The sequence below is a fragment of the Streptomyces sp. MUM 203J genome (assembly GCF_022414595.1).
In the GTDB taxonomy this organism is placed as follows: Bacteria; Actinomycetota; Actinomycetes; order Streptomycetales; family Streptomycetaceae; genus Streptomyces.
Genome location: NZ_JADWYO010000008.1, coordinates 1 through 57,099, shown reverse-complemented (window position 1 = coordinate 57,099; position 57,099 = coordinate 1). Strand labels below are relative to the sequence as shown.

The following is a 57,099-nucleotide window of genomic DNA, read 5'->3' as shown; positions in this document are numbered from 1 at the left end:
GGGACAGGGCCTTGGCCGCGGCGCCCGCCTTGCCGGTGCCCGCGACCGCGCCGCCGGCGCCGCCGGTGAAGACCGTGGTCAGGACGTTGAAGGTGACCTCACCGGCGGCGCGGGAGGGGTTGGAGCCCCACTTGTCCCAGGCCACGAGCGCCTTGCCGGTCTCCTTCACCGCGGTGCGCGAGTCACGCAGCCAGGACGGGAGCTTGTCGTCGGGGAGGGACCAGTACGCCGCGCCGACCCCGGGGATCGCGGTGATCGCCACGCCCGTCAGGAGTTTGCCCAGGCCGGTCCACGCCTGGCCCGCCGCGTCCCAGCCGTCGACACCGACCAGCGTGCCCAGGCCCCTGATCGTGCCCCACACGCCGTCGACGAAGACGCCCTTGGTGAACTCCCAGGCGTGTTCGTGCACGTGGTACCAGGGGATCGACTCCTCGACCGCGTCGCCCCAGGGCAGGCTCTCGGCCTGCTTGAGGAAATCGGCGTCGTAGCCGTACATGCCCTCGGCGTTGGAGCCGTCGTTGACCTTCAGCGCCTTGCCGTCGACCAGGCCGACGATCTTGGCGTGGCAGGAACGTTCCGCCTCCTGGAACTGGGTCCAGACCTCGGCGATCGCGTTGCGCCGGTCGTTGTTCTCGTCGACCAGGTCGCCGTCCTCGCGCCACTTGTCGTCGTCGGCGATCTTCGTCCGGAAGTCCACGGCCTCGGACCGCAGTTCGTCCAGGCGCTTGACCAGGGGGCGGATGGTGTTCGCGTAGGTGCCGAGCGCTCCGGCGATCACACACATGTCGGAGCTGAGCTGGTTGGCCTTGTCCGTGACCGGCTTGGTCGTGGCGAACAGCTGCTCGGCCTCGGGCGCCTGGTAGAAGGCCCGCAGCCCGCCGAACGTGGTGTGGATGTCCGATGCCGCTGTGGCCACCTTCACGCCATGGCCGCTGAGGGCCTTGACCTTCTCGTCGAGCACCTCCTCGTTGCCGGTGAAGACCGGCACCTCGCCGGGGATGACCGGCGTGTTGTCGCTCACTTCTTCCCCCCGGCGTCCTTCAGCAGGTCCAGCCGCACCGAACGGGCCGCGTCCTGGGCCTCCTTGGCCGCCTTCAGATCACCCTCGAGATACGCGTTCGTCGCCTTGGCCGCGCCCAGGACGGCGGCCTGGGTCCGCTCGGCCATCGAGCTGAACTCCTTGCCGCGCTTCTGCACGTACTCCCCGAGCGCCGCGGCCACCGGGCCCTGGGCCTTGCGTACCAGGTCGTCCGACGACGACGGGGGGCCCTGGAGCCGGGTGGTGGCCGCCGACCCCGGCACCGCCGTCCCCGCGGCCTCCGCCGCCGCCTGTATGTCCTTGAGCATCGCCTTCAGCGCCTTCTCCAGCTCACCGGCCTTCGTGCCGGTGAGCTGCAACTGGCCCTGTACTCCCTGCGGCTTGATGTCCCACCACGTCATGGACGCACCCCCGTACGCGAAACGAAAACCTCCTGCCGACGGCCGTCAGCCGATGTTCTCGACCGCCGCCCTGGCCCGCGCCAGCGTCTGCTGCGCCGTCGCGTCGTTCTTCTCCAGCGTCGTCTTCAGCAGCTGGACGATGTTCTTGACCTCCTGCGACGCGTTGTTCCAGCGCAGTTCCTTGCCGTGGTACTCGTCCGCCACACCGTCGGCCTGGAAGTCCTTCATCGCGGCCTTCACCTGCGCGTCACGCGCGGCGATCACCCGCTCCAGATTGGCGATCACCGCCTGGATGTTGGTCTGTGCCTCACCCGATGCCGAGATGTCGTACGAGCGGCGGTCATTGCCGGATGCCATCGAGGTCCACTCCCCCTGGGGTACGAATCGGTACGTCTGCGATACGGCCGTCAGCGGCGGCCCGAGAAGCGGGCCGCGTCGAAGTTCGCCGCCGACATCTGCGTCCGGGCGTTCTCGCCCTGCTCCTGCTCACCCGAGCCGAACGCCGACTCCATCCCGGACTGACCGCCCAGGATCGCCCGGAGCGAGGCGTTCAGCTCCGCCGTGATCTCGTCCGAACGCGACTTGAACAGGTCGAACGACGCCTTGCCCGCGCCGTTGAACTTGCCCTCCAGCGGTGCCGCCGCCTGGATGAGCTGGCGGATCAGCAGTCCCAGATCGTTGGTGGACAGGTTCGACTGCTGCATCAGGGTCGTCAGGACCCCGGATCCCATGTCGAACTTCATCGGCTTCCCCCTGCCGCTCTGCTGTTCGGATACTCGCCCATCTGTATCAACTCGGGCACCTCATTTGCAATCCGTAACCAGGTCACTGTGACGAAGGTATGACACGGACTCACCGGCTCACGCGCCCTTCAGATGCCTCATCAGCAGCTCGAAGTCCTGCCAACCCGACAGGTCGGAAGGATCGCCGGGCAGCGGGTAGTACAGCGCCGGGCGGGTCTTGGGACCCAGCTCGGCCGGAGCCCGCGGCAGCGGCGTGCGGCGCGCACGGTCGTCCGGCATGGCCCGCACCTCCTCGGCGCCGAGCACGAACGCCACGGGCACACCCGGCCCTTCGAAGCGGGGCGGTACAGCCAGGTCGCGGCGGGCTCTGCGGATCTGCACGAGCATGGACTGGAGGCGGTGGCGGGTCGCGAGGACCTCGGCGGCGCGCGGCAGTGCGTCCACCGGCGGCGCCTCCTCGGCGCCGTAGCCGAAGGCCAGGGTGACCTCCTCCTCGACCCCCGCCTCCGTACGGCGTATCCGCACCGTGGCCAGTCCCGGCCGGTCCGGGCCGCCGACCACCACGAACCAGGTGGGGCTGGGCGCCCGTTCATGGGCGACGTCGGTCAGACGGCGCGGCGACCACGGCAGGTTGGCGGGCTCCGCGGTCCCCCAGCCGGACGGGGGCTCCCCCGTCAGTTCCCGCCAGACCGCCTCCAGGCCGCCGCCCAGCACCAGGCGCTCGTCGGCGGGGTGCACCGCGCGGAACGTGAGGGCGAGCTGCCGCTCCCCCGTCGCCACGGCCTCCCGGTAGGCGGCGGCCACCGGAGGTTCCGCCTGCCCGGCCGCAGCGTCCGCGGCCGGCCCGACCGGCGCGAACATGCCCTCCTGCCAGCGCAGTACGGCTCCGGTCCTGCCGTCGTAGTAGCCGTCCCGTTCGTCCCGCACGACCCACCGCGACGGCCAGCCGCCCAGGGTGTCGCGTACGGCGGGGGTGAGCGTGGCACCCGGCGGGCTGACGATCTGGAGGCCCAGCCCGGCCTCGGCGGCGGCACGGAACGCGTCCGCCAGCCAGGCCGTCATGGCGACCACCGGACGGTCCTGGATGACGACCGCCACCTTGTCGGTGAGGACGTCGACGGCGGGCTGCGCGGCGGCCGGTTCGGGTGCCACGCCCACCCCCTCGGTCCGGACGACGCCCAGCGACCGGGCGGCCTCCGGGGGCCACGCGGAGCCTCCGGCGAGGCCGACGAGCCGGGCCGCGAAGGTCCCGGCGAGCCGCTCGGCGTCCGGGACGCCCGTGGTGGCGCGGGCCTCGGTCCACCAGAACGGCACCGGCGGCGGCACGGCTCCCAGCAGCCGCTCGGCCTCCCCCTCGACCTGGACGAGCAGGGGCGCCTCGACCGAGACGAGCGGTCGGCCCGTCTCGTCGCACAACTGCACCACGGCGCCCTCGCCCGTCAGGCCCGCCAGCTTGTCGGGGCCACCGGCGAGCAGCCCCGCGAGCACGGCCGCCGGGTCGGGCATCCGGCGGGTCAGCGCGACAACGTCCTTGGTCATGTGGTCCTCAGGTCCCTTGCTCCTCGTCGTTCCGGACGCGCGGCCGTCAGGCGGAGCCGTAGGCCGTCTGGATCAGGCGGTTGGGCCGGCCCCGGCGGACCAGGACGCCTCGGCCCGGGGGCTGCTGGGCGGCGTACACGCCCGGACTGAGCTGGCCCTCGCCGCGGTCTCCCGACATGATCAGTGCCGAGGCGCCGGACTCGCGCAGGCCGAGGACCAGCGGCTCGTACATGCCGCGCGACGCGCCCGCGACACGGCGGGTCAGGACGAAGTGCAGGCCGATGTCGACGGCGGACGGGATGTACGGGAGGAACGGGGAGAGCGGTGCCTGCCCGGCGGTGGTGAGCACGTCGTAGTCGTCCACGAGGACCACGATGCGCGGGCCGCTGCCCCAGCTGCCGGGCTCCAGGTCCTCCAGGGACGCGTCCTCATCGGGCAGCCGCTTCTCCAGTTCGGTGGCGATCCCAGCCGAAAGACCCGCGCACAGTTTGGCGTTGTAGGCGTAGCCGCCCAGGAACTCCTCCGGGATCACGCCGCGCAGGCCCCGGCGCGGATCCATGACGGCGAAGACCAGGTCGTCCTCGCCGTACCGGTCGATCAGGCCCGTCGCGACCGTCTTCAGCAGGTTCGTCTTGCCGCACTCGCTGTCGCCCATCACCAGCAGGTGCTGGTCGTGGGCGAAGAGGTCGAGCAGCACCGGCGCGAGGTCCGTCTGGTCCAGGCCGATCGGCACGCGCCGGGGTTCCGCGGCGGGACCGGGCAGCAGCCCCGGCTCCAGGACGTGCGGCAGGACCCGCACGGGCTGGGCGACGTCGCCGCTCCAGGTGGCCCGGATCGTACCGGCGGCGCCTTCCAGGACCGCGCCCAGCTCGGCGGCGTCGGAGAGCCCGTCCGTACGGGGAAGGGCGGCCTGCGCGAAGAGCTTGCCGTCCGTGAGGACCCGCCCGGGCTCGTCGGGCGACAGGGTCTCCGCGAGCTTGCGGTCGATGCTCGACTCGCCCGGGTCGTTGAGCCGCAGCTCGACGCGGGTGCCGAAGTTCGACTGGACGGCGATGCGGACGTCGTTCCAGCGCAGCATGCCCGCCACCACGTGGATGCCGTAGCCGCCGCCCCGCTTGAGGAGGTCGGAGACGGCGTCGTCCAGCTCCTCGAAGTCGTCGCGCAGCGCCCCGAAGCCGTCGACGACGAGCACGATCTCGGCGGACGCCAGCTCGGGGAGGCGCCCGGTCGCGTGCAGGGTGCGCAGCTGCTCGACGGAGTCGATGCCGTGCGTACGGAACAGCTCCTCGCGCAGGGCCAGCATGGCCCGCACCTCCTCGACCGTCCGGGCCGCGCGCTCCCGGTCGGCGCGGGTGGCGACCCCGCCGACGTGCGGCAGCCCGGACAGCGCCTGGAGGCCGCCGCCCACCAGGTCCAGGGCGTACACGCCGACCTCCTGGGGCGTGTGGGTCAGGGCGAGGGACAGGACCAGGGTGCGCAGCAGGGTCGTCTTGCCGGACTGCGGCCCGCCGATGACCGCCGCGTGGCCGCCCGCGACGGTCAGGTCGAGGAACCACTCGCCCTGCCACTGCTTCGTCGGGTCGTCGAGCAGCCCGAGCGGCACCCGGAGCGGGCCGCGGCGCCTTCGCAGCTGCATGCCACGCGGACCGATGTCCAGCGGCCCGGCGACCCGGTCGAGCGGAAGCGCGGGCGGCAGCGGCGGCAGCCAGATGCGGCGTACGGGGGCGACGGGCGCCCGCTCCAGCTGCTCGACCATGACGCCCATCTCGGTGGGGCCGGACTCGCGGCGCCGTGCGGCGGGTTCCTCCCCGCCTCCGACGTTCCCGTGCTCCGCCGGGCCGTTGAAGGCCGGGTAGGGGAGGACCAGCGGGCCGGTGTCCTCCTCCTCGGGGCGCCGCACGGGTCCGCGGTAGGCGCCCGAGACGTATCCGGCCTTGAAGCGTTCGTAGTGGCTGGTGTCGACCTTGAGGTAGCCGAAGCCGGGCAGCGGCGGCAGGTGGAAGGCGTCCTGGGTGTCCAGGACCGTGCGGGACTCGTCGGCGGAGAAGGTGCGCAGCCCCAGCCGGTACGAGAGGTAGGTGTCCAGCCCGCGCAGCTTGCCGCCCTCGATGCGCTGGCTGGACAGCAGCAGGTGCACGCCGATGGACCGGCCGATGCGGCCGACGGACAGGAACAGGTCGATGAAGTCCGGTTTGGCGGTGAGGAGTTCGCCGAACTCGTCGATGACCACGAACAGGTGCGGAAGGGGCTCCAGGTCGGGCCGCCCGTCGGCCCGCAGGGCCGCGTAGTCTCCGATGTCGGCGACGTTCCCGGCGTCCTTGAGGACCTGCTGGCGGCGCTTGACCTCGCCGGCGAGGGAGGCGTGCACCCGTTCGACGAGGCCCGCCTGGTTCTCCAGGTTGGTGATGACCCCGGCGACGTGCGGCAGGTCCGCGAACGGGGCGAAGGTCGCGCCGCCCTTGTAGTCGACCAGGACGAGCGCCAGGTCCTCCGGCGGGTGGGTGGCGACCAGGGCCAGGACGAGGGTGCGCAGCAGCTCCGACTTGCCGGATCCGGTGGCGCCGACGCACAGCCCGTGCGGGCCCATGCCCAGCTCGGAGGACTCCTTCAGGTCGAGCAGCACCGGCTCGCGGGAGTCGTTGACCCCGATGGGCACGCGCAGGAAGGAGCGCTCGCCGCGGGGCGCCCACAGCCGGTCCAGGTCGAGACTGCCCATGTCGTCGATGCCGAGCAGGTCGGCGAAGCCGACGGGCCCGGACAGCGGCGCGTCCACCAGTGACTCGGCGGACAGGCGCAGCGGGGCGAGCATCCGGGCCAGGCCCTCCGCGAAGGGCACGTCCACCTCGTCCACGGTGCCGTGCGCGCTGATCGGCTCCTCCTCGCGCAGGTCCTCGATGACGACCCGCTCACCGTCCACGGTGATGCGCACCCCGACATGACCCGGCTCCTGGATGCGCTGTTCGACGAGGTGGAGGACGGTGACGCCCATGTCGCGCAGGCCGACGGCCTCGTCCGGCAGCGGCAGTTCGACGGCGTCCTCACCGTGGCCGTCCGCGACGACGAGCAGCCGGGACGTCGTCGTCAGGGCGTCCTTGCCGGACAGGCCGCGCCGCACCTCCGCCGCGTACGAGGCGCGGCGCCGCAGCTCGGGGCCGAGCTGCCGGGCCAGCCGGGGCAGGGACGGAGCGATGCGGCGGGCGGCGACGGGCCCGTCGAACTGCTCGGTGTCCAGCAGGTGCGGCAGCCACTTGGCCCACTCCCAGACGGCGAGGCGCTCCCCGGGGGCGGCGACGGCGACGGCCACGTCGTCGGGCGCGTGGAATGCCGCCGTCTGTACGAGCAGGGCGCGGGCGACGCGCAGGCAGTCCTCGCGCGGCCCGACGACGCTGATGTCCCCGACCCGGTCGAGGGGGACGGTAAGCGGCAGTTCGTGGCCGGTGCGGAAGCGGGCCGTCAGCGCGGACGCCTCGTTGAGCATGAACCGGTCGGGCGGAGTGAGGACCGAGGAGCCCGGCTCGGCGATCCTCAGATCGCGTACGGGCATCTCCCCCGTCCCCACCCGGACCCGCAGGAAGTCGCTGTCGGAGCGGCGCCGCTCCCACAGGCGGGCGGGGTCGCGGACGACGTCGTACAGCGCGTGCGGCGGCGGGTTGAGCACGTCCGCGCGTTCCCGCCGTTCCCGCTCGTCCGCGGCCAGTTCCTCGCGCAGGTCCTCCAGGTAGGCGAGGTACGCCTCGCGCTGGGTGCGGCGGGTGCGCTGGGCCTTGCCGCGCTGGGAGAAGACCAGCACGAGCGATCCGAGGACGGTGACGACCAGGATGATCGCGCCGAGCGCGGCGAACCGGCTGTTCCGTACGACCGTCATCATCACGACGGACGACATGACGCCGGCGACCGGCAGCAGCGACATCGCGACGTTCCCGGCCTTGCCTTCGGGCAGGTTCGGCGGAGCCTCGATGACACGGGACTCCGAGGCGGCGGGCGGACGGGTGGTCCGGGCCGGGCGGTGGATCAATCGGGTGCTCATCGGCTGCTCTGGCTCAGGTGGGCTTCCATGGCGGCTCAGTGGCGCCGCAGGGACATCTGGAGGACGTCGGCTGCGAGACGGGTGACGGCCTGCCGGGTCGGCTCGGCCAGCAGGTCGGTGCGGATCGGGCCTCCGGCGGCGAGATGCCGGTCGTACGGGAGGACGTGCACGGTCGCCCCGGTCGACGCCAGCCGCCGGCCGGCCTCGTCGAGGCCGATGCGCGGGTGCGGCGTCAGGCCGGTGAGCACGACGACGGTACCGGCGATCACATGTTCGGGCAGCCCCCGCATCCACTGGAGGACGGCGTACGTGCTGGTGACGCCCTCCAGGGAGGCCGGGGCGGTCAGGACACGGGCCTGGGAGGCGGAGACGGCGACGCGGGCCACCTCGGCTGGGAGCGTCTCGCAGTCGACGACCGTCACACCGAAGTAGCGGCGCAGCGCGACCATCACCCGGCCGTACGTCGCGCTGTCCAGCATCGCGCCGATCTGGCCCTGGCTGCCGGGCAGCAGCCAGGCGTTGCCGGGGAGCTGGGTCAGATAGCCGGTCACGTCCAGCAGGGACATCTGCGGCTGGACGATGTCCGCGATGTCGGCGGTCGTCCAGCGCAGTTGCTCGGCCCCCAGCCGCAGCGGCAGCGAACCGAGCGCCGGATCGGCCTCCACGAACAGGACGGGGTCCTGGCGGTAGTGGGCGTACGTCGTGCCGAGCAGCGCGGCGACCGTCGACTTCCCGGCGCCGCCCCGGATCGAGGTGACCGCGATCTGCCGCCCGGTGGTGACCGGCTGCTGAAGCGTTTCTGCGGTACGGGTCGCTTCCTCGACCTCCCGCGCGGCCGAGGAGGAGACGACGCGCCGCACGGCGCGTACCGCCCGGGCCGCCGCGGACTCTCCGCGCTGCGGCTTGCGGACGGTGCCGGCGAGCTGCCCGTCGAGCACGGGCCGGGAGTCGGGGGTACGGCGCGGCTGTGGGCCTCCGGCACCGTGACCCGCCATGGGCGGGACGGAGGCCGAGGCGGTCGCCGCCTGCGGGGCTCCCGTCCCGGCGGGTCCGGCGGCCTCGGCCGTGGCGGGCGCGTGAGCCTGAGGCGGCACGGTGTCCGGGCCCTGAGCCTGCGGCTCCGCGAGAGCCGGGCCCTGGGCCTGCGGCGACTGCGCACCCGGCGCGGAGGCCGTGCCCGACCCGCCTGGACCGGTACGGGCCGTCCCGCCGGAGGCCGCTCCGGGCTCACCCGAGCCGGTGCCGGGCCTGCCCGGAGCCCCTCCGGGCTCGCCGGCTGCCGCACCCGACCGGCCGGAAGCCGAGCCCGTCCCGCCGGAGGCCGCGTCCGGCCCGTCGGGGGGCGTGCGGCCGCCGCCCTTCAGGTCCCGCAGCACATCGCTCTGCCAGTTGTCTCCGCTCGACATGTCCGCTCCCGCCCCGTTGCCCTTCTACTCCGCCACATGCGCCGGTTCAGAACCGGGCCAGCAGTTGCCCGTACACGCCGAACACGCCCACCGCGAGGGGGAACAGACTCACCATGCCGGTCGACTCGGCCAGGTCGCCCGCCCTCCTCAGCCGGACGCGTACGTGTTCCGGTGGCTGAACAGCCAGGACGAGCAGGGGAAGCACCGCCGCGGCGCACAGTGCGGCGAGTGGCGCGGCGCCCCCTGCGTGGTCCAGCCACACCGCCACCAGCCGTACGAAGATGAGGCCCCCGGCCGCGACCAGCGCCACGACCTCCGCCGCCAGCGGGAACGCCCGGGCCCTCGACAGCAGGACCAGCGCGACGACCGACGCCAGCAGCACGCTCCAGACGGAGGGCCGGCCGCCCAGGGTGAGCAGCCAGCCGGCTGCCGCGGCGGAGGCCGCCGTGACCACCGTCGCGAGCGCGAGCCCCCGGTGCGTGGCCGCGAGGGCGTTGCGCACCTGGTGACGGCTCACGGAGGCCCCGCCCGAGCGGCGGTCGTCGAGCGCGGTCAGCCCGGATGCCGTCAGCGCGAGCCGGGGCAGCAGACCGAGCAGGATCACCGAGCACACGGCCGTCACGGCGCCCAGTCGGGTCAGGTCGTCCTGGACCGCCGCGGCCGCCTCCCAGCCGGCCGCGACCACAGCCGTGGCGGCGGCTCCGACCAGCCCGCCGCGGCCGAGCGGCGAGAAGAAGCCGAGTGCCGCCAGCGTCACCGTCAACGCCCCCGCCAGCGCGGCGAGCCGCAGCATGGCGGACCACGCGTACGCGTCGGCGGCCGTCCACGCCGCGAGCGTGCCGAGCGTGCCCGACATGAGCAGCAGGGCCGTCGCCAGGCCCCGGTTGCCCTTTCCGACCCGGGCGACGAGTGCGCCCGCCGCCAGCAGGCAGAGCATGGCCGCGGCCAGCCAGCCTGCCAGCGTGCCGAGGTCGGACTCCCGGCGGGCGAGCAGCGCGGCGGCCGTCGCGAGCACGACGGACGCCGCGCCCGCGGCGGCCCGCCGTGCGGCCGGGCGCCACCGCCACGCCTGGACGTCGAGGTCGTCCGCGACCTGGTCGGTGACGTCGTGCACCACGGGCGCGGGCGGCGCGGAGTGCGTCCGTACCAGCCGGAGTACGGCGCCGTCGGCGATCTCCGCCGACTCGAGCGTCGTCTCGTGCGGCAGTGCGGAACCGTCGACGGTCACCAGTTGACGGGTCATGGGACGCGATGCGGCCCGGTCGTCCAGCAACCGCAGGATGTCCGGCAGCAGTTGCCCGATCGGAGTGTCCGAGGGCAGCACCAGGTCGGCTCGGCGCCGCTCTCCGACCAGGGTCACCCGGCTGAGTCGGGCCCGTGACGTCGTTGCTGTGCTCACCACTCGCGGGAACCTATCAGCTTCGTGGGAGAGCCCGACGGGCCCGACGACCCGTACGGCTGCTCCAGGCGCTGCCGTTGCTTCTCCTCCTCCGCCTTCTGCTGGGCCAGTGTGTGCTGGAGGAACGACCAGCCCACACAGCCCGCGCACAGCACCGCCGCGATCGCGATCCCGGCGAACACCTTGCCCAGCCGCTCGTCGGCCGTGCGCCGGGCCCGCTGCGCCCCGAACAGCAGCGCGTCCCGCATCCGGCGCCGACGCACCGCCACCGACTCCAGCAGCTGGCTGTCGTAGTCCCGTGCCATACCGGTCCACCGCCTCCCCCGTGCTTCGCTCGTGCAACATAGGCCATGGCCGGGCGGAGGATCCAACCGCCCCCGCCCGGCACCGCGGCGGGGGCGCGGTGGGTCAGTACGTGCTCAGGAAGCGGTCCAGTACCCGCGTGCCGAAGACGAGGGACTCGACGGCGACACGTTCGTCGGTGCCGTGGAACATCGCGGCGAAGTCGTTGTCCGCGGGCAGGCGGAGGGGGACGAAGCCGTAACAGGCGAGGCCCAGGCGGGAGAAGTGGCGGGCGTCGGTGGCGGCGGACATGCAGAAGGGGAGAACCTTCGCGGTGGGGTCCTCCGCGAGCAGCGCGGCTTCGACAGCCCGGGTCAGCGTGGTGTCGGGGACGTTTTCGTGGCCGGAGCCGCGAGGGATGGTCGTCCAGGAGACCTCGGGCGGGATGAGGCGGCCCAGCTCGGCCAGGAAGTCCTCCTCGTGGCCGGGCACGGCCCGGCAGTCGACCTGGGCGCGGGCGACGGGCGGGACGACGTTGGGGGCGTCGCCGCCGTGGATGTTCACGGGCGTGGCGGTGTGCCGGAGGGTCGCTCCGACGATGCGGCCCACCTCGCCCAGGACCGCCAGCGCCCGGTCCGGGTCGCGGGTCGCGTCCTCGATGCCGAAGGCGTCCCCGACCTGCTCCAGGAACGTGCGGGTGGTGGCGGTGAGCTGGAGCGGGAACGGGTGGTCGGCGATGGCGGCGACCGTGCGGCTCAACGCCTGTAGCGCGTTGCGGTCGTTGAGCATGGAGCCGTGGCCGGCCAGCCCACGGGCGGTCAGCTCCAGGGTGAACGCGCCCTTCTGGGCCGTCTCCAGCAGGTACAGGGATCCCTGCGGCGACTGGACGCTGAACCCGCCGACCTCCCCGATCGCCACCTCGCAGTCCGCGAAGAGGTCCGGGTGGCGCTCGACCAGCCACTGGGCGCCCAGGTTGCCGCCCTGTTCCTCGTCGGCCACGAAGGCCAGGACCACATCGCGGCGCGGCCCGCGCCCGGACTCCGCGAACGTGGCCACCACGTCCAGCGTCATGGCCACCATGTCCTTCATGTCGACCGCGCCCCGGCCCCACACGTATCCCCCGGCGACCTCCCCGGAGAACGGGTGGACGCTCCATCCGGCGGGGTCTGCCGGAACCACGTCCAGGTGGCAGTGCAGGAGGAGCGGTGGCAGGTCCTGCTCCCGGCCCGCCATCCTGGCGACCACGTTGGTCCGGCCGCGGGCTCCCTCCAGCAGCCGGGGCGTCAGCCCCGCCTCGGACAGGCGGGCGGCGACGTACTCGGCCGCGGCTCTCTCCGGCCGTAAGCCGACCGTGGTGTCGAGGCGTATGAGTTCGGAGCAGTACTCGACGACCCGTGAGTCCGTCGCCTCAGTCGTGCGCGTCGTCTCCGGCTGAGCTGTCTGCGGCATGAGCCACTCCGTCTCTGTCGCTGTTGAAGGGGAGGGAGGCCGGGCGGCGGATGGCTGTCCGACCGCCTCGTTTGAAGGTCTCCAGCACGATCGTCGTGTCCAGTTCCGACACCGCCAGCGGCCCCACCACGTCGACCAGGAACCGCTGGAGCGAACGGTGGTCGGCCACCGCCACGTGCGCGCAGACCTGGTAGTCCCCGCTGATCGAGACCAGGGTCATGACCTCCGGCCGCCGCGCGAGCGCCTCGCCCACCTCGTCGAGGTGGCGGAACGAGACCTGGAGCCAGAGCAGGGCCTCGGTGTGCAGGCCGAAGAGGGACGGGGTGACGTCCGCCCTGACCCGCACGGCTCCGGACTCCAGGAGCGCGGACAGCTTGCGCGACGCCGTGGACTGGCTGATTCCGAGCGCCGCGGCGAGCCGGGTCGTCGGAATCCGGCCGTCTTCGACGAGCAGGGCGATCATGTCCAGCTCGTCCTGCTGAAGTGTCACACCGCCGTTCCGGCTGCCGAAGGGCGGCAGGGCGGGCCTGCGGAGCCGGGCGGCCTCGCCCTCGGTGAGGGCGCCCCCGTTCCACGTGTGCGTCGCGGAGTAGAACATGAGCACCGGGTACGAGGACGAGCTGCGCACCTGAGTCGGCAGCCCTCGGTAGACGAGGTCGCGCAGCGACTCCCGGCTGTGCGGGACCAGTTCGACGAAGTAGTCGGAGGAGCCCAGCAGCGTGAGGACCGTTCTGGTCTCCTGGATCGCGGACAGTGCCCGCGCGGTGTCCGGACCGCCGCCGGTCCGCCCCTCCAGCCGCAGCAGGACCGGCTCGGGACGGCCGAGGAGCTGGGTGTCCACGACGCCGGTGACGCGTATGACCGCCTCGTCCAGCAGTCGCTGCCCGCGCCGGGCCACGGTGCGCTCCGGGAGCCCGAGCACCCGGGCGATCTGGTCCCAGGAGGCCCTGCCATGCAGCTGGAGGGCGGAGGCGATACGCACATCCGTCACGTTCACGGCGTCTTTTCTAGTCATCTCACGGGTGATTATGGCGCCTCCATGCGGACCCAAGTAATTTGTTGACGGATCGATTCAGCACTGCCACAGTAGCTTCGGCGTCGCACAGAGTGAAGGGGGACGTGGTGCCGGAACGTGACACGAACGGCACGAGCGGCACGGCCGCCGCCTCGCGGTTACCGGTCCCACCGGCCCGGCGCAACCTCGCCGCCGCCACCTCGGGGCACGCCCTGGAGTGGTACGACTGGAACGTCTACGCGATGATGGCGCCGTTCTTCTCGACCGCCTTCTTCGTCGCGGGTGACGGCACCTCGGCCCTGCTGTCGTCGCTGGCGGTCTTCGCCGTCGGATTCGTCGCACGGCCCGTCGGCGGCCTCGTCTTCGGCGTGCTGAGCGACCGGCTGGGGCGCAGGACCGCGATGCTCTGGTCGGTCGCGCTGATGGCCGGCGGCAGCCTCCTCATCGCGGTCACCCCCGCGTACGGCACGATCGGCGTCCTCGCCCCGGTCCTGCTCGTCCTCGCGCGGCTGGCCCAAGGTCTGTCCGCAGGAGGCGAGTTCGCGGCCTCGGCCGCCTATCTGGTGGAGGCCGCGCCACCGCGCCGCAAGGGCTTCTACTCCAGCTTCCTCTACACCGGCAACGCCGTCGGCACGCTGATCGCGGCGGCGGTCGGAGCACTGCTGGCCTTCACACTCGGGCCCGGCCTCATGGCGTCCTGGGGCTGGCGCGTGCCGTTCCTCATCGGCGGTGTGGCCGCCGTGTCGGTGGGCTTCCTGCGGCGCGGCATGGACGAGACGCTGCACCGGCCCGACGCCGGCACCGGCCCGGCGTCCACCGCCGCGGCTCCGGGGATCCGGCACCTCGCACCGCTCAAGCAGCACCGCGGCGCCGTGTTCACCCTCTGCGGGCTCACCGCCGGTGCGACGGTCGTCTACTACACCTGGGTCGTCGCCCTGCCCGCCCAGGCGATCCAGAGCGGCCGTCTCGGCCCCGCGCAGACACTGCTCGCCGCGGCCGTCGCGCAGGTCGTGCTGCTGCTCGCTCTCCCCTTCGTGGGCATGCTGGCGGACCGGGTCGGTACCCGTCCCCTCCTCCTGGTCTTCACCGCCGGGTTCACCGTGCTGGGTGTGCCGCTGTACGCCCTGGCCCAGACCTCGCTCACCGGGCTGTTCGTGTCGGAGGCGGTCGGACTGATCCTCTTCAGCGGGTACGGCGCGACCGCGGCGGCCGTCATGGCCGGGCTGTTCCCCGCGGGGGCCCGCGGCACCGGCATCGGCCTGCCGTACGCGGCCACGGTCGCGGCCTTCGGCGGCACGGCCCCGTACGCCGGGGTGTGGCTGGCCGACTCCGGGCTGGACAACGCCTTCGCCGGTTACGTGTCCGTGCTGTGCGCGGTCGCCTTCGTGATCACCTTCTTCAGGATCGGGAGACCGTCCTCCCCCGCACCCGCCGCCCAGCGCATCGACGCACTCTGAACGGAGCGAAACATGACGATCAGTCTGGCCGTGGTCGGCTCCTACACGGCGGTGGCGCTGCTCGGCGCCATGTCCCCGGGCCCGGACTTCGCCCTGGTCAGCCGTTTCGCGGCGCTGCGGGGGCGACGCGTCGGCCTGGGCGCCTCGGCCGGGGTCGCCGCCGGGATGGCGGTCAACACCGCGGCGGCGGTACTCGGGGTGGGCGCGGTGGTGGCGGCGTCCCCCACCGTCTTCCGTGCGGTCTCGATCGTCGGGGCCTGCTACCTGATCTACCTGGGCGTCCGTTCGCTGATGGCCGCGCGGGAGCCGGGGCCCGCCGCCCCGGACACCGCCGCCCCGGACCCCGAGACGCCCGTGCCCGCCGCGGAGTCGACCGTCACCGCGTTCCGCCAGGGCCTCATCACCAACGTCCTGAACCCCAAGTCCGTTGTCTTCCTGGTGGCGTTGCTGCCGCAGTTCCTGACCGACTCCTCGACCTGGCTGGACAAGTCCGTCCTGGGCGCCATCACCGTGCTGGCCGTGCTCCTGTGGTTCAGCCTCGTGGCGCTGGCGGTCGGGGCCTTCCAGTCCGTCTTCCGCAGGCCCGGCGCACGCAAGGCCCTGAACGCCGTCATGGGACTGGTCCTGATCGCCCTGGGCGCGAGCCTCTTCTTCCTGGGCTGATCCCGAACCCTCACTGCCTGACACCTTCCTGAAAGGCGATGACGATGAACAGCACCACCCTGCACGACCCCCGGCTCGTGGCCGACAACACCGAGGTCGTCCAGCAGATCGACGCGCTCTTCGACGTCGCGAAGCGCGAGGATCCGACCCGGCAGAACGTCCTGCACCTCGCCGCCGGCACCCTCGCCGCGCTGCACATCCCCGAGCAGGTGCCGGCGGCACGCTGCGCCGAGCTCGTCCGCGCGCTGAACGACGTCGAGTTCGACACCTACGACGAGCGCCGCATATTCCCGCCGGTCCTCAAGCTGGGACCGGCCGTGTTCGACTACTACCTCGACACCGGCATCAGCCCCGACTACTGGGAGCACGCCGACCAGTCGCGGCGCATCTGGCAGGAGGCCGTCGGAGGGCACGAGGACCCGCTGGCGACGGTCGTCGACGCCCTGCGGTCCGTGTGGTCCGGACCCGTGCGCCCCGCGACCGTCCAGGGCCGCGAACTGTACGTCGGAATGATCCGCGAGCTGACCGGCGGCGCGCGGATGCACTTCGACGAGGTGGTACGGGAGTTCCCCGGCGTCCTGGACCAGGACGTCATCGCCCAGTTCGGGTTCAACTGCTACATCAGCGTCCCGGACGAGGGCGGCGAACTCGTCGTCTACCGGCGCAAGTGGAAGCCGAGCGACGAACAGCACCGGATCGGCTACGGCTGGTCCGAGGACATCTCGGCGGCCGAGCCGCGCGCGGTCATCAAGCCCGAGGTCGGGGACTCCGTCTACTTCGACTGCCGCAACTACCACGCGATCCGCGAGAACGTGTCGGGGCGCCGCCTCACCCTGTCGTACTTCTGCGGCCTCACCGCCGAGAACGAACTCGTGCTCTGGTCCTGAGATCCGAGCACCCGCTCACCACGAGAGAGGAACAACCGGTGGCCCGCACCAGGGAGTTACACCGTGAAGACCCCTACCTGCGGACGTTCTCCGCGCAGGTGGTCACCGTCGAGGACGACGTCGTGGAGCTGGACGCCACGGCCTTCTACGCGCGCAGCGGCGGCCAGGCGGGCGACCAGGGCAGGCTCGGCGGCCACCGGGTGACCGACACCGGGTACGGGCCCGACAGGGGACGGGTCCTGCACCGGATCGAGTGGGACGGCCCCCCGCTGCTGAAGGGGCAGTACGTCCAGGGCCACATCGACTGGGAGCGGCGCCTGCGGACCATGCGCATGCACACGGCCCAGCACCTGCTGTGGCTGGCGCTGAACGAGGCGTACGGCCCCGGGCAGCAGGACCGGGGCGGGGAGATCCGCCCCGAGAAGGCCCGCCTGGACGTGGCGTGGGAGGGCGGGCGCGAGCGGCCGTCCGCCGAGGCGCTGGCCGAGCGGCTGAACGCGTACGTGGCGGCCGACCTGCCGGTGGACCGGTACCGGATCATCGGCAGCGCCGACCGCTGGGAGTGGCGCGTCTCCGGCCACGAGCCGATCCCCTGCGGAGGCACCCACGTACGTCGCACCGGCGAGGTGGGGCCCGTGTCGGTCGGAGTGACCGGCAAGGGCCGAGGCGTCGCTCGTCTGAGCGTGTCCCCCGCCTGATCCCCACCCCGCCTCGCCGGTCCCCCATGAGGCCTGCCCCGCACCGACCCCTTCCGGGAGAGCCCGTCTTGTCATCCGTATCCGCCCCCTTCCCGTACCCCGCACGGATCCTCGTCGTCGAACCCGCCTCCTCCGGCGGAGGCACCCTGATCACCGCGGCCGCCGCCGCCGGGCTGCGCGTGGTCGTCGCCTCCGCCGACTCCGGCGACCGGCGGCTGTCCGACGCCGTGCGGGGCGCGGCGGCCTCGGTGCTGACCGTGGAGACCAACGACCAGGCGGCCCTGGAGGAGGCGGCCCGCGCCGAGCATCGCGCCGGACCGTTCGACGCGGTGCTCGCCGGGTCCGACATCTACGTCACCGCGACGGCCCGGGTGGCGGCGGCACTGGGCCTGCCCGGGCTGCCGGTGGAGACCGTGGACCGGGTCACGGACAAGGCCGCGATGCGGGCCGCGGTCGCCGCCGCCGGGCTGCGGGTGCCCCGCTTCGCCCAGGCGACCACGCACGCCGGACTCCGGGAGGCCGCCGACCGGGTCGGGTTCCCCTGCGTGATGAAACCGGCCTCGTGCTCGGGCAGCATCCACGTCAGCCGGGCCGACGACATGGAGCAGCTCACCGCGGCGTTCGAGCGGCTGGTCGGCGACCCGACACCGGACATGGGCAGGCTGCACGAGCACCGGGTGCTGGTCGAGGAGTACGTCGAGGGGCCCGAATTCAGCGCGGACGGCTTCGTACGGGAGGGCGCGGAGGGCGCGGAGACCACCGTGGTCGCCCTCAGCCGGACCCTGCTCGGCCCGGAACCGGACTTCGTCGAGCTGGGCCACCTCACCCCGGCCCTGGTCGACGGCACCGCCCGGGAGGCCGCCGAGGCGTATGTCCGCGAGGTCGTCCGCGCCGTCAACCTGACCGGCGGAACGTTCCACTGCGAGCTCCGGCTCACCCCGGACGGGCCGGTCCTCATCGAGATCGGGGCCCGGCTGGGCGGCGACCGGATCGTGGAGCTGCTGCGGCTCGTCACGGGCGTCGACCTGCCGCGGGTGGCACTCGCGACGGCCCTGGGCGTGGACCTGGAGAAGGCGGGCGCCTTCACCACGCCCCGGTCGGGCGGTGCGGGCATCCGCTTCTTCTCGGCCGGGGAACGGCGCTCGTACCGGGAGCTGCACGGCTGGCAGGAGCTGCGGGAGCTGCCATACGTGGTGGAGACGGCGCTCTCCTTCGGACCCGGCGAACCCATCCCGGACGTCCAGGACTGCCGTTCCCGCCTCGGGCACGCGCTGTTCACGGCGGACTCGCCGCAGGGCGCCCTCGACCGGTGGGGCGAGCTGGGCGCCCTGGTCACCCTCGACTGACGGATGGGGGCACCTGCCATGGACCGACCGGTATTCGACTACGCCGCCGTGGGCGTCGGGCCCGCGAACCTGAGCCTCGCGGCGCTCGCGGACCCCGTCCCCGGGCTGCGCGGCATCCATCTGGAGCGCCGGGCGGGATTCTCCTGGCACCCGGGCATGCTGCTGCCCGAGGCGACGCTCCAGGTGTCGCACCTCAAGGACCTGGTGACCCTCGTCGACCCGACCAGCCGCTTCTCCTTCCTGGCGTTCCTGTCGGCGCACAACCGGCTGTACGACTTCCTCGCGGCGGACTTCCCCGCAGTCCTGCGCACGGAGTTCGACCAGTACCTCCAGTGGGTGGCCGGGCGTTTGCCGAGCCTGGTCTTCGGCACCGAGGTGCGCGAGGCCGACTTCCGGGACGGACTCTTCCGGCTGCGGACCGACGACCGGGAGGTGCGGTCCCGCCACCTCGTCCTCGGCACCGGCCTCACGCCCCGGGTCCCCGGACTCTTCCGGCCGCACCTGGGGCCCGCCGTCCTGCACTCGGCCGACTTCCTGCTGCTGGCCCCCGAGGTCGCGGGGCGCCGGGTCGTCGTGGTGGGCGGCGGCCAGAGCGGCGCGGAGATCGTACGGCACCTGGCGAGCGGCCCCGGGACGACCGGCGGCCCCGCTTCGCTGACCTGGGTCAGCCGACGCCCGTCCTTCCTGCCGCTCGACGACTCGCCGTTCGCGAACGACCTCTACTCCCCCGCGTACGTACGCCACTTCCACGGGCTGCCCGCCGAGCGACGGGCGCGGCTGCTCGACCGGCAGAAGTACACGAGCGACGGCATCGACCTCGCCGTCCTCCAGGACCTCCACCGCCTGCGCTACCGGTCGGAGCACCTCGGCGCCGACCCGGGGCGGCTGCGGTTCCTGCCGGACTGCACGGTCACCGGCGTCGACGGCGTGGCCGGGGAGCTGAAGCTGTCGGTGGACTGCGAGGGCCCTGACGCGCCCGCCGTACTCGCCGCGGACGTCGTCGTCCTCTGCACGGGATACCGGTACGAGCTGCCAGCCTTCATGACGGCGCTCGGGCCCCGGCTGGGGCGCACGGACGGTCTCCTCGACGTCGGCGAGGACTTCTCGCTCGTCTGGGACGGTCCGCCGGGGAACCGGATCTACCTCCAGAACGGCGCCCGCCACGCCTGGGGCGTCGCGGACCCCAACCTGAGCCTGCTCGCCTGGCGCAGCGCCGTCGTCCTGAACAGCCTTCTCGGGGAGACGAGGTACCACGTATGAGCGTTCCGCCGCCGTTCCTGCTGCCCTTCCTGCCTGCCGGGACGGAACCGGACGGGGTGACCGTCGCGGAGGCCGATCTCGTGCGGTCCTCCGTGCCGACGGCGCCCTTCGAGATGGCCCGCTTCACCGTGCCCGCGGGCGGCTCCAGCTCCCCCGACCGGCACGCGGTGACGGAACTCTGGGTCGTCCAGGCGGGCCGGGGCACGCTGGTGGTCGACGGGGAGCGGGCCGAGATCGGCCCGGGGTCCACGGCCGGGTTCCCTCCGCACGCGGTGCACGAGGCGTTCGCGGACCGGGGCGAGGATCTGGCCGTCTTCTCCTTCTGGTGGCCGGCCGCCGATGACTGACACGCACACGGTGCCCGCACACGCGGAGCTGGCCGTGGTCGGCGCCGGGATCGTGGGCGCGCTGGCCGCGTACTACGCCACCCGGCGGCACCCCGGGCGGCGCGTCCTCGTCCTCAGCCACAGCACGCCCGCCCGGCCCGGTGCCACCGGCCTCTCGGCGGGCTTCGACACCCCCACCGGCCCGACCCCCGCGCACCGCGCGCTCGCCGCCCGCAGCACCGCCCTGTTCACCGGCCTGGCCGCCGAACTGCCCGAGTCGTACCGGACGCCCGTGGACACCTACTGGCTGCTGCGCCGCGACGGGGTGGCCGCGCTGGACGCGACGCTGGCGGTCGGCGGCCGGACCCGGGCCGTACCGCCGGAGCGCCTGCCCGCCCTCCGCGCGGCCCTCCCCGGGCTGCGGCACGGCGTCGACGAGGTGCTGCGCCGGTCGGCCCCCATGACGGCGGGCCTGCCCGGGCGGCTCGCCGCCCTGCTGCTCGACCGGGTGCTCGACCACCCGGGGAACGCGGTACGGGACGGCTTCCGGGTGACGTCCGCGCGCCGCGCACGCGCCCGTGCGGGCACCCGGATCGAGCTGACCGCCGCCGACGGGCGCCGGGTCACGGCCGACAAGGTGCTGGTGGCACCCGGCCCGTGGGCGCTGAACGGCCCCGTGGCCGGGGCGGCCCGGGCACGGGGGGCGCGGGTGAAGAAGGTGGTGGCGTTCCATGTCACGGCGCCGCCCCCGGCGGGCGCCCCGGCGCTGGTGTTCGAGGACGCGGACGCGTTCCTGTTGCCGCACCACCCGGGCGGCTGCTGGATCCTGAGCGTCACCTCGCCGGACTGGGACCGGGACCCGGACGGCCCGCTCACCGCCGACGCCCGTGACCGGGCCCTCGCCCGGGGCCTGCTGGACCGGTACGTACCGGGATTCGTGCCGTATCTGACGGACGGCCGGGTCGGGGCCGACTGCTTCACGCCGGACCGGCTGCCGGTCGTCGGCACCGCCGGGGACCCGGACGTGGTGATGGCGATCGGCGGGTCCGGATCCGGCTACCGGCTGGCCCCCGCCATGGCCCAGGACGCCCTGAGCCTGCTGGACCCGGTGGACGAAGCACGGGAAGGGAAGCTGACATGAGCCCATCGCCGCTGACCGGGGGCGACCGGGCCCCCAGGCACTATCTGCTGGTGCCGCCCGAGGCCACCCCGAACGGCCCGCTGCACCTGGGCCACATCGGCGGGCCGTTCCTCACCTCCGACATGATCGCCCGTCATCTGCGGGTCCGCGGCGACCTGCCGCTCGTGATCACCGGAAGCGATGTGTACGAGTCGTACGTCGCCGTCCGCGCCCACGCCGAGGGCCGGACGCCGGGCGAGGTCGCGGACTTCTACGGCCGCCGCATCCGGAGTGACCTGGCCGCGCTGGACATCGGCGTGGACGCGTTCGTCGTCCCGGACCGGGAGCCGTGGCGCGGGATGTTCGAGGCGGAGGTGCGGGCCTGCCTCGACCGGCTGGCCGCCGTGGGCGCGACGCTGACCCGCACCGAGCGGGTGCCGTACTGCTCCGCCTCCGGGCGGTGGACCGTGGGCGGCTGGCTGCTGGGCCGGTGCCCCGACTGCGGGGCGGACGTGGCGAGTTACTTCTGCGAGAAGTGCGGCGCCCACTTCCTGCCGCAGTCGGTCGTCGAGCCCCGCCCGCTGCTGGACGAGGGGCCGCTGACCTGGCGGGAGATCTCCAGCGTCTTCCTGCGGACGCCCGAGCCGGATGTGCTGGACGCGGTCCTGGCGGAACTGGACGTCGCCGCCCGGCACCGCCGGACCGTCGCACGCTTCCTGGCGCGGGACGACCGCACCGTACGGCTCAGTGCCCCGCAGGAGTGGGGCGTGCCGCTGCCTCCGCCCGAACCGGGCGTGCCGCACGCGCTGTTCCCGTACGCGGGGGTCTTCATGTTCGCCCGGCTGGCGGGGGCCGTGCACGGGCGGCTGTCCGGGACGGGCGTCAACGCCTTCGATCCGGACTCGGGCGTCACGACGATCACCACCCTCGGCGTCGACAACGTCATCCCCACCCTGGTGTCGATCGTCGGGACGAGCCTGCTGCACGGCGGCATGAAGCCGTACGACCGCTGCCTGATCAACCACTTCTACGAGCTGGAGGGCCGGAAGTTCTCCACGAGCAGCCGCCATGCCGTGTGGGCGGCGGATGTCGCCGCCTCGCCCGCCGTCAGCGTCGACGCGGTGCGCTACTTCCTCGCCGGGGCCGATCTCCAGCGCGCCCCCGCGAGCTTCGGGACGGCGGAGTTCCTCGCCGTGGCCGACTCCACGCTGGCACGGGGGCTCGGCGGGCGGATCGAGGCGGCCTTCCGGCGGCTGCCCGAGGGCCCGCCCGGAGCGCCTCCCGCCACCCTCGTGGAGCGGCTGGGCGCGCTGCTCGACGAGCAGTCGGCAGCCCTGGACACGACGCGGGTCTCCACCCGGCGGGCTGTCGCGTCCCTCGACCGCTGGGGCGCCGACACCGCGCTGTCCCGCACCGCGCGGGACGGGGCGTACTGGTGGCTGAAGGGCCTGTCCCTGCTGTGCTTCCCGGTGATGCCGGCGCTGGCCGAGCGGATCTGGCAGGCCCTCGGCGGCACCGGGGAGCCGAGGGCGAGCGCCTTCCTGGCGGCGACGCCGCCGCTCACCCCCCGCCCCGGACTGCGCGCGTTCCCGCGGGTGACGGCCGCCGGCCTCGACCCCTGTCTGCCCGGCTCGCTTCGGGTGGGGGCGGACCGATGAGCGCGGGAGCGGACCTGGCGGTGAGCACCGGTACGGCTCCGCTGTACGTCGTCCTGAACCGTTCCGGCGACCTGTTCGGGGAGTACCACCGCTTCCTCGACGGGGCGCCCGCCCGGCTCGTGTACCTCACGACCCCCGGCGGCCTCGCGGCCCTCGACCAGGAGGGGGCGGTGGAGGTCCGTGTCCTGGACAGCCTCGGCTACGAGGACGTGCTGCCCGTGGTGCGGGAGATCGCGGACCGGCACGGCACTCCCGATGTGGTGTACGGCCAATCCGAGTACGACATCCTGACCGCCGCCCGGCTGTCGGCGGAGCTGGGGGTGCGGGGCGGTTACGGGGTGGAACTGGTGCGCCGCTTCAAGGACAAGCCGACGATGAAGCAGGTGGTGGGCGGGGCGGGGCTGCGGGTGCCCCGGTTCCACACGGGTCCCGTGGAGTCGGCGGAGTCGTTGGTGGAGGCGCTGGGCGGTCTGCCGCTGGTGCTCAAGCCGCGGGACTCGGCGGGATCGCAGGGCGTGTCCGTCGTACGTGACCTGCGGGAGCTGGCGGAGGCACTGGAGGGTGTCGACCCGGCCGGGTACGAGTGTGAGGAGTACGTGGAGGGCGAGATCCTCCACGTCGACGGGGTGTACCGGAAGGGCAGCTTCCACTTCGTGAGCGTCTCCCGGTATGTGCACACGTGCCTGGACTACGCCCGGGGCCGCCCGCTGGGGTCCGTGATGCTGGACGAGGGGCCCGAGCAGGCGGGCATCGCGGCGTTCGCGGGCCGCTGCCTGGACGCGCTGGGGCTGCGGGACGGGGCGTTCCACCTGGAGGCGATCCGGCCGCCGGGCGGGGAGCCGGTGTTCCTGGAGGTCGGGCTGCGCCCGGGCGGAGCCCAGGTTCCCTTCGTCCACCTGGACCTGTACGGCATCGACCTGTTCGCGGAGGCGTTCCGGGCGGCGGTGGGGCTGCCGCCGCTGTGGTCCCCGCACGGGGGGTCCGCCGGCTCGCGGGGCGGCTGGCTCATCTACCCGGCTCCGGGGGTCCTGCCCAGCCGGGTGGTCCACCGGACCTCGCTCCTCGGAGCCGTACCGGAGGTCTACCACGAGGAACTCCCGCATGTGGGGCAGGTCATGACCGGTCCGGGCAGCTACGACGAGGGCAGCGGCATCTTCCGCTTCAGGGCGGAGTCGGCCTCCGGTGTGGCGCGCGCGGTCACCGCCGTGCTGGACGGCTACGGCCTGCGTACCGAGCCGGCGGACGGCGACGGCCCGCAGGACCCCCTGCCCGCGGTCCGGGGACAGCGCCATGGCTGAACCGTCTGGGGCCTCCGAGCGGGGCGTGGTGAGCGCCGGCCTGCGCCGCTGGCTCCGCGAGACCCTCCCGGACCCGGGGCCCGCGCGCCGCCTGGGTCTGTTCGCGCTGGTCCAGTCCCTGGGCCTCGGGGTCTTCCTCACCGCGAGCGCGCTGTTCTTCACGCGCACGATCGGCATCCCGGCCCACCGGGTGGGCCTCGCGCTGTCCGTGGCGGGCCTGTGCGGGATCGTCTGCACGGTGCCGGTCGGCAGACTCGCGGACCGCTTCGGTCCGGACCGTGTCCTGGTGACGGCCACGCTCCTCTCGGCGTGCGGCTTCGTCGCGTACTGCCTGGTGGACGACTTCGCGGGGTTCCTGGCCGTCGCCTGTGTCATCGCGGCGCTGGAGACCTCGGCGGGCGCGCTGCAGGCCTCACTGACGGACGCGCTGGTGGGTCCGGAGCAGCGGGTACGGACCAGCGCGCAGATGCGCAGCCTGTTCAACCTGGGCTTCCTGGCCGGGGCGGCGCTGGCCGGGGCGGCGCTCGCGGTGGGGACGGCGCCCGCGCTGTACGGGACGGTGCTGGCGAACGCGGCGCTGCAACTGGTGTCGGTGGGGCTGCTGTCGGGCCTGCGGGTTGCCCGCGCTTCTTCCGGGCCCCGCCGTACCGGCCGGTCGCTGATGCGCGGGACCGCGCTGCGGGACGTGCGGTACGTGGTGCTCGCCCTGGTGTGCGGGGCGCTGGAGCTGTACCACCCGCTGCTGACGGTGGGACTGCCGCTGTGGATCGCGGGGCGTACCGATGCCCCCACCGTGATGGTCTCGGTGCTGCTGATCGTGGACACGGTCCTGGTGCTGATGTTCCAGGTGGTGGTGAGCCGGGGTGCGCGGGACACGGCGGGGGCGGCGCGCATGCTGCGCTGGTCCGGCTGGGCGCTGGCGGCGTCGTGCGGGATCTTCGCGTGGAGCGGCGGACACGGGGCGCTGCTGGACGCGGTGGTGCTGGTGTGCGGGCTGCTGGTGCTGGTGTGCGGGGAGCTGTGGCAGGCGGCGGCGAGCTGGGGGCTGTCCTTCGGACTGGCCCCGGCGGGGCGGCAGGGCGAGTACCAGTCGGTGTTCGCCCTCGGCCGGGGCTTCCAGCAGTTCGCGGGCCCGTGGCTGGTCACGTCGCTGGTCGTCGGAGCGGGCACGACCGGGTGGTTCGCACTGGCCGCCCTGTTCGCGCTGCTGGGCCTGGCGGGGCCGCCACTGGCGCGGGGCCTCGCGCTGCGGCGCCGCGCCGGGACACCGCGAGCGGCAGCGGAACCGGCCCACTGATCCCGGCCCCGGCGAGGCCGTCCACGGGGGTGGTGGCGTCGCCGGGGCCGTTCATCACATGCCCGACACGTTCTCAGATGGAGTAGCGCACATTGGCGATGTGCACGGGGTTCATGCTCTTGACCCGGATTTCCAGCATGGACGCCGTGTTGGCGGGCCACGAGACCTTGCCCTTGCCGTTCTTCCCGCAGCCGATGGACTGCCACTTCGGCTTGGGGTTCCTCGCGCTGCTCATCCGGCCCTGAACGCAGGCGGACTGGTTGGTACCGCCCTGGACGGACCAGTCCACCATGATGTAGCCCCGCCAGTTCCGGGCCGGGCTGGTGTAGGAACACGACTTGGACGTCTTGCTCCACTTGTACGGAAGAGCGGTCGCCGTGCCGCTGCAGAGCGCCCGCGCCCCCATGGTGACCGCCGTTCCCTCCGACGCGGTCCCGACTGCTCCGGCCGGCGTCGCCACGAGTGCGGGAGCGAGCACGAGCGGAGCCAGAACCGCCATGCGCGTGACGGACTTGCCCTTCTTCACGGTGTGCGTCTTCAGCATGTCTTTCCCCCTTGCGAGTTGTTCGGTCAGTCGTCGGTCCTGGTCGTGAACCGACACCCGAACGCTAACAACATCCGCCCGGAAATAACCTCAATTTATGCTTAAATTATGGAACGTTACGCCCGGTCGGCATTCCTACCGAAGCCGTTAGGGGATCGCGCGGGCGCAGCCACCGTGTCCCGCACCGGGATGAGCGCGTTGGTCCGGTTATGACCAAGACCAAACGCGCTCTCGCCGCCCTCGCCCTCGCCGCCGGGGCCTCCGCTCTGTCCGCCCCGGCCGCACAGGCGGGCGTCGTCCCCGGCGGCCTCCCCGTGGGCCCCGGCGGCCCGTCCGTCCTGAGCCAGGTCGACAACCTGTCGGCTTCGCAGGTGTCCCCCGAGTACCAGGGCCAGGTCCCCCGCATCACCGAGCAGTTCGGCGGTCTCGCGGGCGTCCAGCAGCTGGGCCAGCTCCGCCAGCTGGTGGAACCGGTGGCCCCGGTGATGGGCCTGGCGCCGGGCATCCGCACCTGATCCCGTGCCTCGGCGGTGAAGCCGCCCGGCCGGCCGACGGCCTGCCCGGCGGCTCACCCGGCCACCTCCGCCGGGGGCATCTGGGTCAGATGCGGCTCCAGCGCCTCGCCCCGGCGGCGGTGACCGGCTCCGGGACGGCGCAGGAGCTTCGGCGAGCCGTCCTGAGCCACCGGGCGGACCGAGTGGTGCGCGGGCGTGCGCCACCCGCTCCGGCGAGCACCGTCGGGGGGATCCCCAGCGCGCCCAACCGGGAGAGGAGGGCCGCCTCCTGGTTCTCCGTGACGGCCATCCACAGGCCTGTCCCCGAGTCCGCGGCGCTGAAGACCATCCGGTCCCCTCGCCACCCTTCGGCGTTGATCGTGTGGGGGACCAGGTCCACCAGCACGCCGAACTGCGTGTCATCGCGGACGTCGATGCCGATGCCCATGCCGGGGTCGGCGCGCCGGGACCGGGAACCGTCCGCGACCTCTGCCCGGGCCAGGGCCAGCGCGCGTTCGAACGAGTGCAGCACGGCGGGTGGCCAGCCAGTGTCGGTATAGACGTCGAGGTGGGCCGATTCGATGTCCGGTCGCAGCACGTGAAGCGCCTCGCGGTGCACGACCACGGCCTCCCCCGGGCCCAGTCCGTCGACGAGCACACGTTCGCGGCGCGGGCCGCCGTCCCCTTCGGTCACGCGCACGGCCTTCCCACATGCGCCGGACTGCCGGGCTCCCCGTCACATCAGGTGACACCGAAGGGGATTGTGGGGCATGTGCGCTGCGGCCACAGCGTTCCGGCGAACTGCCCGGCCTGGACTCCGGCGTCCGCCGGACCACCGTGTTCCCGCCAGGCCGACGCGCCGGAACGCGCGTCCTGCTGGATCGCAACGGCCGTCCGCACCGTGCGGAGGCCGCTCTCCGGCCGGACCGGCGTGCATGTGGCCGCCGTCACGGGACGGTGATCAGGCGCTGACTGTGTTCGCCGCCTCGGCCCGCAACGCCGTCGGCTGCCTGGGTCCCGCCGTGATCAGCGCCCGTCTCTTCGGCGGCGGCCCGGCGTGGCTTCTGTCTCCGGGCACTTACGGCCCGGCGCTCCTGCTCGGTGTGAACGAGGACAACACCCCCGAGTGGTGGGCCCGGCCCATCGAGCACCCGACCGCCCGCTCGGCCGCGACCATCGCCACCGTGCTGTGGCTGACGGCCTTCGCGCTCCCGGCCGCCCAGCCGAGGCCGGAGGAGCGGGCCGAAGCCGTCTGAGGGCTGGAACCGGGTGCGCCCGTGTCGCGCGTCGGGTCAGCCACCGGAAGCCCGAGCGGGTGATGGTGTTCCACTTCTCGGCCTGCACGCGACGGCCCTCGGCGGCGGGGCCGCTTCTCCCCCTCGTCATGTCCGTTCCACCGAGCCGCCCGGGGGACGGCTGCCGGAGGAAGACGGCAGGGGAGAACCCCGGCGAGAAGGACCATGAACCGCGGGAGCGGCTCGTCCGGAGCGGCGTCGGCGCATTCGCCGTCCGCCGCCTCATCTCCTTCTCCGTGACCGGCGGACAAAGCGGAACGGCGGGTGGGCCCGGTCCGGGCCCACCCGCCGTCTTCGTCCTGCCGCTTACTTCTTCGGCAGCCAGGCCTTCCAGGTGGCCTCGTTGTCCTTGACCCACTTCTCGGCCGCGGCCTCCGGGGACATCTTCTGGTCCGCGATCATCAGCGCGACCTCGTTCTGCTGCTCGGCGCTCCACTTGAAGTTCTTGAGGAACTCGGCCGCGTCGCCGCCGTCCTTGGCGAAGTCGGCGTTCAGGTACTTCTGCAGCGAGGTCTGGGCGTAACCGCACTCGACCTTCTTCGGGTCGGCGTCGCAGCCCTCCTTGTACTCGGGCAGCTTGACCTCGACCAGCTCGACCTCGGCGTTCAGCCACTGCGGCGTCCACCAGTAGGTGATGAACGGCTTCTCAGCCTTGTAGCTCTCCTTGATCTGGGTGATCTGGGCGGCCTCGGAGCCGGCGTAGACCGTCTTGAGGTCCAGCTTCAGGTTCTTGATGATCGCGTCGTCGTTGGTGGTGTACGACGGCGAGCCCTCCAGCAGCTGGCCCTTGTCGCCGCTCTCCGCGGTCTTGAACAGGTCGCTGTACTTGTTGAGGTTCTTCCAGTCCGTGATGTCCGGGTGCTTGTCCACCAGGTACTTCGGCACGAACCAGCCGATGTGGCCGACCACGCCGAGGTCGCCGCCCGCGACGACGGACTTCTTGTCCTCGGTGTACAGCTTGATCTTGTCCGGCGCGCCGCCCCAGTCCTCCAGGACGGCGTCGACCTTGCCGCTGTTCAGACCGTCGATGGCGACCGACTCGTCGAGCTGGGTGAGCTCGACCTTGGTGTCGAGCTCCTTCTCCAGGAGGTGCTTGGCGACGGCCGCGTTGGCCTCGGCGCCGACCCAGGAGGGCACCGCGATGGTGACCGTGCTGGAGCCCTTGCCGGAACCGGAGCCGGAGTCGGAGCCGGTCTTGGCGGCGCCGCAGGCGGTCAGGCCGGTGACGCCGAGGATCACGGCGGCGGCGGTGGCGGTGCGGAGCAGGTTCTTTCTGGTGGTGTTCATGTGAGGGTGTCTCTTTTCCGAGGGGGCAGGGGGGCCTGCGGAACGGGGGGACAGGGGGATGGGGGGGTGGTCGTCCGGCCGGTGGGCCTAGTGCGTGGTGCCGAGCTTCTTGCCGGTGCGCTGGGTGGTGCGGTCCAGGACGAGGCCCAGCAGCACGATGGCCACGCCCGCGCTCAGACCGACGCCGAGCTGGCTCTTCTGGAGGCCGTACACGACGTCGTAACCGAGCGCGCCGGAGCCGACGAAACCGCCGACGATGACCATGGCGAGCACCAGCACGACGCCCTGGTTGAGGGCGAGCATCAGTGCGGGACGGGCCAGCGGCAGCTGCACCTGGCGGATCTGCTGGAAGGTGGAGGCGCCCATGGAGCGGGCGGCCTCCAGCGTCGCGCCGTCGACCTGGCGCAGGCCCTGCACGGTGATCCGCACGACGGCGGGCAGCGCGTACAGCACGGCCGCGGCGACGGCGGCGGCCCGGCCCACGTTGAACAGGGCGACCACCGGGATCAGGTAGATGAACTGCGGCAGGGTCTGCATGGTGTCCAGGACCGGTCGCAGCAGCCGTTCCAGCAGCGGCACCCGGGCCGCCGCCACACCGATCGCGAACCCGAGGGCGAGAGTGACCACGACACCCGCGATCGCCTGGGACAGGGTGTCCAGGGAGTGGCCCCACAGGGAGCCGTCGGTCACAGCTATCACACCGACACCGGCCATCGCCAGGGCCGCCGTGCACATCGCGCCCCAGCCGCCCGCGAGCAGCGCGAGCGCGGCGACCAGCAGGACCAGCAGCCACCACGGCATGGCGGTCAGGCCGTCCCGGAGCGGGTTGAGCACCCATACGGTGAAGCCGTCGGCCCAGGCACGGGTGCCGCCCACGACCGGTACGTCCTCGGCCAGGTGGCCGGTGAACCAGTTCACGGCGTCGTTCACGGGCGGGGCGATGTCCAGCACCCAGGCCTCGGGCCACTCCGCGATCAGCGTCAGCCAGCCGGCCACGCTCAGCGCCACGCCCGAGACGGCCGTGACGATCCAGGCACGGTAGCCGTGCAGCCAGGAGGAACCGGCCGGGGCAGCGCCCTCGCCGAGCCGCTCACCGGCGGCGGAGGTCACCCGGTCCAGCCAGACGGCCAGCAGCACGATCGGGATGCCCGCGGCGAGGGCCCCGCCGACGTCGACGGTGGACAGCGCACGGAACACCTCCTCACCGAGGCCGCCCGCACCGATCACCGAGGCGATGGTGACCATGGACAGCGCCATCATGATCGTCTGGTTGAGGCCGAGCAGGATCTCCTTGCGGGCCAGCGGAAGCCGGGCCGTCAGCAGCCGCTGGGCCGGGCTGGTGCCCAGGGAGGTGGCGGCCTCCATGACGCCCGGGTCGGCGCCGCGCAGGCCGAGCGCGGTGAGCCGGGCCATCGGCGGGGCCGCGTAGATGATCGTGGCGATCAGCGCGGACGGCACACCGATGTCGAACAGCAGCACCAGCGGCAGCAGGTAGGCGAACGCCGGCATGATCTGCATGGTGTCGAGGACGGGCCGCAGGACCCGCTCGAAGCGGTCCGACAGGCCCGCGCCCAGTCCCAGCAGCGCGCCGATGACCGCCGCCACGGAGACGGCGACCGCCATGAGGGCGAGTGTCTCCATGGTTGCCTGCCACATGCCGAGCACCCCGCACACCGCGAACGCGGCGGCGGTGACCCCGGCGAGCTTCAGCCCGCGCCTGTCGCGCAGTCCGCCGACCCGCCAGGACAGCAGCACGGCGGTCACGGTCACCGGGAACCAGCCGAGGCCCTCCAGCAGACCGGTCATCCAGGTGACCGATCCGTCCGACCAGTTGCTCAGATGCAGCAGGAAGTAGAGGAACACCGGGTTGGTGTCCCGGTTGTTCACGACCCAGCTGTACACGTCGTCCAGGGGCTCCTGGACGTCGAAGGTCAGGGCGGAAGGCCAGGTGCCGCTGCCCCACAGCACGGCGGCGAGCGGAACGAGGACGACCGCGGCGACGCCCAGCGGCAGCAGGCGGCGGACCACCGGGCGGCTCAGCAGGGCCCGCCATCCGGCGTTCCCCGGGGCGTCGGCGCTCCCGGACCGGCCGCCGTCCCCGGCGTCGTCCTTGGCGAGGGCGACCGGAGTCGGGGCGGACGCGGTGGACGCGCCGTCCGTGTCCTTCAGCACCGCGGCCTCCTCCGAATCCGGTCCCGGTCTCTTGCGTGCGGGGGTGGGCGTCGTCGCGGTCATGCCGCCGCCCTCCCCTGGGGGACACCCGCAACGACCGACAGCAGCCCCTGCGGGTCGACGACACCGAGGCACTCGCCGTCCTCGACGACGCAGGCGGGCTCACCGCTGCGGGCGACGGTCTCGATGGCGGTGGCCACGACCGTGTCCGGGGCGAGGGCGCCCGGGTGCGCGGAGCCGCCGCAGTCGCCGGGGGTCATGGCGGTGCGGACCGTCATGACCTGCTCGCGCGGCACGTCGCGGACGAAGTCCCGGACGTAGTCGTCGGCGGGGGCGCCCACGATCTCCTCGGGAGTGCCGAGCTGCACCACCTCGCCGTCCCGCATCAGGGCGATCCGGTCACCGACGCGCAGGGCCTCGCTGAGGTCGTGGGTGATGAAGACCATCGTGCGGCCCTCCTCCCGGTGCAGGCGGATGACCTCCTCCTGCATGTCCCGCCGGATCAGCGGGTCGAGGGCGCTGAACGGCTCGTCGAAGAGGAGCACCTCGGGGTCGGACGCCAGCGCACGGGCGAGGCCGACGCGCTGCTGCTGGCCGCCGGAGAGCTGGCCGGGGCGGCGCTGCTCCAGGCCCTTGAGGCCGACCTTCTCGACCATCTCGGAGGCCCGGGCGCGGCGTTCGGCCTTGCCCATGCCCTGGATCTCCAGGCCGTAGGCGACGTTGTCCAGCACCGTGCGGTGCGGCAGCAGGCCGAAGTGCTGGAACACCATGGCGGCGCGGTGGCGGCGCAGCTCGCGGAGCCGGTTCTTGTCCATGGCGAGGACGTCCTCGCCGTCGATCTCCAGCGTGCCGGAGGTGGGCTCGATGAGCCGGGTCAGGCAGCGCACGAGGGTGGACTTGCCGGAGCCGGACAGGCCCATGACGACGAAGACCTCGCCCTTGCGGACGTCGAAGGAGACGTCCCGCACGGCCGCGGTGCAGCCGGTCTTCGCGCGCAGCTCGGCCTGGGACAGGCCGGTGAGGCTCTGGTCGCCGGGGACGCGGTCGGCCTTGGAGCCGAAGACCTTCCAGAGGTTGCGGACGCCGAAGACGGGAGCCGTACCGGCGTCCTTGCGTATGTTCGCGGGAGTGCTCGAAGCGTTCGTACTCATCAGGCGTCACCACCCAGCAGTTCGGCGGCCTTCTCCCCGGCCATCAGCACCGCGATCATCGGGTTGACGGAGGGAATGGTCGGGAAGACGGAGGCGTCGACGACGCGGATGCCCTCCAGTCCGCGGACCCTCAGCTCGGGGTCCACGACGGCCGTCTCGTCGTCGGCGGCGCCCATCTTGCAGGTGCCGGACGGGTGGTAGACGGTGTGGTGCGCCTTGCGGAGCAGCTCGCTCAGCTCCTCGTCGTCGGTGACGTCCGGGCCGGGGAAGACCTCGCGCTCGAGCCAGCCCGCGAAGGGCTCGGTCCTGGCGATCTGCCGGGCGATCTTGACGCCGTCGACGAGGGTCTGGGCGTCGTAGCCGTCCTCGTCGGTGAAGTAGCGGAAGTCGAGGGCGGGCTTGGCCTCCGGGTCGGCGGAGGTCAGGTAGAGCCGTCCGCGGGCCCGGGACTTGGGGATGTTCGGGGTCATCGACACACCGTGTTCGGGCCGTTCGTAGCCCAGCCGCTCGGGGTTGTCGGTGAAGGGGATCTGGTAGAAGTGGAACATCAGGTCGGGCAGGTCCTGCCCGGTGTCCCGGCGGACGAACAGCGCGGCGTCGGAGTCCATCGCGGAGTTCTCCGGCAGCGGCCGGTTCGTCTCCCAGACGATCACCGACTCGGGGTGGTCCTGGAGGTTCTCCCCGACACCCGGCAGGTCGTGGACGACCGGGATGCCGAGGCCTTCGAGGTCCTGCTTCGGGCCGATGCCGGACAGCATCAGCAGCCGCGGCGAGTCGACGGCGCCGGCGCAGACGACCACCTCGCGGCGGGCGCTGATCAGCTTCTCCGCCCCGTCCTTGGTCCGCACCCGCACACCGGTGGCGCGCTTGCCGTCCATCTCCAGCCGGTACGCCCAGGTCTCCAGCAGCAGCGTCAGGTTCGGGCGGTCACCGGCCTCCATGTGGGGGTGGAGGTAGGCGACGGAGGCCGAGGAGCGCTTGTTGTTCTCCGGGTGGTAGGCCAGGTCGAGGAAGCCGACCCCCTCGTTGAAGGGCCTGTCGTTGAACCCGATGACCTCGGGGACACCGGTGGCCTTCCTGGTCGCCTCGATCCAGTCCTTGGCGATGGCGTTCTGGTCCTTGTCGGCCACCCGCACGATGTTGTTGCGCAGCCGGGCGTAGTACGCCTCCATCTGCACGGAGCCCCAGCCGGTGGCGCCCGCGGCCTCCCACTCGTCCCAGTCGGCGGGAAGCGGCTTGAAGGAGATCAGGGTGTTGTGCGAGGAGCAGCCGCCGAGCACCTTGGCGCGACTGTGCAGGATGTGCGAGTTGCCCATGGGCTGCTCGACGGTCGTGTACTCGTAGTCGAGGTCGCCGCCGAGGAGACCGAGCCAGCGACGCAGGGTGAGGACGTCCTCGCGGTCGATGTCGGTGGGGCCGCCCTCGATGACCGCGACGGTGACGTCGGCGTTCTCGCTGAGGCGGGAGGCGATGACGGAGCCCGCGGTGCCGCCTCCGACGATGACGTAGTCGAAGTCGGTGGTGTCGTCCTGGGCGGGGGTGGCGGGGTTCTGAGGGGTCTGGGTGTTCATGAGGGTCTTCCTGCGTCCGTGTGTCGTGGTGCGCTGCCGGGCCGGGCAGGGGTCCGGTGGGGTCCGGGCTGGGGCTCAGCCCTTGAACCAGCGCACCGGACGCGGGGCGAGGTTCTGGTAGACGTGCTTGCTCTCGCGGTACTCGGCCAGGCCGGCGGGACCCAGCTCGCGGCCGATACCGCTCTTGCCGAATCCGCCCCACTCCGCCTGCGGCAGATAGGGGTGGAAGTCGTTGATCCAGACGGTGCCGTGGCGCAGCCGAGCGGCCACCCGCCGGGCACGGCCCGGGTCGGCGGACCAGACGGCTCCGGCGAGTCCGTACTCGGTGTCGTTGGCCAGTTCGACGGCCTCGTCCTCGGTACGGAAGGTCTCGACGGTCAGGACCGGGCCGAAGACCTCCTCGCGGATGACCCGCATGCGGCGGTCGCAGCGGTCGAGGACGGTCGGACGGTAGAAGTAGCCGTCCTTGAGTTCCGGTTCCGAGGGGCGCTCGCCGCCGGCGCGCAGGACCGCGCCTTCCGCGAGGGCGGAGGCGACGAAGTCCTCGGTGCGGGCCAGCTGCTGGGCGGAGACCATCGGGCCGACCTCGACGTCCGGGTCGGTTCCCCGGCCGATGCGGATCTTCTCGGCGCGCCGGGCGATCTCGGCCACGAAGCGCTCGCGCAGCGACTCCTCGACGATCAGCCGGGAACCGGCCGAGCAGACCTGGCCGCTGTGGATGAACGCGGCGTTCAGCGCCTGGTCCACGGCCGTGTCGAAGCCCTCGGGGGTGGAGCAGGCGTCCGCGAACACCACGTTGGGGTTCTTGCCGCCCAGCTCCAGTGCGACCTTCTTGACGCTGTCGGCCGCGGCGCGCATCACCTTCGTACCGCTGACCAGGCCGCCGGTGAAGGAGACCAGGTCGACGTCGGGGTGGTCCGCGAACCGGGCGCCGACGGGGTCGCCGGGGCCGGTGACGATGTTGGCGACACCGGCCGGGAGCCCGGCCTCGACCAGCAGCCGGACGAGGGCCACGGTGGAGAGCGGGGTGATCTCGCTCGGCTTGATGACGAAGGTGTTGCCCGCGGCGAGCGCCGGGGCGATCTTCCAGCTGGCCTGGAGCAGCGGGTAGTTCCAGGGGGTGATGAGGGCGCAGACGCCCACGGGCTCGTGGACGACCACGCTGTGGATGTCCGGGTCACCCGCGTCGACGACCCGGCCGCCGCTCTCGTTCATGACGAGGTCGGCGAAGTAGCGGAAGGCGTCGGTCACGCAGTCGACGTCGACACGGCCTTCCTCCAGGGTCTTGCCCGCGTCGCGGCTCTCCAGGAGCCCCAGCTCCTCGCGGTCGCGCTGCAGCAGGTCCGCGACTCGGCGCAGCAGGGCGGCCCGCTCGGCCACCGGTGTGCGCGGCCACTCCCCCTGGCCGTTGTCGAATGCCTTGCGTGCGGCGGCGATCGCGGCGTCGGCGTCCTCGGCACCGCCCTCAGCCACGACGGCGAGCGTCGTGGCGTCGGTGGGGTCGAGGATCTCTCGGGTGTCGCCGGAGGTGGCCGTTCGCCACTCTCCGTCGACATGAATGGTTGTTTTTTCCTGTTCCGACACTTCGCGTGTTGCCTTCCGTACCGGGTGCGGTCAGAACCGGCCTTGACCGGCGACCCGGGCGCCTGCCCGAGGGAGGCGAAAGCATGCGCGAAAGTGGCGCGGATCACCCTTGCACGGATACGGCCTCGTCGTGCAGGTCGTCTTCGGGCGCGTCTTCCACACGAAGGCAGGCGATCCACCGGGGCATCATCGCGTGCACGGCGAAGGCGGTGAGCGAGACAGGGAAGAGGACGTCCGAGAACTCGACACCCCCGAGCCAGTTCGCCGCCCCGGTCGCGACGGCGAAGCCGAGGAGCGCACCCCCCGTGAAGCGGTGCCCGAGGGCTCGGGCCCGGTCGCGCTCGGCGCGCTGCCGCTCGTCGAGCATGTGGGCGCGCAGTTCGAACAGGCCACGCGTGGCGCCGTTGATCACCCCCATGGCCAGGCACCACGGGGCCAGCAGGCCCAGCAGCACGAAAGCGGGCCACAGCGCGTCGCCCCGGACGGTGGCCAGCAGCGCCGCGAGGTAGCCGCCGGTCAGCACGACGTGCGCGGCCACCCAGGCGCGGCGGCGGGCGGCGGTGGCGTGGAGGGAGGCCCCCTCGGCCCGGTTCATCAGCGCGTACATGCGGCGGTCGTGGCGGGTGGCGGCGGTCGTGACGGTCATTCCTGACTCCCCTGGTCCCCGTAGATCTCTGTCGTGAGCGGCTGGAACGGCTCCAGGGAGAACAGCGCCTCCACGGGGAGCCGGAAGTGGGCGGCCAGCTTCAGCGCGAGGTCGAGGCTGGGGTTGTACTGACCGCGCTCGATGTAGCCGATGGTCTGGTAATGGACACCGACGGCGGCGGCGAGCGCCTGCCGGGAGACTTTCCGTTCGGCACGCACCATCGCCAGCCTGTTGTGCACCTGCTCGCTCATGTATAAGAAGTACTACATTCGATCATGGGTTGGCAACGAAAAACCCCGCTCCCGGCGGCGGTGCCGACCGGGAGCGGGGTTTTCGCAAAAACGGAAGCCAGGCGTCAGATGAGCCCGAGGCCGCGGACGGCGTCGCGCTCCTCCTCCAGCTCCTTCACCGAGGCGTCGATGCGGGTGCGGGAGAACTCGTTGATGTCCAGGCCCTGGACGATCTCGTACTTGCCGTCCTTGCAGGTGACGGGGAAGGAGGAGATCAGGCCCTCCGGGACGCCGTAGGAGCCGTCCGACGGAATGCCCATGGAGGTCCAGTCGCCCTCGGCGGTGCCGTTGACCCAGGTGTGGACGTGGTCGATGGCGGCGTTCGCGGCGGAGGCGGCGGAGGACGCGCCACGGGCCTCGATGATCGCGGCGCCGCGCTTGGCGACGGTCGGGATGAAGGTGTCGGACAGCCACTTCTCGTCGTCGACGACCTCGGCGGCGTTCTTGCCGGCGATGGTGGCGTGGAAGATGTCCGGGTACTGGGTGGCGGAGTGGTTGCCCCAGATGGTGAGCCGCTGGATGTCGGAGACGGCGGCGCCGGTCCTGGCGGCGAGCTGCGAGATCGCACGGTTGTGGTCGAGGCGGGTCATCGCGGTGAAGCGCTCGGCCGGGACGTCCGGGGCGGCGGCCTGGGCGATCAGGGCGTTGGTGTTGGCCGGGTTGCCGACGACCAGGACGCGGATGTCGTCCGCCGCGTGGTCGTTGATGGCCTTGCCCTGCGGCTTGAAGATGCCGCCGTTGGCCTCCAGCAGGTCGCCGCGCTCCATGCCCTTGGTGCGGGGGCGGGCGCCGACGAGCAGGGCGACGTTGGCGCCGTCGAAGGCGACGTTCGGGTCGTCGGTGATCTCGATGCCGCGCAGCAGCGGGAAGGCGCAGTCGTCGAGCTCCATGGCAGTGCCCTCGGCGGCCTTGAGGCCCTGCGGGATCTCCAGGAGACGGAGCTTGACCGGCACGTCGGCGCCGAGCAGGTGGCCGGAGGCGATGCGGAAGAGCAGCGCGTAACCGATCTGGCCGGCCGCGCCGGTCACGGTGACATTCACGGGAGTGCGGGTCATGGCGGTCTCCGTAAGAAGCTGGCGGTGAGCGGTCTCTCGACGTGAAGAGATCCGTCGGTCAGGCTATCCGACCCACCCCCTGTCCAACCCCCACCCCCTTGTGTCCCACCTCACCCGAACGAGGGATGGGGCCCGGCCGGCGGGTGCGTTTGCGGAGGGGGCGCGGAGTCAGCTGAGGGGTGTACAGGTACGGGGGCCCTGCTGGAGGGTGGCGCAGGCCTGGACCCCGCGGGCGTCGGGCGCCTCGACCATGAGGGTGTAGGTGTGGTCCCTGCCCGCGCGGACCGCCCGTTCGTGGCTGGTGGCGGGCGCGCCCGGAACGACGACCTCGACCGTGTCGCCCGGCGACGCCCCCGTCACCCGCGCCCACGCCGACCGGCACGTCTCGCTGTACCGGACCTCCACGCGCGCGGTGCCCACCGTCCGGGACGCCGCGGTCGTGGCGTACGGGCTGCCGCAGCCCATGGTCTCCGGATCCCGCCCCGCGCACTCCGCGCCGAAGCATCCGACCCCCGGCGGCAGTCGGGGCGCGGACGCGCTCGGGGACGGTGTCCGCGCCGACGGCGTGGACACCGTCGGCGCGGACGCCGACGCGGACGGCGTGCCCGGCGCGCCCGCCGCGCTTCCCTTCCCGCCACCGCCCAGGTCCGTCAGCAGCACCGCCGCGGCCACCACGAGCAGCGCACCCAGCGCACCCGCGAGGAACATCACGACCATGCGCCCGCCCCGCCCGGGCGCGGGCCCGGGGGCCACGGCGGATGCGGCAGGCGCGGAGGGCCGGTCGGGGCCGGGGCCGCCCCGGTCCGGACGGGCCCTGAGCGCCGCGCGGGCCTCCTCGATGCGCAGCGCCTCCATCGTCGGGTCCCGCCTCATCTCCGCCCGGCTCCAGGCCCGTTCGGCCAGCTCCCACAGGGTCAGCAGGTGCACCGGGCTCGTGCCGGTCACCTCCGCCAGTGCGGTGACCGCGCCCTGCGGGGCGAGCAGCCTGCCGTTCAGGTACCGCTCCCACGACGTCCTGCTGTACCCGGTCCGGTCCGCCAGCACCGCCAGACTCAGCCCGCTGCGGTCCACCAGCGCGCGCAGCTGCCCCGCGAACTCCCGCACCTGCGGGTCGAGTTCCTCCGGCAGCGTCTTCCAACGCGGCATCGTCCGCTCCCCCTGTCCTGCTCCCCCAGTGCCTGTCCGCCGTCAGGATGACAGCTCCGGCGAACGGTTTCCCACTCGTGGCCGAGCGCTCACACCGTTCCGGAACTGTCACTTCCGTGCCACAGCGCGCGCATACCCCTTGATCGGATTTGGCGCGTCCATGACGCTGTTCTCAGCGAACGGTGCCCGTCCTGACTCGGGGGAGGGGACGGGCGCCGTCTCGCGTGCCGGCCGCCCTAACGGACGGTGAAGTGGACCAGTTCCTTGAGGAACGGGATCTTCAGCCATGGGTCCGGCTGGCTCATGAGCGCGAACAGCACGATGGCCACACCGAACGTGCTGTAGGTGATGACGTCGGTGAACCGGGAGCGCACCGCCAGCATCCCCGCCGACGGCAGGACCCGCCGCAGCGCCGCACCCGTGAACAGCGCCGCACCGATGAGCAGCGCGCCGATCCGGGGCGCCTGGGGGAACGGCTCGAAACCGACGATCAGCAACCCGAGCGCGGTGAGCCCGAGCACCGTGAGCATCGGCCACTGCCGCGCGGGCGCGGGAGCACTGCCGGGCGCGGCCCTGCCACCGCCCTCGGGCCGGGCGGTGCCCTGAGTGACCCCCACGGCGGAACGGCCGTCGTCCGGACCACCGGCGACGGCCGTGGCCGCCGCACCGGCGTCACGGCCGGCACCCGCACCCGTAGCGGCATCCGCATCCGCATCCGAGACGTCACGCGCATCCGCACCCGCGACCCCACCGCCCTCAGCCGCCCGTCCGCCGCCCGCCGGGCCGGAAGCGGCATCCGCCTCCGCGCCCGCCGGACCGGAACCCGCCGGAGGCGACGCCTTCTCGGACGTGTCATTCGCCCGTACGCCCATGGCCCGGTCCTTCCCGGTTCAGTTCGCCGCGGCGCGCTCGGCCGCCTCGACGACGTTGACCAGCAGCTGCGCGCGGGTCATCGGGCCCACGCCGCCCGGGTTCGGGGCGACCCAGCCCGCCACCTCACGCACCCCGGGATGGACGTCGCCCACGACCTTGCCGCTCTCGTCACGGCTGACGCCCACGTCGAGCACGGCCGCGCCCGGCTTGATGTCCTCGGGCTTGATCAGGTGCGGCACGCCCGCCGCGGCGACCACGATGTCGGCCTGCCTCAGATGCGCGGAGAGGTCCCGCGTACCGGTGTGGCACTGCGTCACCGTCGCGTTCTCGGAGCGCCGGGTGAGCAGCAGCGGCATCGGCCGGCCGATGGTGACCCCGCGCCCCACGACCACGACGTGGGCGCCCGCGATCTCCACGCCGTGCCGCCGCAGCAGCGCGACGATCCCGGCGGGCGTGCAGGGGAGCGGGGCGGGGACACCCAGCACCAGGCGCCCCAGGTTCGTCGGGTGCAACCCGTCCGCGTCCTTGGCCGGGTCCATCAGCTCCAGCACCCGGTTGGTGTCGATGCCCTTGGGCAGCGGCAGCTGCACGATGTAACCGGTGCAGGCCGGATCCTCGTTGAGTTCGCGGACGACCGCCTCGATCTCCTCCTGGGTCGCGGTCGCGGGCAGCTCCCGCTGGATCGACGCGATACCCACCTGCGCGCAGTCGCGGTGCTTGCCCGCCACGTACTTCTGGCTGCCGACGTCCTCACCGACGAGCAGCGTGCCGAGCCCCGGTGTGACACCCCTCGCCTTCAGGTCCGCCACACGGACGGTCAGATCGGACTTGATCGCGGCTGCGGTGGCCTTGCCATCGAGAATCTGGGCGCTCATACCGCCATCCTCCCGGATAGACCCCGTCCCCTTCCAATTCGCGTCCCGAATCGTGCGACGCGGATTGCATGCGCACAACAATCAGGGAATCGACTGGACAAACAACCATTCGGGCTATCACGATGAGCGGCGCAATGCCGCGGGCAGTGCCGGGGGGACATGGCCGCTGACACACGTGTGAGACACGTTCAGGATGCACACGTTCCTCCGCGCGGGCCGCGCGTCCCGCATACCCCACGGAGGAGTCCGCCATGAGCTTCGGCGACCCGAACAACCCCTACGGCGCCCAGCAGCAGCCGCAGCAGCCCGGTTACGGCTACCCGCAGGCCCCCGCGCCCGGCCCGTACGGCGCTCCCGGCTACGCGGCCCAGGCCATGCCGATGCCCAGCTCGGTCAAGACGGGCCGCATCATGGTGTGGGTCATCGTCGCTCTGCAGGCCATCTTCTCGGTCTACGCGCTGGCGACGCTCGGCGAGGTCGACAAGGCCGTCGAGGAGGCCAGCCGCGGCACCACCGGCGTGGGCTCGGACGAGGTCGAGCTGGCCGCCAGCATAGGCAAGGGCGTCGTGATCATGTTCGTCGTCTTCGCCGTGATCTTCGCGATTCTCGGCCTGATCATCGCCCTGAAGTACGTGAACGGCACCAACACGGTGCGGACCTGCGCCATCGTGTGGGCGGCGTTCGCGATCGTGGGCGGTCTGTTCCAGATGCCGATCGGTATCGCGACGATCGTGCTTGCGATCCTGCTGATCGTCTTCGCGGCGAAGGGCGACAGCAAGGCCTGGTTCAACCGCCCGCGCGCATAGACAACGCGCTGCGGCGCGTGGTACGCCGTACACCGGGCCCGGGGCGTGGGCCGTCACCTCTTGTGGCGGCACCAGGCCCCGGGCCTTCTGCATACGCTGACGGGGCCCGGCGCAAGCCGGTTCGCGAGGCGGCACCCGGCGCGGCGGTGACGGCGGCAGCGGCGCCCGGACGGCGGCACGGGACAGTCGTGGCCATGCCGTACCCCCGTGGAGCGCGTCCGGTTCGGAACGCCTGGGACACCAGGAACAACCGCGCCCCGAACGGGACTCGCACCCGCAAGGGGACGGCCCGCCGCCGGGCCGCCGGACACGACGGCGCCGGAGCCCCTCACGGGAGAGGGACCCCGGCGCCGTACGGTCGCCTCGGCGGCGGCAGTGTCAGTGGAAGAAGTGCCGCGTACCCGTGAAGTACATCGTCACGCCCGCCTTCTTCGCGGCCTCGACCACCTGCTCGTCACGCACCGAACCACCCGGCTGCACCACGGCCTTGACGCCCGCCGCCGTCAGGATCTCCAGGCCGTCCGGGAACGGGAAGAACGCGTCCGACGCGGCGTACGCGCCGCGCGCCCGCTCCTCACCGGCCCTCTCGACGGCCAGCTTCGCGGAGTCGACGCGGTTGACCTGGCCCATGCCGACGCCGACGCTGGCGCCCTCCTTGGCGAGCAGGATCGCGTTGGACTTGACGGCCCGGCAGGCCTTCCACGCGAACGCCAGCTCGGCCAGCTCGTCCTGCGGCAGTGCCTCGCCCGCGGCGAGGGTCCAGGTCGACGGGTCGTCGCCGTCGGCCTGGAGACGGTCGGTGACCTGGAGGAGCGCACCGCCGTCGATCGGCTTCAGCTCCACCGGTGCGGACGGCGCCTCCGGGCAGCGCAGCACACGGATGTTCTTCTTGCGGGCCAGGATCTCGACCGCGCCGTCCTCGTAATCCGGCGCGACGACGACCTCGGTGAAGATCTCCGCGACCTGCTCGGCCATCGCGGCGGACACCGGGCGGTTGACGGCGATCACGCCGCCGAACGCCGACAGCGGGTCGCAGGCGTGCGCCCTGCGGTGGGCCTCCGCCACGTCCGCGCCGACGGCGATCCCGCACGGGTTGGCGTGCTTGATGATCGCGACGCAGGGCTCGGCGTGGTCGTACGCGGCGCGGCGCGCGGCCTCGGTGTCCGTGTAGTTGTTGAAGGACATCTCCTTGCCGTGCAGCTGCTCCGCCTCGGCCAGGCCGCCCTTGCCGTTCACGTACAGCGCGGCGTCCTGGTGGGGGTTCTCGCCGTACCGCAGGACGTTCTTCCGGGCGTACGTGCCGCCCATGAAGTCGGGGAAGGCGCTCTCGTCGGCGGGGGCGTAGGAGGAGGCGAACCAGGAGGCGACGGCCACGTCGTACGCGGCGGTGTGCTGGAACGCCTCGGCGGCCAGCCGCTTGCGGGCGGCCAGGTCGAACCCGCCGGCCTGGACGGCGGCGAGGACGTCGGCGTACCGGGCGGGGGAGGTGACCACGGCGACCGACGGATGGTTCTTGGCGGCGGCGCGGACCATCGACGGGCCGCCGATGTCGATCTGCTCGACGCACTCGTCGGGTCCGGCGCCGGAGGCGACGGTCGCCTCGAACGGGTAGAGGTTCACCACCACGAGGTCGAACGGCTCCACGCCGAGCTCCGCGAGCTGCTCGCGGTGGGCGTCCAGGCGCAGGTCGGCCAGGATTCCGGCGTGCACGCGCGGGTGCAGGGTCTTGACCCGGCCGTCCAGGCACTCGGGGAAGCCGGTCAGCTCCTCCACCTTGGTGACCGGTACACCGGCTGCGGCGATCTTCGAGGCCGTGGAGCCCGTGGAGACCAGCTCGACGCCCGCCTCGTGCAGCCCGCGGGCCAGCTCCTCCAGCCCCGTCTTGTCGTAGACGCTGATCAACGCGCGACGGATGGGCTTATTCACCGACATGAACCTTTCGTCCCTCAATGCGGTAGCCGTGCCGGGCCAGACGCCCCACGACATCGACGAGCAGCCTGCGCTCGACGTCCTTGATGCGCTCATGGAGAGCGGCTTCGTCGTCCGTGTCCCGGACCTCGACCACGCCCTGAGCGATGATCGGGCCGGTGTCGACGCCGTCGTCGACGAAGTGGACGGTGCATCCGGTGACCTTCGCGCCGTACGCGAGCGCGTCCCGCACTCCGTGGGCACCGGGAAAACTGGGCAGCAGAGCCGGATGGGTGTTGACCGTCCGGCCGCCGAAGCGGGCGAGGAACTCCTTGCCGACGATCTTCATGAAACCGGCGGAGACGACGAGGTCGGGCTCGTACGAGGCGGTCGCCTCGGCGAGGGCCCGGTCCCACTCCTCGCGCGTCGCGTGGTCCTTCACCCGGCACACGAAAGTCGGCACCCCGGCGCGCTCGGCCCGCTCCAGACCGGCGATGCCCGCACGGTCGGCGCCCACGGCGACGACCCGGACCTGCTGCCCGTACCCGTCCGGGTCGGCGGCGATCGCGTCGAGCAGCGCCTGGAGGTTCGTTCCGGAGCCGGAGACCAGGACGACGAGGCGGGCGGGGGCGGCGGCAGCCACGGGGGACTCTTTTCGCTGTTCCGTACGGCTTTGTGTGGTCGTACAAACGCGTCGCACCCTCGGATACGGGGAACTCTACGAACGAGCCGACCGTCAGCAACGATACCGGCACGGCGGCCCTCCCCCACGGGACGGGGGCGGACCCGGGCGGTAGCGTCTGGGGCGGAGCCGTCCCCGACGACGGACGGACACGACAACACAAGACCGCGGGGCGGACGTTGCACCGGCCGCCCGGGTCTGAGGGGAAGACGTTCACCACATGCCGGACCGACGCCGCCGCACGGCCATCCATCTCCTGCCGCGGGAACGCCAGTCCACGGACGACAGCAATCCGTTCGCGCCGCCGCCGGAGGGCCGGCCGGACCAGCCCTGGCAGCCGCGGCACCCCTCCGGGGGCGGGGACGAGAACGGCGAGGACCGGGACGGCTCCGGGGCGCCCGGCGGCCAGTGGAGCCCGCGCCAGCCGGGGCGCTCCTCCGGCGGCTTCGGCGGAGGCGGGGCCGGGGGCGGTGGCGGTCAGGGCGACGGCCAGGGCGGCCCGGGCCGCGAGGGCCCGCAGCTGCGCTGGGACCCGAGGGACCCGGCCCAGCGGCGCGCCCGCTACGCACTGCTCGGCGGCATGTGGGGGTTCTTCTTCGCGGTCTTCCAGTTCATGGAGCTGGCCCTGCTGCTGGGCGCGCTGTCGCTGTACTGGGGTGTGAGCGCGCTGCGCGCGAGGAGCGGCAGCGGCTCCGCCGAGCCCGCACCCTCCGGTGAGGCCGCCTCCGGGGCGGCGCGCTCCCAGGTGACGGCCGCGGTGAGCGGCATCATCACGGCGTCGCTGGCGCTGCTGATCGTCGCGTCGATGTTCACGCTGAAGCTCGTGTACCACGACTTCTACTCGTGCGTGGAGGACGCTCTGACGAAGGACGGAGCAGTCGCCTGCAACGAACGGCTCCCCGAGCCGCTGCGGGACCTCATCGGCTTCAAGGAGCCCACGCCGGGCCAGTGGAACGGCAGCCTGCAGAACTGACCCCGAGGCTTCTCCCCGTCTCGCCGCTCCTTCCCCGGCCGGGGGCGACGCACCCGGGTGCCGGAGGTGCCGGGCCCCGGCCGCTGCGGCACCTCCGGCGGGCCCCCCGGAGGCCGCCGTCAGGCACCGGGCGGTCACGCCTCGGCCCGGCGGCACACCAGTCCCGGCATGTACCGGTCGGCCCGGCCCCGGGAGGAACCGTCTCCCGGGCACTTCGACCCGCCCGGCCTCCCGGGGGCAGCGGCCCCGGCCCGGAGGTCCGGGTGCCGCACGGGCTCGCGCCAGGCCTGCCCGGCACCTGAGGACGACGCCGCTCAGGCGCGACGACGGTCGGCCCGGGCCGGTGCGCCCCGCCGGTGCGGCGGGGCCGCGGACCGAGTGAGGCCGGGAAGGGCGGGCGGGGAGGAACCGCCGGCCCGCCTCAGGAGACGGCCGGACCGGCGTCGCCGCCGCGTCCGGACCCGGACACGTCCTCCTCCCACACGGCAGGCAGCGCGCCGTACTCCTGTGGCGCGCCCGCCTCCTCCGCCTCCGGCCGGAGTGCCTCAGGCCCTGGAGTCCCCGAGTCCACCGGTTCGCCACCGGGTACGGCCCCGGCCGCCCCGCCCCGCCCGCGTGCCCGCCACCCCCGGAACCTCGTGACCGTACGAGGCCGCCACTCCCGCAGGCCCCGCAGCCTCGCCCGCCACCCCGACGCCCGCTCGGCCGCCGCGGCCGCCTCCCCCCGCATCCGCCACCCGCGGACCCCCAGGCCCGCCGCCAGCCCCAGCACCGCCACCCACACCGCCGCCGCCAGGCCTGTCTGCCACCAGAGGGGGCCGAACGCGGCGAGACGGTTCGCTCCCAGGGGCCCCTCCGCGGCAGCCGACAGGGCGGCGACCGCGGCGCCCGTCAGGAGACCGGCCGACAGTGCCGCCCCCGCGGTGCCGCGCGCCGTCCACGCCCCGCCGCGCCGCGCATGAGGGTCCCCGCTGCCGGAGCGAAGCCGGGAGCCCGGGCGAGGAGGCGCCGCCGCCCCCGCCACCCGCCACCCCGCGACCAGCCCTGCGGCCACCGGCACCACCCCGGCCGCCCACGTCGTCCAGCCGCCCCGCCCCGCGCCCTCCGGCACCGCCGCCAGCAGCGGGAAGTCCGGTACCGCCGCCGCCCCGCTCACCCCCAGCGGGGTCACCGCCGCCCCCGTACCCAGCAGGAAACCGGGCCCCAGCCCGTACGCCGCACCCCACACCGCCGCGTTCGGCAGCAGCGCCACCACCAGGGCCAGCACCGCCGCCCGCCCCGCCCAGTCCCCCGACAGGCCCAGCAGCGACGCGCGCGCCTCCCCCGCGTGCCACGCCACCGCCACCGCCGCCACCAGCACACCGCCCCCGAGCAGCACCACCAGCGCCCCGCCTGCCGCCCGCGCCGCCGCCAGCGAACGCGACCGTGCCGGAGCCCGCCGCGCCCACTCCGGCACCCACGCGGGCACCGGCCCCACGGGCCGCCCGTGCGCCGTCCACGCCCCGGCCAGCGCCGCCGCGACCACCAGGCACGGCACGTGCAGCGCCGCGCTCAGAGGGTCGGCGGCCGGCCCGGCCCCGCCCCGTGCGTACGCCACCGCGACCGCCGCGACCGCCAGATAGCCCGCCGTCACGGTCATCACCACGCCGCCCGTGGAGGGACGCACCCGCCCGTCCCCCGGGTCCAGCGCGTCCCGCGAGGTCCGGTACACCAGCCACACCGGCAGCACGCTCAGCAGCAGCGGGACCAGGCCCATCGGCGCGGGAAGCCCGGACAGGGTGTCCATCCGCACCAGTTCCGTGCCGTGCGCCAGCAGCCAGAGGGCCGCTGCCACGCGCAGGGCGCCGCCGGGGCCGCTGTCCAGGTACGGGGAGCTGATCCATGCCAGGGTCGCCAGCACCGCGAGTGCGCCGAGGCCGAGCCCCGCCGCGATCACCCCGCGCACCAGGCACACGGCCGTGGCGGCGCCCGCGCTGCCGCCGTACACGACGGCGGGCGCCTCACCCGCCGGTTCCTCGGCCGTCGCCCGAGCCGCCTGCACCGTCTGATTCGTCACGTCAGCATGCTGCCAACGACACGCGCTGCAGCCATGTAACAGGCGGATGCCCGTTGTGTCGCTCAAGATACGTTTATGCACTTTTCAGCCGAGTGCCCCGCGCGCCCCGTGAACCCCGCACCCGCCTCGCCCCGCACACCCGCCGACGCGTTCGACGCGCTCTACGGGTACGCCGCCCCCGCCCTCGTACGGCAGGCGTATCTGCTGACCGGGCGCCCCGGGCTCGCGCGCGAATCCGTGGAGCGGGCCTTCCACCGGGCGTGGGAACGCTGGCCGGACGTCGCCGTCGACCGGGACCCGGCCGGCTGGGTGCGTGCGGCCACCCACGAGCACGCCCTGTCACCCTGGCACCGGCTGCGCCCCGGCCACCGGGAGGAGCCCCGGGTGGCGGACGACGACCCGGCCCTGCGCCTGGCCCTGCTCGCGCTCCCGCCCTCGTACCGTCGCACCCTCCTGCTCTTCGACGGCCTGCGCCTCGGCCTCGCGGAGACGGCCGCCGAGACGGAGGCCAGCACCCCGGCCGCCGGGCACCGGCTGCTGCACGCGCGCGAGGCGGTCGCGGCCCGGATCCCGGAGGCGGCCGACCCCGAGCGGCTGCAGGCGCGGCTCGCCGCCCTGCTCACAGCCCCGGACGCCAAGGGCGCCGAGGCCCTGCCGCCGCCCGTGACGGTCCGCGAAGGCGGCGAGCGGCGGGTGCGGCTCTGGGTGCGCGGCACCGTCACGCTCACCACGGTCATCGCGGCGGCGACCCTGTTCACGCTGGCCACCGCACCCACTCGCTACGAGCCGCCGGTCTCCCCCGGTCAGGCCGTGGCGGGCGTCCCCGCGCTGGGCGGCGGCCAGCAGCAGCTCAGCGCACGGGACAGGCAGCTGCGGGAACGGCTCGGCCGGGAGGCGGTGACGGGCCCGCCCCGGCTGGTTCCCGACGCCCGCTGAGTACGCGGACGGGCCCGCCCCCGGAAAGCCGGGGGGGCGGACCCGTTCACCTGCGGCCGCGGCCGGTCGGTCGCGGCCTTCGGGGCTGCGTTCAGCCGGCGAGAATGGCGCGCGCCAGCTTCGCCGTCTCGGTCGGGGTCTTGCCGACCTTGACACCCGCGGCCTCCAGGGCCTCCTTCTTCGCCTGGGCGGTGCCGGAGGAGCCGGAGACGATGGCGCCGGCGTGGCCCATGGTCTTGCCCTCGGGCGCGGTGAAGCCCGCGACGTAGCCGACGACCGGCTTGGTGACGTTGGCATTGATGAAGTCGGCCGCGCGCTCCTCGGCGTCGCCGCCGATCTCACCGATCATCACGATGAGGTCGGTCTCCGGGTCGGCCTCGAAGGCCTCCAGCGCGTCGATGTGGGTGGTGCCGATGACCGGGTCACCGCCGATGCCGACGCAGGAGGAGAAGCCGATGTCACGCAGCTCGTACATCATCTGGTACGTCAGCGTGCCGGACTTCGAGACCAGGCCGATACGGCCCGGCTTGGTGATGTCGCCCGGGATGATGCCCGCGTTGGAGGCACCCGGGGTGATCAGGCCGGGGCAGTTCGGGCCGATGATGCGGGTCTTGTTGCCCTTGGCCTTCGCGTACGCCCAGAAGGCGGCGGAGTCGTGCACCGCGATGCCCTCGGTGATGACGACCGCGAGCGGGATCTCGGCGTCGATGGCCTCGACGACCGCGGCCTTGGCGAAGGCCGGCGGCACGAAGAGGACGGAGACGTTGGCGCCCGTCTTCTCCATCGCCTCGGCCACGGAGCCGAAGACCGGGACCTCGGTGCCGTCGAAGTCGACGCTGGTGCCGGCCTTGCGCGGGTTCACGCCGCCGACGATGTTGGTGCCGTCAGCGAGCATGAGCTTGGTGTGCTTCATGCCGGTGGCGCCGGTCATGCCCTGGACGATGACCTTGCTGTCCTTGTCGAGGAAGATAGCCATGGTGTGTCTGTGACCTCGTCCCTATTACTTCGCAGCCGCGAGCTCGGCGGCCTTGTCGGCCGCGCCGTCCATGGTGTCCACGCGCTGCACCAGCGGGTGGTTCGCGTCCGACAGGATCTTCCGACCCAGCTCCGCGTTGTTGCCGTCGAGGCGCACGACCAGGGGCTTGGTGACGTCCTCGCCCTTGGACTTGAGCAGCTCCAGGGCCTGGACGATGCCGTTGGCGACCTCGTCGCAGGCGGTGATGCCACCGAACACGTTGACGAACACGGACTTGACGTCCGGGTCGCCGAGGATGATCTCCAGGCCGTTGGCCATGACCTCGGCGGAGGCGCCGCCGCCGATGTCGAGGAAGTTGGCGGGCTTCACGCCGCCGTGGGCCTCGCCCGCGTAGGCGACGACGTCCAGGGTCGACATGACCAGACCCGCGCCGTTGCCGATGATGCCGACCTCGCCGTCGAGCTTGACGTAGTTGAGGTTCTTGGCCTTGGCCGCGGCCTCGAGCGGGTTGGCCGCGGCCTTGTCCTCCAGGGCCTCGTGCCCGGGCTGACGGAAGTCGGCGTTCTCGTCCAGGGACACCTTGCCGTCGAGGGCGAGGACGTCACCGGAGGCGACCTTGGCCAGCGGGTTGACCTCGACGAGGAGGGCGTCCTCCGCGACGAAGGTCTTCCACAGGGTGACCATGACCTCGGCCACCTTCTCCGCGACCTCGGCGGGGAACTGCGCCTGGGCGACGATCTCGCGGGCCTTCTCGATGGAGACGCCCTCGTTGGCGTCCACCGGGACCTTGGCGAGCTTCTCGGGGGTCGTGGCGGCGACCTCCTCGATGTCCATGCCGCCCGCGACCGAGGCCATGGCCAGGAAGGTGCGGTTCGTACGGTCGAGGAGGTACGAGACGTAGTACTCCTCGATGATCTCCGGAGCCGTCTCGGCGATCATCACCTTGTGGACCGTGTGGCCCTTGATGTCCATGCCGAGGATGTCCGTCGCGCGGGCGACGGCCTCGTCCGGGGTGCCCGCCAGCTTCACGCCACCGGCCTTGCCACGGCCGCCGACCTTCACCTGCGCCTTGACGACCGACTTGCCGCCCAGACGCTCGGTTGCCTCGCGCGCCGCCTCAGGCGTGTCGATGACTTCACCGGCCAGCACCGGTACACCGTGCTTGGCGAAGAGGTCCCTCGCCTGGTACTCGAACAGGTCCACGCGCGTCCGTCCCTTTTCTGGTGATCGCGGTTCGTTGTCATGCGTGGGCGTGCCGCGCGCCTGCGGGATGCGGGCGGAGGGCAACGTGACTGCTCTGTCACTGAGGGAGGGCGTACACGGTGTCCGTGTGACGCGGCATGTCCGTCTCGCAGGTTATCGCCGTAGGACGTGGCGCCCTAAATCGCAGATCACACCAGAGCGGTGATACCTGTCACAGCGCGGAACCTCTAACGGGCGGCCCCGGAGGGTGTGAGGCCGCCCGTAGCCACGGATTTCGTATCCGATCCGGCGTGTGGCCGAAACGTCCGGGGTGACCGCCGTCACGGTGCCCTCGGCACCCGCGACCGCCCCGTCGGCGAGGGGCGCGGTGTCGGCCGTCGGGTACGCGGTCACGCCCGGCGCGGACGGCACGGCTCCGGCCGCGAGCGGGCCGGAACGGCGGGCCGCATCCCGCTCAGGCCGGCTCCGGCACCGGTATCGGCCGCTTCTCCAGGGCCGCCGCCATGACCTCCGGGAACAGATCGGGCGTACAGGCGAAGGCCGGAGCGCCCAGCGCGCCCAGCGCGGCGGCGTGCTCGCGGTCGTAGGCGGGCGCGCCCTCGTCGGACAGGGCGAGCAGGGACACGAACTGCACCCCGGCGGCCTTCATCGCCGCCACCCGCTTCAGCATCTCGTTGCGGATGCCTCCCTCGTACAGGTCGCTGATCAGCACCACGACCGTCTCGGCGGGCCGGGTGATCTGCGACTGGCAGTAGGCCAGCGCCCGGTTGATGTCCGTGCCGCCGCCGAGCTGCGTGCCGAACAGCACGTCCACCGGATCGTCCAGCCGGTCGGTCAGGTCCACCACGGACGTGTCGAAGACGACGAGCCGGGTCGCGATCGACCGCATGGAGGCGAGCACCGCGCCGAACACGGAGGCGTACACCACCGACGCGGCCATCGACCCCGACTGGTCGATGCACAGCACGACCTCCTTCTTCACCGCCTGCGAGGCTCGCCCGTATCCGATCAGCCGCTCCGGTACGACCGTGCCGTACTCCGGCAGGTAGTTCTTCAGGTTGGCGCGGATCGTCCGGTCCCAGTCGATGTCCCGGTGGCGCGGCCGGCTGATGCGGGCGCTGCGGTCGAGCGCGCCGGTGAGGGTGGCGCGGGTGCGGGTCGCGAGCCGCTTCTCCAGGTCCTCGACGACCTTGCGGACGACCGCGCGGGCGGTCTCCCTGGTGGTCTCCGGCATGGCCTTGTTGAGGGACAGAAGAGTGCCCACGAGATGGACGTCCGCCTCGACGGCCTCCAGCATCTCCGGTTCCGTCAGCAGGGATGCGAGCCCGAGCCGGTCGATGGCGTCCCGCTGCATCACCCGGACGACGGAACTCGGGAAGTAGGTACGGATGTCCCCGAGCCACCGGGCGACGTCCGGCGCGGAGCCCCCGAGCCCCGCCGAACGGTTCCCGCCGCCCCCGCGCCGCCCGGCGCCCGCAGCCGTCCCCCCGTACAGCGCGCCGAGCGTGCCGTCCATGGCGGCGTCGGCACCGGTCAGCCGGCAGCCTGTTCCGTCGGCCTCACCGCCCCCGAGCACCAGGCGCCACCGCCGCAGCCGCTCTTCCTCACGCGTCGAACCCGCCGCCGGACTCCCCGTGGTCACAGCCCCACCCCCACCAGTCTCGTCTCGTCGTCCTGCTCGCCTCCGAGCAGCAGCCGCAGCAGCGGCAGCACCCCGTCGGCACGGTCCGCGTCCAGTCCGGGCCCGAAGCCGGGCGCCCCGGCCTCGCTGAGCGCGGGCCCGCCGCCCCCGGCCGCGGGCCCGCGCCGCACCAGTTCGCCCAGCGTCCGCCGCACCCCGGAGCCGTAGGCCGAGAACGTGCGCCGCAGCAGCGGCAGCACATCGGTGAACGCCTCCGCCGGCACCCCCGTCAGCCAGGCGTCGACCAGCCCCAGCAGACGCTCGTCGTGGACGAGCAGCAGCCCGCCGGACCGGTCCCGGGTCCCGTCCGGCCCGGCCGCGCCGCCGACGAACCCCTCGATCCATGCCGCGGCGTCCGCGGGCTCCGCGCCGGGCGAGAGGGCGAGGCCCATGAGCCATGCGGCCTCCTCCTCGGGGAGGCGCCCGTCGTCCAGCAGCAGCCGTGCGGCACGGCCGCGTATGACCCCGGGGACGGTGTCCCGGGTGGCGAGGACGCCGAGGACGCCGCTCCACCGGGCGGTGACGTCCTCGGTGCCGGGCCGGGTGCCGGCCGTGGCCCGGGCCGCGGCTTCGGCTCCGGCTCCGGCTCCGGCTCCGGCTCCGGGGAGGAGGCGGATCGCGGTGTGCACGGCGTCGAGGTGGCCGCGCATCTCGTTCGCGCCGTCCGTGTCCAGCCCGGTGCAGGCAGGCGGCAGGCCGACACAGATACGCAGGGCGAGCCCGGTGGCGACCTCCGCGAGCGCGGCGGTGTCCGTGGCGCGTACGTCCCCGTATCTGAGGGAGCGGGCGAGGGCGGGCAGGGCCTGGGCGAGGCGCCCGACGTCCGTGTCGAGCGCGGCCCGGTCGGCGAGGGCCTTCATCACGCGCGGCAGGGCGTCGGGCAGTTCGGCCAGCAGACACTGCTCGGCCAGCGCGGTGATGTCCGTCAGGGCCTCCGCCGAGGCGGCCCGCGCCTCGGCCCTGCCGGTGGCCGCGCCCAGCACCGTGGTGCCCCAGACCCCGGCCTCCGCGACCCGCACGTGCAGCTCCGGGTCCCAGCGCAGCCGCCAGCTCTCCCGGAACGTCCCGGTGCCGCCGCCCCGCCCGGCCGCGGGCGCCCCCCAGTCGACGCCGAGGAGGCGCAACCGGTGCAGGAGACGGCTGCGCGCGGCGTCGGTCTCCTTCCGCAGGTCCAGGTCGAGCTCCCGGTCCAGCGCCTCGGGCCTGAGACGCAGACTCCGCTGGAGCCTGGCCAGGTCCCGTTGCAGCGGGACGGCGGGGGCGCCGTCCGGGACCTCGCCCAGGACGTCCCCGACGATCAGCCGGTCCTGCACGAGGTTGAGCGGCACGTCGGAGCCGTCGCACATCACCGCCCGTACCGCGTCGGTCGTCTCGGCCAGCCCCGGCAGCGGACGCCCGCGCATGGCGGCGAGCGTCCCGGCGAGCCGTACCGCCTCGATGACGTGCGCGGACGACACGGCGTAGTCCTCGGCCCGCAGCAGCCCGGCGACCCCGGTCATCCACCGCTCGACGGGCCGGTCCCGCGCGTCGAACAGGTGCCCGTACCAGCCGGGCGAGGTGATCCCGGCGCCGTACCCGGAGCGGCGGGCCAGCCGGCGGTGGGTCCACGGCACCCAGGTCGTCTCGGCCTTGACCTTGGGCAGGCCCTTGAGCAGGGCCCGGTCGGCGGTGGCGGTGGTCTTCGCCCGCAGGGCGGGCACATGCCAGGCACCGCAGACGACGGCCACGTCCTCGCCGTACTCCTTGCGGGCGGCCCGCAGCCGGAGCCGCATGTGGGCCTCGCGTACGGCCTCCCGTCCCCGGGCGGCGACGTCCGGCTGCCCGTCGGGCGCCTCCCGCAGCGCGCCCATGGCCTCCGCGACGGCCGCGAACGGCGCGAGCGGGTCCCCGTCGCCCGCCGCTCCCGCGCGGTGCTCGACCACGTCCTCCCACCAGCGCTCCGGGTCGTCGTACCCGGCGGTCCCCGCGAGTACGGCGAGAGGGTCGCGCCGCAGCCCGCGGGGCGAGTGCGCGGCCGTGGCCCCGTCGTCGCCGTCGCCGGTCTCGTCGTCGTCCTCGTCGTCGTCCCAGGTCGGGTCACCCATCATCGCGAGCGAGTGGGCGGCCGGCAGGTCGAAGAACCGCACGGCGGCGCCGTGCTCCAGAGCCCAGCGCACGGCGACCCACTCGGGCGAGAACGCGGCGAACGGCCAGAACGCGGCACGCCCCGGGTCGTCCACGGCATGGGCCAGCAGCGCGACCGGCGGGCGCATCCGCTCGTCGGCGGCGAGCGCGACCAGCGCGTCCCCCTCGGGCGGGCCCTCGACGAGCACCGCGCGCGGCCGGGCCGTGTCCAGCGCCGCCCGCACGGCCCGCGCGGACCCGGGCCCGTGGTGCCGCACCCCCAGCAGCAGCGCCCCGCCGGCGGCCGTCCGGGCGGCCGTCATGCCGACACCTCCCGGCAGGCTCGGTAGAAGTCCTTCCAGCCGTCCCGCTCGCGCACGACCGTCTCCAGGTACTCCTGCCAGATGACCCGGTCGGCCGCCGGGTCGCGGACGACCGCGCCCAGGATGCCCGCGGCGACGTCCCCGGGACGCAGCACCCCGTCCCCGAAGTGGGTGGCGAGAGCCAGCCCGTTGGTGACGACGGAGATGGCCTCGGCCGTGGAGAGCGTGCCGGAGGGCGACTTGAGCTTGGTGCGGCCGTCGGCGGTGACGCCGTCGCGCAGTTCGCGGAAGACGGTGACGACCCGGTGGATCTCGTCGCTGCCCTCGGGCGCGGCCGGCAGGTCGAGGGAGCGCCCGATCTGGTCGACGCGCCGCGCCACGATGTCCACCTCGGCCTCGGGTGTCTCCGGCAGCGGCAGCACGACCGTGTTGAAGCGGCGGCGCAGGGCGCTGGACAGGTCGTTGACGCCGCGGTCGCGGTCGTTCGCCGTGGCGATCAGGTTGAAGCCGCGGACGGCCTGGACCTCCTCGCCCAGTTCGGGGACCGGCAGGGTCTTCTCGGACAGGATCGTGATCAGGGTGTCCTGCACATCGGCGGGGATGCGGGTCAGCTCCTCGACGCGGGCGGTCATGCCGTCGGTCATGGCCCGCATGACGGGGCTGGGCACGAGGGCGTCGCGGCTGGGGCCGTGGGCAAGGAGCTGTGCGTAGTTCCACCCGTAGCGGATGGCCTCCTCGGGTGTGCCCGCGGTCCCCTGGACGAGCAGCGTGGAGTCGCCGCTGACGGCGGCGGCGAGGTGCTCGGAGACCCAGGTCTTCGCGGTGCCGGGCACCCCGAGGAGCAGCAGGGCGCGGTCGGTGGCGAGGGTCGTGACGGCGACCTCGACGATCCGGCGCGGGCCCACGTACTTGGGTGTGATCACTGTGCCGTCGGACAGGGTGCCGCCGAGCAGATAGGTGGCGACGGCCCACGGCGACAGCCTCCAGCGCTCCGGGCGCGGCCGGTCGTCGGCGGCGGCGAGCGCGGCCAGCTCGTGGGCGAACGCGTCCTCGGCGTGCGGCCGCAGGGCCTGCGCGGCGGCCTTCTCTCCGGCCCCGGCCGGGGCCTTCCCGTGGCTTCCGGGCATGGTCATGGAACTCCCCCTCCAGATCGTTCACATGCTCGATCGGTGTGGATTCCACGGTGCACCACGCCACTGACAGTCGGCCGTCGGTGCAGGTCGGAAGGGATTGTCAGTGGCAGGTCCTACGGTCGGGACCATGAATCAGCAGGGGGTGCGCTGGACGGCGGAACAGGTGCTGGACCTGGCTCCTGACGCCGCGTCACGCAAAGCGGGAGGCAGGCTCGGCGCGTCCGGGCCGTGGTCCGGTACGGGGTGCAGCGGCGAGGGCGTCGTCTGGGGCCTGTGCAAGGGCAGCGGCAGCACGCCGTACCGGACGGTCGTCGACACGGCGGGGCCGGCCTACAAGTGCAGTTGCCCGAGCCGGAAGTTCCCGTGCAAGCACGCACTGGGGCTGCTGCTCCTGTGGGCGGCGGACGAGGGAACCGTGCCGACCGGAGGGGACGCGCCGGACTGGGCCGAGCAGTGGCTGGAGGGCCGCCGGGCACAGGAGGCCGAGAAGGCGAAGGCCTCCGGAGGTTCCGGGGGCGGATCCGCCGCTCCGGCCGACGCGGAGGCCGCGCGGCGCCGGGCCGCGAACCGGGCGGCCCGGGTCACCGCCGGTGCGGAGGAACTGGAACAGCGGCTGGCGGACCTGCTGCGGGGCGGCCTCGCCGCGGCCGAGCAGGCGGGGTACGGGCTGTGGGAGGAGACGGCCCGCAGGATGGTCGACGCGCAGGCGCCGGGCCTCGCGGGCCGGGTGCGCGAGCTGGGCGCGATACCGGGCTCGGGCCCCGGCTGGCCGGTGCGGCTGCTGGAGGAGAGCGCACTGACCCATCTGCTGGACCGGGCGTGGCTGTCCGTGGACCGGCTCCCGGGCCCGCTGGCCGCGACGGTACGCACCCGGGTGGGTATCCCGGTCCCGGCGGAGGGCCCGGCGGTACGGGACCGGTGGCTGGTCCTGGCGCAGTACGACACGCCGGACAACAAGCTGACGGCACGTCGCATCTGGCTGTACGGGCAGGCGACGGGCCGCACGGCCCTGCTGCTGTCGTTCGGCGCGGCCGGGCGCGCCCCGCAACTGGCGCTGCCCGTGGGTGCGGTGCTCGACGCCGAGGTCACGCCGTATCCGGGCGCGGGCCGGCTGCGGGCCGAGCTGGGCCGGAGGTACGCGGCGCCCGTGGCGTCGGACACCCCTCCGCCGGGCGGCACGGCCGGTGACGCGCTCACCGCGTACGGCCTGGCGCTGCAGGAGGATCCGTGGCTGGACACGTGGCCGGTGACCGTGGGGGACGTCATACCGGTCCCGGCGGAAGGCGGCGGCTGGCAGCTGTCCGACGCGGACGGCGCATCGGCCCTGCCCCTCACCCACACGGCGACGTCCGGCCCGGGCCTGTGGCGCCTGGCGTCGGTCTCGGGCGGCGCACCGGTCACCGTCTTCGGCGAATGCGGCCACCGTGGCTTCACCCCCCTGGCCGTGTGGCCCCATGACGCCGCGGACACCCCGGGTCCGGTGGCCCTGACCTGAACGTCGGCACACACCGGGGAGGCGCCCCGCGGGCGCTGTTCCGCCGCGGCGGGGAGACGTGGCCGACTGCCCCGCTTCCGCCGGGCCGAGGCCCCGGCCCGGCAGCCGGCACCAGCACCGGCACCGCCGGCACGGACCACACCCGGACGGCGTCGCAGAAACGACACGGCGGCGAGCACCCCGCCCCGGCAGACCGGCACCACCGACGCCCCCGTCCTCCCGCACCACGACACCCGCACCCGGCGGCTCCGGTCCCGCCGGGGCGGAGCGCGCCGGCCCCGCGGACGGCAGCCGCCCCGCCGGAGCCGACCGCCCCGGCCCCTCTGAACGCCCGCCTCCCCCGCGCCCGCACCCTGACCGCCTGGAGCTGACATGACCACCACTCTGTGGGAAGACCTCGTGACCTCCGCGCTGCTCGGCACCGACCGGCGGCCCCCCGGCCCCGCCCTCGTCGCGGAGGGCGCCGACCCGCCCCTCGCCCTGCTCGACGCAGCCGCCCTGCACACCGTCCGCCGCCGCGCGGGCCTGCGC

49 protein-coding genes (1 of these 49 only partly in view) are annotated in these 57,099 nt (G+C 73.3%); 17 read left to right on the top strand and 32 right to left on the bottom strand.

What is annotated here, in order from left to right; genetic code table 11:
* The 11 genes from I3F58_RS07140 to I3F58_RS07090 all read right to left on the bottom strand — a co-directional run.
* On the bottom strand, positions 1-1,021 hold the beginning of the coding sequence (locus I3F58_RS07140; RefSeq protein WP_240107393.1) for a hypothetical protein. It extends 1,895 nt beyond the left edge of the window; the window shows 1,021 of its 2,916 coding nt (coding positions 1-1,021); its start codon is at positions 1,019-1,021; the stop codon falls past the left edge of the window.
* Positions 1,018-1,440 carry a DUF6507 family protein gene (locus tag I3F58_RS07135; RefSeq protein ID WP_240107392.1) on the bottom strand — a complete coding sequence of 141 codons (423 nt, stop codon included), beginning with the start codon at positions 1,438-1,440 and terminating at the stop codon, positions 1,018-1,020. Before I3F58_RS07135 ends, I3F58_RS07140 begins: the two co-directional genes overlap by 4 nt.
* 45 nt (positions 1,441-1,485) lie before the next feature.
* Complete coding sequence (locus I3F58_RS07130) at positions 1,486-1,797, bottom strand: pore-forming ESAT-6 family protein (RefSeq protein ID WP_240107391.1); 312 nt, start codon at positions 1,795-1,797, stop codon at positions 1,486-1,488.
* Positions 1,798-1,847: 50 nt separating this feature from the next.
* Positions 1,848-2,183, bottom strand: a complete 336-nt coding sequence (locus I3F58_RS07125; RefSeq protein WP_240107390.1) for a hypothetical protein — start codon at positions 2,181-2,183, stop codon at positions 1,848-1,850.
* Between the two features lie 117 nt (positions 2,184-2,300).
* Positions 2,301-3,722, bottom strand: coding sequence for a DUF6177 family protein (locus I3F58_RS07120; RefSeq protein WP_240107389.1), 1,422 nt, complete (start codon positions 3,720-3,722; stop codon positions 2,301-2,303).
* 46 nt (positions 3,723-3,768) lie between these two features.
* Complete coding sequence (eccCa, locus tag I3F58_RS07115; protein WP_240107388.1) at positions 3,769-7,749, bottom strand: type VII secretion protein EccCa; 3,981 nt, start codon at positions 7,747-7,749, stop codon at positions 3,769-3,771.
* A gap of 35 nt (positions 7,750-7,784) precedes the next feature.
* Positions 7,785-9,155, bottom strand: a complete 1,371-nt coding sequence (locus I3F58_RS07110; protein ID WP_240107387.1) for a MinD/ParA family protein — start codon at positions 9,153-9,155, stop codon at positions 7,785-7,787.
* Between the two features lie 46 nt (positions 9,156-9,201).
* On the bottom strand, positions 9,202-10,557 hold the full coding sequence (eccD, locus tag I3F58_RS07105; protein WP_240107386.1) for a type VII secretion integral membrane protein EccD: 1,356 nt from the start codon (positions 10,555-10,557) through the stop codon (positions 9,202-9,204).
* Complete coding sequence (locus I3F58_RS07100) at positions 10,551-10,859, bottom strand: hypothetical protein (RefSeq protein WP_240107385.1); 309 nt, start codon at positions 10,857-10,859, stop codon at positions 10,551-10,553. Before I3F58_RS07100 ends, eccD begins: the two co-directional genes overlap by 7 nt.
* A gap of 103 nt (positions 10,860-10,962) precedes the next feature.
* Positions 10,963-12,285, bottom strand: a complete 1,323-nt coding sequence (locus I3F58_RS07095) for a M20/M25/M40 family metallo-hydrolase (RefSeq protein WP_240107384.1) — start codon at positions 12,283-12,285, stop codon at positions 10,963-10,965.
* On the bottom strand, positions 12,245-13,282 hold the full coding sequence (locus I3F58_RS07090; protein ID WP_240107383.1) for an Lrp/AsnC family transcriptional regulator: 1,038 nt from the start codon (positions 13,280-13,282) through the stop codon (positions 12,245-12,247). The genes I3F58_RS07095 and I3F58_RS07090 overlap by 41 nt, the downstream gene beginning before the upstream one ends.
* A gap of 125 nt (positions 13,283-13,407) precedes the next feature.
* Here I3F58_RS07090 and I3F58_RS07085 point away from each other — a divergent pair, with 125 nt between their 5' ends.
* The 11 genes from I3F58_RS07085 (at position 13,408) to I3F58_RS07035 (ending at position 25,310) form a co-directional block, all read left to right on the top strand.
* On the top strand, positions 13,408-14,757 hold the full coding sequence (locus tag I3F58_RS07085) for an MFS transporter (RefSeq protein WP_240107382.1): 1,350 nt from the start codon (positions 13,408-13,410) through the stop codon (positions 14,755-14,757).
* Between the two features lie 12 nt (positions 14,758-14,769).
* Positions 14,770-15,420, top strand: a complete 651-nt coding sequence (locus I3F58_RS07080; RefSeq protein WP_240107381.1) for a LysE family translocator — start codon at positions 14,770-14,772, stop codon at positions 15,418-15,420.
* Positions 15,421-15,464: 44 nt separating this feature from the next.
* The gene (locus tag I3F58_RS07075; RefSeq protein ID WP_240107380.1) at positions 15,465-16,307 is read left to right on the top strand and encodes a 2OG-Fe(II) oxygenase; all 843 of its coding nucleotides are present in this window, start codon (positions 15,465-15,467) and stop codon (positions 16,305-16,307) included.
* A gap of 38 nt (positions 16,308-16,345) precedes the next feature.
* Positions 16,346-17,005, top strand: a complete 660-nt coding sequence (locus I3F58_RS29585; RefSeq protein WP_240107379.1) for an alanyl-tRNA editing protein — start codon at positions 16,346-16,348, stop codon at positions 17,003-17,005.
* Between the two features lie 68 nt (positions 17,006-17,073).
* Positions 17,074-18,351, top strand: a complete 1,278-nt coding sequence (locus tag I3F58_RS07065; RefSeq protein ID WP_240107378.1) for an ATP-grasp domain-containing protein — start codon at positions 17,074-17,076, stop codon at positions 18,349-18,351.
* Positions 18,352-18,369: 18 nt separating this feature from the next.
* Positions 18,370-19,611, top strand: coding sequence for a lysine N(6)-hydroxylase/L-ornithine N(5)-oxygenase family protein (locus I3F58_RS07060; protein ID WP_240107377.1), 1,242 nt, complete (start codon positions 18,370-18,372; stop codon positions 19,609-19,611).
* The gene (locus I3F58_RS07055; protein ID WP_240107376.1) at positions 19,608-19,958 is read left to right on the top strand and encodes a cupin domain-containing protein; all 351 of its coding nucleotides are present in this window, start codon (positions 19,608-19,610) and stop codon (positions 19,956-19,958) included. Before I3F58_RS07060 ends, I3F58_RS07055 begins: the two co-directional genes overlap by 4 nt.
* Positions 19,951-21,078, top strand: coding sequence for an FAD-binding oxidoreductase (locus I3F58_RS07050; protein WP_240107375.1), 1,128 nt, complete (start codon positions 19,951-19,953; stop codon positions 21,076-21,078). Before I3F58_RS07055 ends, I3F58_RS07050 begins: the two co-directional genes overlap by 8 nt.
* Positions 21,075-22,715, top strand: coding sequence for a class I tRNA ligase family protein (locus I3F58_RS07045; protein ID WP_240107374.1), 1,641 nt, complete (start codon positions 21,075-21,077; stop codon positions 22,713-22,715). Before I3F58_RS07050 ends, I3F58_RS07045 begins: the two co-directional genes overlap by 4 nt.
* The gene (locus I3F58_RS07040) at positions 22,712-24,013 is read left to right on the top strand and encodes an acetyl-CoA carboxylase biotin carboxylase subunit family protein (RefSeq protein WP_240107373.1); all 1,302 of its coding nucleotides are present in this window, start codon (positions 22,712-22,714) and stop codon (positions 24,011-24,013) included. The genes I3F58_RS07045 and I3F58_RS07040 overlap by 4 nt, the downstream gene beginning before the upstream one ends.
* Positions 24,006-25,310 carry an MFS transporter gene (locus I3F58_RS07035; protein WP_240107372.1) on the top strand — a complete coding sequence of 435 codons (1,305 nt, stop codon included), beginning with the start codon at positions 24,006-24,008 and terminating at the stop codon, positions 25,308-25,310. The genes I3F58_RS07040 and I3F58_RS07035 overlap by 8 nt, the downstream gene beginning before the upstream one ends.
* Positions 25,311-25,383: 73 nt before the next feature.
* Here the strand turns inward: I3F58_RS07035 and I3F58_RS07030 are convergent, their stop codons facing one another.
* Positions 25,384-25,854, bottom strand: coding sequence for a hypothetical protein (locus I3F58_RS07030; RefSeq protein ID WP_240107371.1), 471 nt, complete (start codon positions 25,852-25,854; stop codon positions 25,384-25,386).
* Between the two features lie 209 nt (positions 25,855-26,063).
* Here I3F58_RS07030 and I3F58_RS07025 point away from each other — a divergent pair, with 209 nt between their 5' ends.
* A complete protein-coding gene (locus tag I3F58_RS07025; RefSeq protein WP_240107370.1) occupies positions 26,064-26,369 on the top strand; it encodes a hypothetical protein in 306 nt (101 codons plus the stop codon).
* 85 nt (positions 26,370-26,454) lie between these two features.
* On the opposite strand, the gene I3F58_RS07020 is transcribed toward I3F58_RS07025, so the two are convergent.
* Positions 26,455-27,042 (bottom strand): hypothetical protein, encoded by a 588-nt coding sequence (locus I3F58_RS07020; RefSeq protein ID WP_240107369.1) that lies wholly within the window; start codon positions 27,040-27,042, stop codon positions 26,455-26,457.
* Between the two features lie 280 nt (positions 27,043-27,322).
* On the opposite strand from I3F58_RS07020, the gene I3F58_RS07015 reads away from it, so the two are divergent.
* A complete protein-coding gene (locus tag I3F58_RS07015) occupies positions 27,323-27,604 on the top strand; it encodes a hypothetical protein (RefSeq protein ID WP_240107368.1) in 282 nt (93 codons plus the stop codon).
* Between the two features lie 345 nt (positions 27,605-27,949).
* On the opposite strand, the gene I3F58_RS07010 is transcribed toward I3F58_RS07015, so the two are convergent.
* The 11 genes from I3F58_RS07010 to I3F58_RS06960 all read right to left on the bottom strand — a co-directional run bounded on the left by I3F58_RS07010 (position 27,950) and on the right by I3F58_RS06960 (position 40,293).
* The gene (locus I3F58_RS07010) at positions 27,950-28,930 is read right to left on the bottom strand and encodes an ABC transporter substrate-binding protein (protein ID WP_240107367.1); all 981 of its coding nucleotides are present in this window, start codon (positions 28,928-28,930) and stop codon (positions 27,950-27,952) included.
* Positions 28,931-29,017: 87 nt separating this feature from the next.
* Positions 29,018-31,165, bottom strand: coding sequence for a proline/glycine betaine ABC transporter permease (locus I3F58_RS07005; protein WP_240107366.1), 2,148 nt, complete (start codon positions 31,163-31,165; stop codon positions 29,018-29,020).
* Positions 31,162-32,253 carry a glycine betaine/L-proline ABC transporter ATP-binding protein gene (locus I3F58_RS07000; RefSeq protein WP_240107365.1) on the bottom strand — a complete coding sequence of 364 codons (1,092 nt, stop codon included), beginning with the start codon at positions 32,251-32,253 and terminating at the stop codon, positions 31,162-31,164. The genes I3F58_RS07005 and I3F58_RS07000 overlap by 4 nt, the downstream gene beginning before the upstream one ends.
* Complete coding sequence (locus I3F58_RS06995; RefSeq protein WP_240107364.1) at positions 32,253-33,824, bottom strand: GMC family oxidoreductase; 1,572 nt, start codon at positions 33,822-33,824, stop codon at positions 32,253-32,255. The genes I3F58_RS07000 and I3F58_RS06995 overlap by 1 nt, the downstream gene beginning before the upstream one ends.
* A gap of 75 nt (positions 33,825-33,899) precedes the next feature.
* Entirely contained in the window at positions 33,900-35,408 is a 1,509-nt protein-coding gene (locus I3F58_RS06990) for an aldehyde dehydrogenase family protein (RefSeq protein ID WP_240107363.1), read from the bottom strand.
* 103 nt (positions 35,409-35,511) lie between these two features.
* On the bottom strand, positions 35,512-36,054 hold the full coding sequence (locus I3F58_RS06985; protein WP_240107362.1) for a hypothetical protein: 543 nt from the start codon (positions 36,052-36,054) through the stop codon (positions 35,512-35,514).
* On the bottom strand, positions 36,051-36,305 hold the full coding sequence (locus I3F58_RS06980) for a helix-turn-helix transcriptional regulator (protein WP_240107361.1): 255 nt from the start codon (positions 36,303-36,305) through the stop codon (positions 36,051-36,053). The genes I3F58_RS06985 and I3F58_RS06980 overlap by 4 nt, the downstream gene beginning before the upstream one ends.
* Before the next feature lie 104 nt (positions 36,306-36,409).
* A complete protein-coding gene (locus I3F58_RS06975) occupies positions 36,410-37,399 on the bottom strand; it encodes a malate dehydrogenase (RefSeq protein WP_240107360.1) in 990 nt (329 codons plus the stop codon).
* A gap of 168 nt (positions 37,400-37,567) precedes the next feature.
* Positions 37,568-38,545 (bottom strand): XRE family transcriptional regulator, encoded by a 978-nt coding sequence (locus I3F58_RS06970; RefSeq protein ID WP_240107359.1) that lies wholly within the window; start codon positions 38,543-38,545, stop codon positions 37,568-37,570.
* A 236-nt stretch (positions 38,546-38,781) separates the two neighbouring features.
* The gene (locus I3F58_RS06965) at positions 38,782-39,162 is read right to left on the bottom strand and encodes a DUF3017 domain-containing protein (RefSeq protein WP_240107358.1); all 381 of its coding nucleotides are present in this window, start codon (positions 39,160-39,162) and stop codon (positions 38,782-38,784) included.
* Between the two features lie 273 nt (positions 39,163-39,435).
* On the bottom strand, positions 39,436-40,293 hold the full coding sequence (locus I3F58_RS06960) for a bifunctional methylenetetrahydrofolate dehydrogenase/methenyltetrahydrofolate cyclohydrolase (protein ID WP_240107357.1): 858 nt from the start codon (positions 40,291-40,293) through the stop codon (positions 39,436-39,438).
* A gap of 251 nt (positions 40,294-40,544) precedes the next feature.
* On the opposite strand from I3F58_RS06960, the gene I3F58_RS06955 reads away from it, so the two are divergent.
* Positions 40,545-41,099 carry a hypothetical protein gene (locus I3F58_RS06955; RefSeq protein ID WP_240107356.1) on the top strand — a complete coding sequence of 185 codons (555 nt, stop codon included), beginning with the start codon at positions 40,545-40,547 and terminating at the stop codon, positions 41,097-41,099.
* A gap of 378 nt (positions 41,100-41,477) precedes the next feature.
* Here the strand turns inward: I3F58_RS06955 and purH are convergent, their stop codons facing one another.
* Positions 41,478-43,031: a bifunctional phosphoribosylaminoimidazolecarboxamide formyltransferase/IMP cyclohydrolase gene (purH, locus tag I3F58_RS06950; protein ID WP_240107355.1), complete on the bottom strand. Its 1,554-nt coding sequence runs from the start codon at positions 43,029-43,031 to the stop codon at positions 41,478-41,480.
* The gene (gene purN / locus I3F58_RS06945; RefSeq protein WP_240107354.1) at positions 43,018-43,650 is read right to left on the bottom strand and encodes a phosphoribosylglycinamide formyltransferase; all 633 of its coding nucleotides are present in this window, start codon (positions 43,648-43,650) and stop codon (positions 43,018-43,020) included. Before purN ends, purH begins: the two co-directional genes overlap by 14 nt.
* A gap of 259 nt (positions 43,651-43,909) precedes the next feature.
* Here purN and I3F58_RS06940 point away from each other — a divergent pair, with 259 nt between their 5' ends.
* Positions 43,910-44,662, top strand: coding sequence for a hypothetical protein (locus tag I3F58_RS06940; RefSeq protein ID WP_240107353.1), 753 nt, complete (start codon positions 43,910-43,912; stop codon positions 44,660-44,662).
* A 421-nt stretch (positions 44,663-45,083) separates the two neighbouring features.
* Here the strand turns inward: I3F58_RS06940 and I3F58_RS06935 are convergent, their stop codons facing one another.
* Complete coding sequence (locus I3F58_RS06935) at positions 45,084-46,718, bottom strand: DUF6350 family protein (protein WP_240107352.1); 1,635 nt, start codon at positions 46,716-46,718, stop codon at positions 45,084-45,086.
* A 75-nt stretch (positions 46,719-46,793) separates the two neighbouring features.
* Here I3F58_RS06935 and I3F58_RS06930 point away from each other — a divergent pair, with 75 nt between their 5' ends.
* Positions 46,794-47,654, top strand: coding sequence for a hypothetical protein (locus I3F58_RS06930; protein ID WP_240107351.1), 861 nt, complete (start codon positions 46,794-46,796; stop codon positions 47,652-47,654).
* A 91-nt stretch (positions 47,655-47,745) separates the two neighbouring features.
* Here I3F58_RS06930 and sucD read toward each other — a convergent pair whose 3' ends face one another.
* The 5 genes from sucD to I3F58_RS06905 form a co-directional block, all read right to left on the bottom strand.
* A complete protein-coding gene (sucD, locus tag I3F58_RS06925) occupies positions 47,746-48,630 on the bottom strand; it encodes a succinate--CoA ligase subunit alpha (protein ID WP_240107350.1) in 885 nt (294 codons plus the stop codon).
* A 24-nt stretch (positions 48,631-48,654) separates the two neighbouring features.
* The gene (sucC, locus tag I3F58_RS06920; protein WP_240107349.1) at positions 48,655-49,833 is read right to left on the bottom strand and encodes an ADP-forming succinate--CoA ligase subunit beta; all 1,179 of its coding nucleotides are present in this window, start codon (positions 49,831-49,833) and stop codon (positions 48,655-48,657) included.
* A gap of 454 nt (positions 49,834-50,287) precedes the next feature.
* Entirely contained in the window at positions 50,288-51,475 is a 1,188-nt protein-coding gene (locus tag I3F58_RS06915) for a VWA domain-containing protein (RefSeq protein WP_240107348.1), read from the bottom strand.
* Positions 51,472-53,940: a DUF5682 family protein gene (locus tag I3F58_RS06910; protein ID WP_240107347.1), complete on the bottom strand. Its 2,469-nt coding sequence runs from the start codon at positions 53,938-53,940 to the stop codon at positions 51,472-51,474. The genes I3F58_RS06915 and I3F58_RS06910 overlap by 4 nt, the downstream gene beginning before the upstream one ends.
* Entirely contained in the window at positions 53,937-55,073 is a 1,137-nt protein-coding gene (locus tag I3F58_RS06905; protein ID WP_374207920.1) for an AAA family ATPase, read from the bottom strand. Before I3F58_RS06905 ends, I3F58_RS06910 begins: the two co-directional genes overlap by 4 nt.
* 127 nt (positions 55,074-55,200) lie before the next feature.
* Here I3F58_RS06905 and I3F58_RS06900 point away from each other — a divergent pair, with 127 nt between their 5' ends.
* Complete coding sequence (locus tag I3F58_RS06900) at positions 55,201-56,568, top strand: SWIM zinc finger family protein (RefSeq protein WP_240107346.1); 1,368 nt, start codon at positions 55,201-55,203, stop codon at positions 56,566-56,568.
* Positions 56,569-57,099 lie beyond the last annotated feature (531 nt).

Excerpts from the sequence above, each read along its gene's own strand:
- I3F58_RS07135 (WP_240107392.1), bottom strand. The coding sequence starts at position 1,440 with ATGACGTGGTGGGACATCAAGCCGCAGGGAGTACAGGGCCAGTTGCAG.
- I3F58_RS07130 (WP_240107391.1), bottom strand. The coding sequence starts at position 1,797 with ATGGCATCCGGCAATGACCGCCGCTCGTACGACATCTCGGCATCGGGT.
- I3F58_RS07125 (WP_240107390.1), bottom strand. The coding sequence starts at position 2,183 with ATGAAGTTCGACATGGGATCCGGGGTCCTGACGACCCTGATGCAGCAG.
- I3F58_RS07120 (WP_240107389.1), bottom strand. The coding sequence starts at position 3,722 with ATGACCAAGGACGTTGTCGCGCTGACCCGCCGGATGCCCGACCCGGCG.
- eccCa (WP_240107388.1), bottom strand. The coding sequence starts at position 7,749 with ATGAGCACCCGATTGATCCACCGCCCGGCCCGGACCACCCGTCCGCCC.
- I3F58_RS07110 (WP_240107387.1), bottom strand. The coding sequence starts at position 9,155 with ATGTCGAGCGGAGACAACTGGCAGAGCGATGTGCTGCGGGACCTGAAG.
- I3F58_RS07100 (WP_240107385.1), bottom strand. The coding sequence starts at position 10,859 with ATGGCACGGGACTACGACAGCCAGCTGCTGGAGTCGGTGGCGGTGCGT.
- I3F58_RS07095 (WP_240107384.1), bottom strand. The coding sequence starts at position 12,285 with ATGCCGCAGACAGCTCAGCCGGAGACGACGCGCACGACTGAGGCGACG.
- I3F58_RS07080 (WP_240107381.1), top strand. The coding sequence starts at position 14,770 with ATGACGATCAGTCTGGCCGTGGTCGGCTCCTACACGGCGGTGGCGCTG.
- I3F58_RS07075 (WP_240107380.1), top strand. The coding sequence starts at position 15,465 with ATGAACAGCACCACCCTGCACGACCCCCGGCTCGTGGCCGACAACACC.
- I3F58_RS07060 (WP_240107377.1), top strand. The coding sequence starts at position 18,370 with ATGGACCGACCGGTATTCGACTACGCCGCCGTGGGCGTCGGGCCCGCG.
- I3F58_RS07055 (WP_240107376.1), top strand. The coding sequence starts at position 19,608 with ATGAGCGTTCCGCCGCCGTTCCTGCTGCCCTTCCTGCCTGCCGGGACG.
- I3F58_RS07050 (WP_240107375.1), top strand. The coding sequence starts at position 19,951 with ATGACTGACACGCACACGGTGCCCGCACACGCGGAGCTGGCCGTGGTC.
- I3F58_RS07045 (WP_240107374.1), top strand. The coding sequence starts at position 21,075 with ATGAGCCCATCGCCGCTGACCGGGGGCGACCGGGCCCCCAGGCACTAT.
- I3F58_RS07040 (WP_240107373.1), top strand. The coding sequence starts at position 22,712 with ATGAGCGCGGGAGCGGACCTGGCGGTGAGCACCGGTACGGCTCCGCTG.
- I3F58_RS07035 (WP_240107372.1), top strand. The coding sequence starts at position 24,006 with ATGGCTGAACCGTCTGGGGCCTCCGAGCGGGGCGTGGTGAGCGCCGGC.
- I3F58_RS07030 (WP_240107371.1), bottom strand. The coding sequence starts at position 25,854 with ATGCTGAAGACGCACACCGTGAAGAAGGGCAAGTCCGTCACGCGCATG.
- I3F58_RS07025 (WP_240107370.1), top strand. The coding sequence starts at position 26,064 with ATGACCAAGACCAAACGCGCTCTCGCCGCCCTCGCCCTCGCCGCCGGG.
- I3F58_RS07010 (WP_240107367.1), bottom strand. The coding sequence starts at position 28,930 with ATGAACACCACCAGAAAGAACCTGCTCCGCACCGCCACCGCCGCCGCC.
- I3F58_RS07005 (WP_240107366.1), bottom strand. The coding sequence starts at position 31,165 with ATGACCGCGACGACGCCCACCCCCGCACGCAAGAGACCGGGACCGGAT.
- I3F58_RS07000 (WP_240107365.1), bottom strand. The coding sequence starts at position 32,253 with ATGAGTACGAACGCTTCGAGCACTCCCGCGAACATACGCAAGGACGCC.
- I3F58_RS06995 (WP_240107364.1), bottom strand. The coding sequence starts at position 33,824 with ATGAACACCCAGACCCCTCAGAACCCCGCCACCCCCGCCCAGGACGAC.
- I3F58_RS06985 (WP_240107362.1), bottom strand. The coding sequence starts at position 36,054 with ATGACCGTCACGACCGCCGCCACCCGCCACGACCGCCGCATGTACGCG.
- I3F58_RS06980 (WP_240107361.1), bottom strand. The coding sequence starts at position 36,305 with ATGAGCGAGCAGGTGCACAACAGGCTGGCGATGGTGCGTGCCGAACGG.
- I3F58_RS06975 (WP_240107360.1), bottom strand. The coding sequence starts at position 37,399 with ATGACCCGCACTCCCGTGAATGTCACCGTGACCGGCGCGGCCGGCCAG.
- I3F58_RS06970 (WP_240107359.1), bottom strand. The coding sequence starts at position 38,545 with ATGCCGCGTTGGAAGACGCTGCCGGAGGAACTCGACCCGCAGGTGCGG.
- I3F58_RS06960 (WP_240107357.1), bottom strand. The coding sequence starts at position 40,293 with ATGAGCGCCCAGATTCTCGATGGCAAGGCCACCGCAGCCGCGATCAAG.
- I3F58_RS06955 (WP_240107356.1), top strand. The coding sequence starts at position 40,545 with ATGAGCTTCGGCGACCCGAACAACCCCTACGGCGCCCAGCAGCAGCCG.
- purH (WP_240107355.1), bottom strand. The coding sequence starts at position 43,031 with ATGTCGGTGAATAAGCCCATCCGTCGCGCGTTGATCAGCGTCTACGAC.
- I3F58_RS06940 (WP_240107353.1), top strand. The coding sequence starts at position 43,910 with ATGCCGGACCGACGCCGCCGCACGGCCATCCATCTCCTGCCGCGGGAA.
- I3F58_RS06930 (WP_240107351.1), top strand. The coding sequence starts at position 46,794 with ATGCACTTTTCAGCCGAGTGCCCCGCGCGCCCCGTGAACCCCGCACCC.
- sucD (WP_240107350.1), bottom strand. The coding sequence starts at position 48,630 with ATGGCTATCTTCCTCGACAAGGACAGCAAGGTCATCGTCCAGGGCATG.
- I3F58_RS06910 (WP_240107347.1), bottom strand. The coding sequence starts at position 53,940 with ATGACGGCCGCCCGGACGGCCGCCGGCGGGGCGCTGCTGCTGGGGGTG.
- I3F58_RS06905 (WP_374207920.1), bottom strand. The coding sequence starts at position 55,073 with ATGACCATGCCCGGAAGCCACGGGAAGGCCCCGGCCGGGGCCGGAGAG.
- I3F58_RS06900 (WP_240107346.1), top strand. The coding sequence starts at position 55,201 with ATGAATCAGCAGGGGGTGCGCTGGACGGCGGAACAGGTGCTGGACCTG.